This window comes from Kitasatospora sp. NPDC002227, assembly GCF_040296285.1.
Taxonomy (GTDB): Bacteria; Actinomycetota; Actinomycetes; order Streptomycetales; family Streptomycetaceae; genus Kitasatospora.
In genome coordinates this window covers 111,274-166,368 of record NZ_JBEOWY010000005.1, presented here as the reverse complement: position 1 = coordinate 166,368, position 55,095 = coordinate 111,274, and the positions used below count along the sequence as shown (strand labels likewise).

At 73.4% G+C, this 55,095-nt stretch carries 54 protein-coding genes and 2 pseudogenes (2 of these 56 cut by a window edge); 32 read left to right on the top strand and 24 right to left on the bottom strand.

Features of this window, described 5'->3' with window-relative positions; genetic code table 11:
* A pseudogene (locus ABT095_RS06845) lies at positions 1–215 on the top strand (IS4 family transposase) (it extends 1,009 nt beyond the left edge of the window).
* 239 nt (positions 216–454) lie between these two features.
* Here ABT095_RS06845 and ABT095_RS06840 read toward each other — a convergent pair.
* The gene (locus tag ABT095_RS06840) at positions 455–1,642 is read right to left on the bottom strand and encodes a TerD family protein (protein ID WP_350528281.1); all 1,188 of its coding nucleotides are present in this window, start codon (positions 1,640–1,642) and stop codon (positions 455–457) included.
* A gap of 178 nt (positions 1,643–1,820) precedes the next feature.
* Between ABT095_RS06840 and pepN the strand changes: the two genes are divergently transcribed.
* Entirely contained in the window at positions 1,821–4,310 is a 2,490-nt protein-coding gene (pepN, locus tag ABT095_RS06835) for an aminopeptidase N (RefSeq protein ID WP_350528220.1), read from the top strand.
* Between the two features lie 123 nt (positions 4,311–4,433).
* Here pepN and ABT095_RS06830 read toward each other — a convergent pair whose 3' ends face one another.
* Complete coding sequence (locus tag ABT095_RS06830) at positions 4,434–5,387, bottom strand: hypothetical protein (protein WP_350528219.1); 954 nt, start codon at positions 5,385–5,387, stop codon at positions 4,434–4,436.
* A gap of 419 nt (positions 5,388–5,806) precedes the next feature.
* Between ABT095_RS06830 and ABT095_RS06825 the strand changes: the two genes are divergently transcribed.
* Entirely contained in the window at positions 5,807–6,196 is a 390-nt protein-coding gene (locus ABT095_RS06825; protein ID WP_350528218.1) for an SsgA family sporulation/cell division regulator, read from the top strand.
* 4 nt (positions 6,197–6,200) lie between these two features.
* Here ABT095_RS06825 and ABT095_RS06820 read toward each other — a convergent pair whose 3' ends face one another.
* Positions 6,201–7,595, bottom strand: coding sequence for a GAF domain-containing protein (locus tag ABT095_RS06820; protein WP_350528217.1), 1,395 nt, complete (start codon positions 7,593–7,595; stop codon positions 6,201–6,203).
* A gap of 216 nt (positions 7,596–7,811) precedes the next feature.
* Here ABT095_RS06820 and ABT095_RS06815 point away from each other — a divergent pair, with 216 nt between their 5' ends.
* On the top strand, positions 7,812–8,432 hold the full coding sequence (locus ABT095_RS06815; RefSeq protein ID WP_350528216.1) for a DUF3592 domain-containing protein: 621 nt from the start codon (positions 7,812–7,814) through the stop codon (positions 8,430–8,432).
* A gap of 299 nt (positions 8,433–8,731) precedes the next feature.
* Positions 8,732–9,232 carry a hypothetical protein gene (locus ABT095_RS06810; RefSeq protein ID WP_350528215.1) on the top strand — a complete coding sequence of 167 codons (501 nt, stop codon included), beginning with the start codon at positions 8,732–8,734 and terminating at the stop codon, positions 9,230–9,232.
* A gap of 18 nt (positions 9,233–9,250) precedes the next feature.
* Here ABT095_RS06810 and ABT095_RS06805 read toward each other — a convergent pair whose 3' ends face one another.
* The gene (locus ABT095_RS06805; RefSeq protein WP_350528214.1) at positions 9,251–10,180 is read right to left on the bottom strand and encodes a M56 family metallopeptidase; all 930 of its coding nucleotides are present in this window, start codon (positions 10,178–10,180) and stop codon (positions 9,251–9,253) included.
* A complete protein-coding gene (locus ABT095_RS06800) occupies positions 10,180–10,563 on the bottom strand; it encodes a BlaI/MecI/CopY family transcriptional regulator (RefSeq protein ID WP_350528213.1) in 384 nt (127 codons plus the stop codon). The genes ABT095_RS06805 and ABT095_RS06800 overlap by 1 nt, the downstream gene beginning before the upstream one ends.
* Positions 10,564–10,675: 112 nt before the next feature.
* Between ABT095_RS06800 and ABT095_RS06795 the strand changes: the two genes are divergently transcribed.
* The 4 genes from ABT095_RS06795 to ABT095_RS06780 all read left to right on the top strand — a co-directional run bounded on the left by ABT095_RS06795 (position 10,676) and on the right by ABT095_RS06780 (position 13,352).
* The gene (locus tag ABT095_RS06795; RefSeq protein WP_350528212.1) at positions 10,676–11,326 is read left to right on the top strand and encodes a DedA family protein; all 651 of its coding nucleotides are present in this window, start codon (positions 10,676–10,678) and stop codon (positions 11,324–11,326) included.
* A complete protein-coding gene (locus ABT095_RS06790) occupies positions 11,323–11,961 on the top strand; it encodes a phosphatase PAP2 family protein (protein ID WP_350528211.1) in 639 nt (212 codons plus the stop codon). The genes ABT095_RS06795 and ABT095_RS06790 overlap by 4 nt, the downstream gene beginning before the upstream one ends.
* 106 nt (positions 11,962–12,067) lie before the next feature.
* A complete protein-coding gene (locus ABT095_RS06785; RefSeq protein ID WP_350528210.1) occupies positions 12,068–12,580 on the top strand; it encodes a pyridoxamine 5'-phosphate oxidase family protein in 513 nt (170 codons plus the stop codon).
* 25 nt (positions 12,581–12,605) lie between these two features.
* Positions 12,606–13,352, top strand: a complete 747-nt coding sequence (locus ABT095_RS06780; RefSeq protein ID WP_350528209.1) for a VOC family protein — start codon at positions 12,606–12,608, stop codon at positions 13,350–13,352.
* A 38-nt stretch (positions 13,353–13,390) separates the two neighbouring features.
* On the opposite strand, the gene ABT095_RS06775 is transcribed toward ABT095_RS06780, so the two are convergent.
* The 8 genes from ABT095_RS06775 to ABT095_RS06740 all read right to left on the bottom strand — a co-directional run bounded on the left by ABT095_RS06775 (position 13,391) and on the right by ABT095_RS06740 (position 22,128).
* Positions 13,391–15,367: a phosphocholine-specific phospholipase C gene (locus ABT095_RS06775; protein WP_350528208.1), complete on the bottom strand. Its 1,977-nt coding sequence runs from the start codon at positions 15,365–15,367 to the stop codon at positions 13,391–13,393.
* Positions 15,368–15,387: 20 nt separating this feature from the next.
* Positions 15,388–16,794 carry an endonuclease/exonuclease/phosphatase family protein gene (locus ABT095_RS06770; RefSeq protein ID WP_350528207.1) on the bottom strand — a complete coding sequence of 469 codons (1,407 nt, stop codon included), beginning with the start codon at positions 16,792–16,794 and terminating at the stop codon, positions 15,388–15,390.
* A 159-nt stretch (positions 16,795–16,953) separates the two neighbouring features.
* Complete coding sequence (locus tag ABT095_RS06765) at positions 16,954–17,274, bottom strand: DMT family transporter (protein ID WP_350528206.1); 321 nt, start codon at positions 17,272–17,274, stop codon at positions 16,954–16,956.
* A complete protein-coding gene (locus ABT095_RS06760; RefSeq protein ID WP_350528205.1) occupies positions 17,274–17,939 on the bottom strand; it encodes an HAD family hydrolase in 666 nt (221 codons plus the stop codon). Before ABT095_RS06760 ends, ABT095_RS06765 begins: the two co-directional genes overlap by 1 nt.
* Positions 17,940–18,053: 114 nt before the next feature.
* Positions 18,054–19,136 (bottom strand): ABC transporter ATP-binding protein, encoded by a 1,083-nt coding sequence (locus ABT095_RS06755; protein WP_350528204.1) that lies wholly within the window; start codon positions 19,134–19,136, stop codon positions 18,054–18,056.
* A 27-nt stretch (positions 19,137–19,163) separates the two neighbouring features.
* Complete coding sequence (locus ABT095_RS06750) at positions 19,164–19,979, bottom strand: ABC transporter permease (RefSeq protein WP_350528280.1); 816 nt, start codon at positions 19,977–19,979, stop codon at positions 19,164–19,166.
* Entirely contained in the window at positions 19,979–20,953 is a 975-nt protein-coding gene (locus tag ABT095_RS06745) for an ABC transporter permease (protein WP_350528203.1), read from the bottom strand. The genes ABT095_RS06750 and ABT095_RS06745 overlap by 1 nt, the downstream gene beginning before the upstream one ends.
* 8 nt (positions 20,954–20,961) lie before the next feature.
* On the bottom strand, positions 20,962–22,128 hold the full coding sequence (locus tag ABT095_RS06740; protein WP_350528202.1) for an ABC transporter substrate-binding protein: 1,167 nt from the start codon (positions 22,126–22,128) through the stop codon (positions 20,962–20,964).
* A 297-nt stretch (positions 22,129–22,425) separates the two neighbouring features.
* Between ABT095_RS06740 and ABT095_RS06735 the strand changes: the two genes are divergently transcribed.
* On the top strand, positions 22,426–23,193 hold the full coding sequence (locus ABT095_RS06735) for a GntR family transcriptional regulator (RefSeq protein ID WP_350528201.1): 768 nt from the start codon (positions 22,426–22,428) through the stop codon (positions 23,191–23,193).
* Positions 23,194–23,206: 13 nt separating this feature from the next.
* On the opposite strand, the gene ABT095_RS06730 is transcribed toward ABT095_RS06735, so the two are convergent.
* The gene (locus ABT095_RS06730) at positions 23,207–23,773 is read right to left on the bottom strand and encodes a carboxymuconolactone decarboxylase family protein (RefSeq protein WP_350528200.1); all 567 of its coding nucleotides are present in this window, start codon (positions 23,771–23,773) and stop codon (positions 23,207–23,209) included.
* Between the two features lie 45 nt (positions 23,774–23,818).
* Here ABT095_RS06730 and ABT095_RS06725 point away from each other — a divergent pair, with 45 nt between their 5' ends.
* Entirely contained in the window at positions 23,819–24,154 is a 336-nt protein-coding gene (locus tag ABT095_RS06725) for a winged helix-turn-helix transcriptional regulator (RefSeq protein ID WP_350528199.1), read from the top strand.
* A gap of 31 nt (positions 24,155–24,185) precedes the next feature.
* Here ABT095_RS06725 and tmpA read toward each other — a convergent pair.
* Positions 24,186–25,775 (bottom strand): annotated as a pseudogene (gene tmpA, locus ABT095_RS06720) (2-trimethylaminoethylphosphonate dioxygenase); the annotation flags it as partial.
* A 187-nt stretch (positions 25,776–25,962) separates the two neighbouring features.
* Here tmpA and ABT095_RS06715 point away from each other — a divergent pair.
* Positions 25,963–26,808: a DMT family transporter gene (locus tag ABT095_RS06715; RefSeq protein ID WP_350528197.1), complete on the top strand. Its 846-nt coding sequence runs from the start codon at positions 25,963–25,965 to the stop codon at positions 26,806–26,808.
* Between the two features lie 87 nt (positions 26,809–26,895).
* Here ABT095_RS06715 and ABT095_RS06710 read toward each other — a convergent pair whose 3' ends face one another.
* Positions 26,896–27,474, bottom strand: a complete 579-nt coding sequence (locus tag ABT095_RS06710) for a GNAT family N-acetyltransferase (protein WP_350528196.1) — start codon at positions 27,472–27,474, stop codon at positions 26,896–26,898.
* Positions 27,475–27,597: 123 nt separating this feature from the next.
* On the opposite strand from ABT095_RS06710, the gene ABT095_RS06705 reads away from it, so the two are divergent.
* Both ABT095_RS06705 and ABT095_RS06700 read left to right on the top strand, forming a co-directional pair.
* Positions 27,598–28,080: a MarR family winged helix-turn-helix transcriptional regulator gene (locus tag ABT095_RS06705; RefSeq protein ID WP_350528195.1), complete on the top strand. Its 483-nt coding sequence runs from the start codon at positions 27,598–27,600 to the stop codon at positions 28,078–28,080.
* Positions 28,081–28,085: 5 nt separating this feature from the next.
* Complete coding sequence (locus tag ABT095_RS06700) at positions 28,086–29,348, top strand: MFS transporter (RefSeq protein ID WP_350528279.1); 1,263 nt, start codon at positions 28,086–28,088, stop codon at positions 29,346–29,348.
* Between the two features lie 13 nt (positions 29,349–29,361).
* Here the strand turns inward: ABT095_RS06700 and ABT095_RS06695 are convergent, their stop codons facing one another.
* The gene (locus ABT095_RS06695) at positions 29,362–29,802 is read right to left on the bottom strand and encodes an ester cyclase (protein ID WP_350528194.1); all 441 of its coding nucleotides are present in this window, start codon (positions 29,800–29,802) and stop codon (positions 29,362–29,364) included.
* A gap of 105 nt (positions 29,803–29,907) precedes the next feature.
* Here ABT095_RS06695 and ABT095_RS06690 point away from each other — a divergent pair, with 105 nt between their 5' ends.
* Both ABT095_RS06690 and ABT095_RS06685 read left to right on the top strand, forming a co-directional pair.
* Entirely contained in the window at positions 29,908–30,564 is a 657-nt protein-coding gene (locus ABT095_RS06690; RefSeq protein ID WP_350528193.1) for a TetR/AcrR family transcriptional regulator C-terminal domain-containing protein, read from the top strand.
* A 333-nt stretch (positions 30,565–30,897) separates the two neighbouring features.
* On the top strand, positions 30,898–31,929 hold the full coding sequence (locus ABT095_RS06685; protein WP_350528192.1) for an isoprenoid biosynthesis enzyme family protein: 1,032 nt from the start codon (positions 30,898–30,900) through the stop codon (positions 31,927–31,929).
* A 41-nt stretch (positions 31,930–31,970) separates the two neighbouring features.
* On the opposite strand, the gene ABT095_RS06680 is transcribed toward ABT095_RS06685, so the two are convergent.
* Positions 31,971–32,654, bottom strand: coding sequence for a Type 1 glutamine amidotransferase-like domain-containing protein (locus ABT095_RS06680; RefSeq protein ID WP_350528191.1), 684 nt, complete (start codon positions 32,652–32,654; stop codon positions 31,971–31,973).
* 145 nt (positions 32,655–32,799) lie between these two features.
* Between ABT095_RS06680 and ABT095_RS06675 the strand changes: the two genes are divergently transcribed.
* Entirely contained in the window at positions 32,800–33,246 is a 447-nt protein-coding gene (locus tag ABT095_RS06675; protein WP_350528190.1) for a hypothetical protein, read from the top strand.
* Here the strand turns inward: ABT095_RS06675 and ABT095_RS06670 are convergent.
* Genes ABT095_RS06670 through ABT095_RS06660 form a run of 3 tightly spaced genes read right to left on the bottom strand, consistent with a single transcriptional unit; the run spans position 33,164 to position 36,346 of the window.
* Positions 33,164–34,096, bottom strand: coding sequence for an ADP-ribosylglycohydrolase family protein (locus ABT095_RS06670; protein ID WP_350528189.1), 933 nt, complete (start codon positions 34,094–34,096; stop codon positions 33,164–33,166). The two genes, ABT095_RS06675 and ABT095_RS06670, sit on opposite strands and share 83 nt — an antisense overlap.
* Positions 34,097–34,106: 10 nt before the next feature.
* Positions 34,107–35,120, bottom strand: coding sequence for a hypothetical protein (locus tag ABT095_RS06665; RefSeq protein ID WP_350528188.1), 1,014 nt, complete (start codon positions 35,118–35,120; stop codon positions 34,107–34,109).
* 59 nt (positions 35,121–35,179) lie between these two features.
* On the bottom strand, positions 35,180–36,346 hold the full coding sequence (locus ABT095_RS06660) for a pyridoxal-phosphate-dependent aminotransferase family protein (RefSeq protein ID WP_350528187.1): 1,167 nt from the start codon (positions 36,344–36,346) through the stop codon (positions 35,180–35,182).
* Between the two features lie 94 nt (positions 36,347–36,440).
* Between ABT095_RS06660 and ABT095_RS06655 the strand changes: the two genes are divergently transcribed.
* From ABT095_RS06655 to glnII, 3 genes are all read left to right on the top strand, one after another.
* The gene (locus ABT095_RS06655; RefSeq protein ID WP_350528186.1) at positions 36,441–37,532 is read left to right on the top strand and encodes an amidohydrolase family protein; all 1,092 of its coding nucleotides are present in this window, start codon (positions 36,441–36,443) and stop codon (positions 37,530–37,532) included.
* Between the two features lie 113 nt (positions 37,533–37,645).
* On the top strand, positions 37,646–38,323 hold the full coding sequence (locus ABT095_RS06650; protein ID WP_350528185.1) for a uracil-DNA glycosylase: 678 nt from the start codon (positions 37,646–37,648) through the stop codon (positions 38,321–38,323).
* A 194-nt stretch (positions 38,324–38,517) separates the two neighbouring features.
* A complete protein-coding gene (glnII, locus tag ABT095_RS06645; RefSeq protein ID WP_350528184.1) occupies positions 38,518–39,540 on the top strand; it encodes a glutamine synthetase in 1,023 nt (340 codons plus the stop codon).
* A 58-nt stretch (positions 39,541–39,598) separates the two neighbouring features.
* Here the strand turns inward: glnII and ABT095_RS06640 are convergent, their stop codons facing one another.
* Entirely contained in the window at positions 39,599–40,363 is a 765-nt protein-coding gene (locus ABT095_RS06640; RefSeq protein ID WP_350528183.1) for a GNAT family N-acetyltransferase, read from the bottom strand.
* A 74-nt stretch (positions 40,364–40,437) separates the two neighbouring features.
* On the opposite strand from ABT095_RS06640, the gene ABT095_RS06635 reads away from it, so the two are divergent.
* Positions 40,438–41,190 (top strand): SDR family NAD(P)-dependent oxidoreductase, encoded by a 753-nt coding sequence (locus tag ABT095_RS06635; RefSeq protein WP_350528182.1) that lies wholly within the window; start codon positions 40,438–40,440, stop codon positions 41,188–41,190.
* Positions 41,191–41,382: 192 nt separating this feature from the next.
* Here the strand turns inward: ABT095_RS06635 and ABT095_RS06630 are convergent, their stop codons facing one another.
* The gene (locus ABT095_RS06630) at positions 41,383–42,573 is read right to left on the bottom strand and encodes an enoyl-[acyl-carrier-protein] reductase FabV (protein WP_350528181.1); all 1,191 of its coding nucleotides are present in this window, start codon (positions 42,571–42,573) and stop codon (positions 41,383–41,385) included.
* Positions 42,574–42,733: 160 nt separating this feature from the next.
* Between ABT095_RS06630 and ABT095_RS06625 the strand changes: the two genes are divergently transcribed.
* Positions 42,734–43,852: a M48 family metalloprotease gene (locus ABT095_RS06625; RefSeq protein WP_350528180.1), complete on the top strand. Its 1,119-nt coding sequence runs from the start codon at positions 42,734–42,736 to the stop codon at positions 43,850–43,852.
* 43 nt (positions 43,853–43,895) lie between these two features.
* Positions 43,896–44,675, top strand: a complete 780-nt coding sequence (locus tag ABT095_RS06620; protein WP_350528179.1) for a class I SAM-dependent methyltransferase — start codon at positions 43,896–43,898, stop codon at positions 44,673–44,675.
* Here the strand turns inward: ABT095_RS06620 and cobC are convergent.
* A complete protein-coding gene (cobC, locus tag ABT095_RS06615) occupies positions 44,642–46,153 on the bottom strand; it encodes an Rv2231c family histidinol phosphate aminotransferase CobC (RefSeq protein ID WP_350528178.1) in 1,512 nt (503 codons plus the stop codon). The genes ABT095_RS06620 and cobC overlap by 34 nt on opposite strands.
* Positions 46,154–46,384: 231 nt before the next feature.
* Between cobC and ABT095_RS06610 the strand changes: the two genes are divergently transcribed.
* The 9 genes from ABT095_RS06610 to ABT095_RS06570 all read left to right on the top strand — a co-directional run.
* A complete protein-coding gene (locus ABT095_RS06610; protein ID WP_350528177.1) occupies positions 46,385–47,266 on the top strand; it encodes an alkaline phosphatase family protein in 882 nt (293 codons plus the stop codon).
* 102 nt (positions 47,267–47,368) lie between these two features.
* A complete protein-coding gene (locus ABT095_RS06605) occupies positions 47,369–48,250 on the top strand; it encodes an alkaline phosphatase family protein (RefSeq protein WP_350528176.1) in 882 nt (293 codons plus the stop codon).
* A gap of 4 nt (positions 48,251–48,254) precedes the next feature.
* The gene (locus ABT095_RS06600; RefSeq protein ID WP_350528175.1) at positions 48,255–49,517 is read left to right on the top strand and encodes an MFS transporter; all 1,263 of its coding nucleotides are present in this window, start codon (positions 48,255–48,257) and stop codon (positions 49,515–49,517) included.
* Entirely contained in the window at positions 49,514–50,542 is a 1,029-nt protein-coding gene (locus ABT095_RS06595; RefSeq protein WP_350528174.1) for a TolB family protein, read from the top strand. The genes ABT095_RS06600 and ABT095_RS06595 overlap by 4 nt, the downstream gene beginning before the upstream one ends.
* A gap of 182 nt (positions 50,543–50,724) precedes the next feature.
* Positions 50,725–51,894 carry a branched-chain amino acid ABC transporter substrate-binding protein gene (locus ABT095_RS06590; protein ID WP_350528173.1) on the top strand — a complete coding sequence of 390 codons (1,170 nt, stop codon included), beginning with the start codon at positions 50,725–50,727 and terminating at the stop codon, positions 51,892–51,894.
* A 30-nt stretch (positions 51,895–51,924) separates the two neighbouring features.
* Positions 51,925–52,845, top strand: coding sequence for a branched-chain amino acid ABC transporter permease (locus tag ABT095_RS06585; RefSeq protein WP_350528172.1), 921 nt, complete (start codon positions 51,925–51,927; stop codon positions 52,843–52,845).
* A 49-nt stretch (positions 52,846–52,894) separates the two neighbouring features.
* A complete protein-coding gene (locus ABT095_RS06580; RefSeq protein WP_350528171.1) occupies positions 52,895–54,196 on the top strand; it encodes a branched-chain amino acid ABC transporter permease in 1,302 nt (433 codons plus the stop codon).
* A complete protein-coding gene (locus tag ABT095_RS06575) occupies positions 54,193–55,008 on the top strand; it encodes an ABC transporter ATP-binding protein (RefSeq protein ID WP_350528170.1) in 816 nt (271 codons plus the stop codon). The genes ABT095_RS06580 and ABT095_RS06575 overlap by 4 nt, the downstream gene beginning before the upstream one ends.
* Positions 55,005–55,095, top strand: partial view of an ABC transporter ATP-binding protein gene (locus ABT095_RS06570; protein ID WP_350528169.1) — the 5' portion only. 659 nt of this gene lie beyond the right edge of the window; only the first 91 of its 750 coding nucleotides appear in the window; it begins with the start codon at positions 55,005–55,007; its stop codon lies beyond the right edge, outside the window. Before ABT095_RS06575 ends, ABT095_RS06570 begins: the two co-directional genes overlap by 4 nt.

Genomic DNA, 55,095 nt, shown 5'->3' with positions numbered 1-55,095 from the left:
AGTACCCGTAGGGCGTCGAGCAGGAGGTCTACGGCCTCCTGCTCGTCCACCACGCGATTCGGCAGTTGATGCACCAGGCAGCCCTCCGGGAGGGTCTGGACCCCGACCGCCTGACCTTCACCCGCAGCCTGCGGGTCGTTCGCCGTCAGGTCCCCGCCCAGGCGGCGCTTTCCCCCCGGCAGGCTCGCCAGGGCACTGACCCGCACCCTGGCTGAGATCACCGAACGCCTACTGCCCCCACGCCGTCAACGGACCTGCCCCCGCGTCATCAAACGCAAGATGTCCAACTGGCCCCTCAAGCGGGCCCAACACCACAACTGGCCACCACCACAACCAGCAACACCAACCCTCACCCCGCGCGGCACGACTTAAAGTCACCGGCATTGACCCTAGGGCCTGTCCGGCCGTGAGAGGCGCGCGGGCCGTGACGGCCGGGGAGACCGCCAGGCGGGCGTCAGAGCAGGGCCGCCGCCGGCTTGACCATGGCGCGGGCGGTCTTGGCGTCGACGTACTCGCCGATCGCGGTCATCACCCACTCGCCGGAGTACTGGCGGACCAGCTTGCACATCACCACGCCGGTGTGCGGGGCGGCCTGGGCGAGGTCGAAGCGGACCAGTTCGGCGCCGGTGGAGGCGTCGAGGAGGCGGCAGTAGGCGTTCTTGATGTCGGTGAACTTCTGGCCGGAGAAGGAGTTGACCACGAAGACCAGGCCGCAGACCTGGGGCGGCACGCCCTCCAGGTGGACGGTGATGGACTCGTCGTCGCCGTCGCCCTTGCCGGTGAGGTTGTCGCCGGAGTGGGCGATCGCGCCGTCGAAGATGGACAGCTTCATGAACCAGGCGGTCTCGACCTTGTTGCGCTGAGCGTCGAAGGCGATGCAGGAGGCGTCCAGGTCGATGTTGCGGCCGTGCTTGGCGGGCTCCCAGCCCAGGCCCATCCGGACCGAGGCGAGGAAGGGCTTGCCGTTCTTCTCCAGCGAGACGGAGCCGCCCTTGACCAGGTTGACCTTGCCCTTGTCGAGGGTCACCTTGGTGGTGCCCGGCGGCGGCACGTCGGGGGAGGACATCGGGCGGGGCGGCGGCGGGGGAGCGGTGGGCATCGGCGGCGCGGGCGCGGCGGCGGGAGCCGCGGTGGCGGCCGCCGGGGTGGGCTGCTCGACGGAGACGCCGAAGTCGGTGGCGATGCCCGCCAGGCCGTCCGCGTAGCCCTGGCCCACCGCGCGGACCTTCCAGGAGCCCCCGCGCTGGTAGACCTCGACCACGATCAGCGCCGTCTCCCGGCCCAGCCGGGGCGGGGTGAAGGTGACCAGGACGTCGCCGGAGTCGGCGTCGCGCACGGTGGCGGTCGGCTCCGTCCCGGCGAAGGCGGCGCTCGAGTCGTCGAGGCTGGCCGTCACCACGACCCGCTCGATGCCCGGGGGCAGCGCGGTGGTGTCCACCGTGATCGCGTCGGGCGCGCCGCCGGCGGCCGGGCGGTGGGTGACGCCGGGCCCGTTCGGGGCGTTGAAGAAGACGAAGTCGGCGTCGGAGCGCACCTTGCCGGCGGCCGTGAGCAGCAGGCCGGAGACGTCCAGCGCCTTGGGCGCCGACACCTCGACCGTCACCCGTGCGGCCGTGAGCGGGGCGTTGCCGCCCTGGGACAGGACCGTGGACACAGTGCTCTCCTCCTGAGGTGTGCTGCCGGGGGGATGGGGCCCCCGGGTACCGTCGCCCACCCTAACCAACCGGACGGTCGGACCGGGGTGAGGCCTGCCGCCCGTCTCGACGGGGCGTCAGAAAGGCTCTTGTGGCCAGGCCCGGGGTGGGGAAGCATGCACAAATATGCCAGCACTCCAACGCGCCGAGGCGCTCACCCGTGCCCGCCTGCTCACCGTCCACGAGTACCAGCTCGACCTCGACCTGACCAGGGGCGAGGACCTGTTCGGCTGCACCACCGTGATCCGGTTCGACTGCGCCGAGCCGGGCGAGGGCACGTTCCTGGACCTGCGTGCCGCCGTCCTGCGCCGCGCCGTGCTGAACGGCCGCCCGCTCGACCTGGCCACGCCGGCCGACCACCGCCTCCCGCTGCCCGGCCTCGCGGAGCACAACGAGCTCCTGGTGGAGACCGACCAGCGCTACTCCCGCACCGGCGAGGGCCTGCACCGGTTCGTCGACCCGGCCGACGGCGCGGTGTACGCCTACGCCAACAGCAGCCCCGACGCCGCGCCGCGGTTCTTCCCCTGCTTCGACCAGCCCGACCTCAAGGCCCGCTTCGCCCTGACCGTCGCCGCGCCGGACGACTGGACGGTGATCGCCAACGCCGCCGGCGGGCAACAGGCGCCCGGCCGGTGGGAGTTCGAGCCGACCCTGCCGATCAGCACCTACCTGGTCACCCTGGTGGCCGGCCCGCTGCACTCGGTGTACGCCGAGCACGACGGCATCCGGCTCGGCGTGCACTCCCGCCGCTCGATCGGCGCCGCGCTGGAGCGCGAGGCGCCGGAGATGTTCGAGCTGACGGCGGCGAGCTTCGACCGGATGCACCGGGTGTTCACCGAGCGCTACCCGTTCGGCAAGTACGACCAGGCCTTCGTGCCCGAGTTCAACTGGGGCGCGATGGAGAACCCGGGCTGTGTCACCATCGCGGACCGTTTCGTCTTCCACGCCCCGCCCACCGAGGGCGACCGGGAGACCAGGGCGATGGGCGTGGCGCACGAGATGGCGCACATGTGGTTCGGCGACCTGGTCACCATGAAGTGGTGGGACGACCTCTGGCTGAACGAGTCCTTCGCCGAGTACCTGGGCTACCGGGTGATCACCGAGGAGACCCGCTTCACCGAGGCCTGGACCACCTTCGGTATCCGCCGCAAGTCCTGGGGCCACGACGCCGACCAGCGCTCCACCACCCACCCGATCGCCGCCACCGGGGTGAACGACATCGCCGAGGCGATGGTCAACTTCGACGGCATCGCCTACGCCAAGGGCGCCTCGGCCGTGCGCCAGCTGGTGGCCTGGCTGGGCGACGAGGCCTTCTTCGCCGGGATCAACGAGTACCTGGCCCGCCACCGCTACGGCAACGCCGACCTCGGTGACTTCCTGGCCGCGCTGGCCGACTCCAGCGGCAAGGACGTCCGGGGCTGGGCCGAGCGCTGGCTGGCCACCACCGGACTGGACACCCTGCGGGTGGAGACCACGGTCGAGGCCGGGCTGGTGACCGGCGCCGAGCTGGTCGCCGAGGGCACCCGGCCGCACCTGGCCGGAGTCGGGGTGTACGACCTGGTGCAGGGGCGGCTGGTGCCGCGCGAGTCGTACGAGGTGGAGGTCGCCCCCGGCGGCCGGGCACCGCTGCCCAAGCTGCTCGGCGGCCCGGTGCCCGCGCTGGTGCTGCCCAACCACCAGGACTCCACCTGGGCCAAGCTCCGTCTCGACCAGGCCTCCTGGCACTCCGTCCGCACCGGCCTCGGCACCCTGCACGACCCGCTGACCAGGGCCGTGCTCTGGGAGCACGCACGGGACTTGGTCCGGGACGGCGGGATCGGCCCGGCCGAGTACCTCACGGTGGTCGAGCAGCACCTGCCCGGAGAGTCGGTGGACGCCGTGGTCGAGACGGTGCTGCTGTTCGCGCGGCAGGTGGTCGTGCAGACCTACCTCGCCCCGGCGGAGCGGGCCGGCGGGCACGCGGTGCTGCGCGCCGTCAGCCGGAAGCTGCTCGAGCGGCCGGGAGCCGGTGCGAGCCTGCGGCTGGTCGCGCTGCGCGGCCTGGTGGAGAACTCGACCGGCGAGGCCGGGCTGCTCTGGGCCCTGCTCGACGCCGACCGCGAGGAGCTCGGCGTGGACCGGCAGGAGCTCGGCGTCGAGCTGCGCTGGGCCGTGCTGGCCCGGCTGGCCGCGCTCGGCGAGGTGGACGAGGAGCGGATCGCGGCCGAGCTGAGCTGCGAGCCGAGCGACGTCGCGCAACAGGGCGCCGAAGCCGCCCGGGCCGCCCTGCCCGGTGCGGCGGCGAAGGAGGCCGCCTGGCAGCGGATCTTCACCCCCGGGGTGCTGTCCAACCAGACCCTGCTCGGCGCCGCCGCCGGGTTCTGGCTGTCGGAGGGCTCCGAGGGCCAGGATGCCTATGTGGCACGGTACTTCGCGGAACTCCCGGCCGCCGGGGCACGCGGGGACGTGGTGGTCCGCACCCTGCTCGGCCGCCTGTTCCCGGCGGGTGCGGTGTCGGCGGAGACCGTCCGGCTCGCCGAGGAGTGCCTGGCGGGCGAGGGTCTGACTCCGGCCACCCGGCGGCTGCTCGCCGATCAGCTGGACGACCTGCGGCGGGCGGTGCGGGTCACGGACTGACGGTGCTCGGCGGGAGCCGGGCCGGCCGGCGCTGGGACGGCGTCGGCGTCGACAACGCCCACGGCACGGCCTGGCGGTGAGGTGAGTCCCGGGCGGCGGGCCGGCCGCCCGGGACTTCTCCGCTCAGAAGGTGCCGCGGACGGCCAGGGCGCGGGAGCTGTCGGGGGCGAAGCCCGAGGCGGCCCAGGACTCCGGGACGGTGGTGGCCTGGCCGGTGCTGCGGACGCCGAAGACCTGGTCGCCCGGCTGCAGGGCCGGCAGGGTGAAGCGGTAGACGATCGTCGACCGGTCCTGGGTCAGGGTGACCACCGCGTCCGGCACCGAGCACCACGGGGTGGTGCCCGGCAGCGCCTCGGGCCGGGCGAGCCGCAGCTCGACCTGGACGGCCGTCAGCGGCTCGGCCGCGTGCAGGGTGAGGGTGTGCACGGTGCCCGAGGCGCCGAGCTCGTCCCGGGCGGCCTGGCCGCTGAGGGCGGGCGCGGGCTTGGCCGGGGGCGGGGTCGGCGCCGTCGGCTTGATCGGGGCGGTCGGCCCGGTGGACACCGGCGGAGCGGTCGGCTTGGCCGGCACCGTCGGCGCGAGGTGCCCCGGGGCGCTCGGCGAGGGCGAGGGCGACGGCGAGCCGGTACCGGTCGGCGACGGGGAGGCGATCGGCACGGCCGGGGCGGAGACCGGGGCACCGGCAGCGGCGGTGCGGCCGGCGGCCGGTGCGGTGCTCGGGTGCGCCTGGGAGCTGTGCGAGGGCGAGGGCCGGTGCGACTCCTCGGGGTGGTGCGACTGCTCGGCCTGCGCGCCCAGCGCCCGGGGTCCGGGCATGGCCTGCTGGGACGGCGAGCCGGCGGGGTCGGTGCTGTTCTCCGGCGGGTTGCCGCCGACGGCGGAGGTGTCCTGGCGGCCGATCTGCTGCTGGGTGCTGACCAGCCAGGTGGTGGCCGCGCTGATCCCGAGCACGGTGGACATCGCCATCGCCGCCCCGGAGAAGCGCAGGCTCGGCAGTGCGAACCGCCCGCCCACCGGGCCCGGACGGCCGTGCCGGCGGCCGGACTGCTGCCGCTCACCCACCCTGCGGACCGTCACCCCGGCCTCCTCTCGTCGACACCGCGGGCCGGCCCGCCGACTGCGGGCGCCCTCGAGCCGCCCGCCGCCGATACGACAGGCCGATTCTCCTACGGTGACACGAGACTACCAGTGCCATGGCACTCTTCCGCCAGTGCGGTGTGGTGCACTTGAACACCCGAGTCCACTGCCCGGTCGGTGAGTTGACGGTGTGACAGTCGACTTCCGGCCGCCACCGGCCGATCGGGGGTTGCAACCTCCTGCAACCTTTGCCGGATCGCCCGGCGTCCAGCACTCTTGCCCCTGACCCCAGCCGCCTCGGAGAGACTGTCATGCCGCGCGACCCGCTGTCAGCTGCCTCGCCCCCGCCATTCGCCGCCACCCCCACGGGCGACGAGGCGGGTCGCCCTGCTGCCGTTCCGGCGCTGGTGGAGGAGGTCATGACGCTGCGGATCGCGTTGGACCAGGATCTGGTCGGGGAGGTGCGTACGCGGTTCCGGTACGACCCCGAGCGCCCGTACGAGGTGCTGCTCACCTTCCATCTCGGGCGCGCGGACGAGGCGGACTGGGTGTTCTCCCGCGAACTGCTCCGGGACGGCCTGCGGGGCCTCAGCGGCCAGGGCGACGTGAAGCTCTGGCCCGCGTACTGCCCCTGCCACGGCTCGACCCTGCACCTGGCGCTGGAGTCCCCGTACGGCAGCGCGCTGCTCGAAGCGTCCAAGCCCAGGGTGAAGGCCTGGCTGGACCGGACGTACCGCAGCGTCTCGCAGGCCCAGGAGGAAGCCGCCCTCCCGACGGACGCTCAGCTGGCCTCGCTGCTCCAGGGCTGACGCGTCACTGGTGGCAGGATGACGGCGCCATCAACTGGGCGCTGCTCAGCGGCAGGCCGCGCGGGCGCCCGGTGAGGGCGGCGGCGGGGGCCGGAGCGGGCAGCCGGGTGGTGCCGGCCAGCAGGCCGGCCCGCAGTTCGCGGACCCAGGGGCCGGTGGAGCCGGGCAGCAGGTCGTACGGGTCGGCCGGGCCGGTCACGGTGACCTCGGCGGAGCGGGTGAGCCGGTAGGGCCGGTGGTCGAGCAGGCCGCCGAGGTAACGGCGCAGCCGGGAGACCTCGGCGCGGACCGTCACGGTGCGGGCCGGGTCGCCGAACAGGGCGTCGGCGAGCTGGGCGGCGGTGCGGCCCTCGCGGTGCAGGCAGAGCAGCAGGAGCAGTTCGGCGTGGCGCGGGCTGAGGGTGTGCGACCAGCTGCCGACCGAGCCGGAGACCAGCAGTTCGGGCCGGTCCGGGGTGCTCAGGTCGAGTCTGACCCGGGCGCCCGCGGTCTGTTCGACCACCTCGCCGGTGGTGGCGGTCAGCGGCCGGATCAGCCAGCCGTCCGCGATCGGCTCGACCGAGCACTCGCCGAGCGAGGGCAGCCAGTGCACCGGCGCGGCCCCCCAGCCCTGGGCGGGCAGCCGCAGTCTCGGTACCGGCGGCAGACCGACCGTCGCGGCCGTCCACCCGGCCTGGTCCACCACCAGGGCGGGCTCGCCGAGCCGGGCGAGCAGCGGGGCGGCCACCGTGCGCAGCTGGTGCAGCCCCTCCAGCTGTCTCGCCCGCAGCTCGGCCTCGGCCAGCCGGGCGGCGGTGACGGCGAGTTGGAGCAGGTAGGGGGCCATCGTCCGGGCCGGGCCGCTGAGGTCCACCACACCCGCGAGGCGGCCGGTGCGGGGGTCGTGCACGGGGGCGGCCACGCAGGTCCAGCCGTGGTGGCTGCGCAGGTAGTGCTCGGTGGAGTGCACCTGCATGGGCCGGCCAGTGCGCAGCGCCGTGCCGATGCCGTTGGTGCCGACCTCGTCCTCGACCCAGCGGGCGCCGCTGTCGAAGCCGATGTTCTCGGCGGTGCGGCGCAGGGTGCGTTCGCCTTCGTGCCAGAGCACGTGGCCCTCGGAGTCGGCGACGGCGAGGATCAGCGGCGTACCGGTGGTGGGTGTGAGCAGGGTGGACCGGAGCACCGGGAGGATCTCGGCCAGCTGGGTCGCCTGGCGGCGGTGCTCGACCTCGGCGGTGCTCAGCCGGTGCGCGTTGCGCCCCCGCTCCGGGTCGAGGCCCAGCCGGCGAAGCCGGTCCCAGGAGTCACCGATCACCGAGCGCACGGCACCCGGCTCGGTCTCCTCCCCGTTCAGGGCGCTCTCGTAGACGGCGGCCGCGGTGGCGGGGCCCTCCTGGGCCGCCCGGGGGCTCTGCTGCAAACCGTCTCCCCGTCGAGTCGTCCGCGCGGACCGCGCCGTCCGCTGCCAGGGTAAGGCCGCGGGAGGGCGGGGTGACGGAGTTGCGAAATCTTTCATACCGCTTGGAAGCGGTGTTTTGACAGTAGCTCGACAAGTCTACGGGCGTGGAACCACGCGGGCCGAGCGGGCGTCTCTCGGCGGGAGTTCGGGGCGGGAGCGATCCACGGGGGTGGGCAAGTGCCGGGTATTTTCGGGGCGTTCGGGGCGGTGTTCGGAGTCGTCGGGCTGGCGTTGGCGGCGGGAGGTCTGGCCCTGGCCGCCTTCCTGCTGTACCGGGTCGTACTGCGGCGCCGGACGCTCGAGGCCGGGCTGACGGCCGAGGCCGAGTGCCTGGAGACGTACGTGACGAGTGAGGCGGCGTACGACGAGGACCGGGACCGCTACACCCGCACCATGCGCCACGTGATCCTCGGCTTCCGGACCGAGGACGGCCGGGACGTCCGGATCAGGGACCGGTCGGGCGCGCCCCGGGTGGTGGGCGACTTCGTGACGGTCCGGTACCTGCCGGAGCGGCCGCAGGACGCGGCGGTGGCCGGACGGCCCACCGGGATCTTCGCGGTCGGGGTGGGCCTCGGGCTGTTCTTCTGCCTGGTGACGGTCGGCGTGGGCGTGCTCTTCGCGGTGTTCGGCTTCGCGTTCGGCACCGTCGCCGAGGTGGTCCCGACCCACGGCTTCCCGAGCGGCTTTTCGAGCCCCGGTTGGCCGAGCGACCAGCCGGGCCCGGGCTTCCCGAGCGTGGTCCCGGTCGTGCCGGGGCCGAACGGTGTGCCGACCCCGGTCTGGCCGAGCGGGTTCTGAGGGCGGGCCTCGTCTGACTCGTTCCGGCCCCGGGTACATCCCTGGCAGCGGCCCGCTCCGGGGCCCACTGACGGGGGCGGACGGATGGACCGATCGAAGAGAGCCGGCGTGCTCGTCGCGGCCGGGACGGTCGTCGCGGTGGGGGCGGCGCTGATGGCCTGGCGGCCTCCGAGAGCCCGCCGGGCCCGCCGAGCCGGCCGGGCCCGTCGCGGGCGCCGCAGTTGGCCGGGCCGTTCCCGGGGCTCAGCGCGCTCGTCGCCGAGGATGCCGCCGCCGCGGGACATCCGGGGGTGACCGGCGTGTGGCCGGTCCTCATCACCACGCCGGACGAGGCCGTCGTCTGGCAGACGACGGCCGGGGAGCTCTGCTTCGGGGTGATGCACATGATCGGAGCGGTGGAGCCGGACAACCTGCGAGGCATCACCTGTCGGCTCACCGCCCTGGTGCCCACGGGCCCCGATCCGGCCGTGGCTGTCGTCCTCCCGTCCACCCGGGTGGGCGACCAGAACTGGGTCACCCTGGTGGCCGCCGAGGGGGAAGAGGTCCGGCGCGTCGCCTGCGGCAGCAGTCAGGTGGGCGTGGCGGGCGAGGGCCCGTACCCCGGCGACGACAGCGGCACGAGCCTGTCGCACGCCGCCGCCCTGCGGGGGCCCGGCGGCCGGCGGGTCGACCTGTACTCCTACGTGACGCCCTGGCCGGTCTCGGGGACGGTCCAGGTCGACACGGACGTGGCGCCCGGGCTTGGCCTGGGCGGGCCCGTCGCCGTCGGCGGCACGGGGGACGGGCACTGCTCCGGGTAGGTCGCCCGACGGGGCGGGTCAGCGGGTGGCGGCCTGGGCGGACTCGACCGTGCGGTGCAGGTCGGTGGTCGCGTCGAGGGTGGTGGCCGCGGTGAGCGCCAGGCAGGCGGTCAGGGCGAGGGCGGCGGCCGTGCGGGTGGCGCTCGCCCGGGGGCGGGTGGCGGGGGTGAGCAGGGCGGCGACCCGGCGCGGGACGGGGCCGGTGTGGGCGGCCGGGGCCAGGAGTGGGCGGTCGGGGCGGGGGGCCTTGGCGGCGGCCAGGGCGGCGCGGCCGACCGCGCGGGCGGTGGCGGCGCGGTCGCCGGTGGCGCGGGCGGCGCTCTCGTCGGCCCAGCGTTCGAGGTGGTAGCCGAGCGGGGTGCGCAGCTGCCGTAGGGCGGGGTGGAGCACGGCCGCGTACTCGGCGAGGGCGAGGAAGAGGTGGTGCCGCCCGGCCAGGTGGGCCCGCTCGTGGGCGAGCAGGGCGGCCCGCTCGGGGCCGTCGAGGGCGCGGAGCATGCCGGTGGTGACCACCACCTGCCCGCGCTGCCAGGGCAGACCGGGCAGCGCGAAGGCGTCGGCGCGCTCGTCGTCGAGCACCGCGAGCGCGGCGGTGCCGGGGCCGACGACGGCCCGGGCCCGGCGCAGGTCGGCGAGCTGGCGGCGGGCCGTGCGGACGGCCAGTGCTGCGGTGGCGGTCAGCGCGAGCGCGGCGGCCGTGGCGGTGTACGGGGAGTCCGGCAGCCAGTGCGGCGAGAGGTGCCCGAGGGCCGCGACCGGCGGGAGCCGGAGCAGCGCGGTGCCGGCGGTCAGGGCCAGCGCGGTGCCGGCGGCCGCCGCCAGCGTCGCGGCGGTGCCGGCCAGCAGCAGGGCGGCGGCGCGGGGTGCGAGCTGCTCGGCGAGGCGGCGGGCGAGCGGCGCGGCGAGCAGCGGGAGCAGGAGCGGCAGCAGCAGGCTGAGCGTCGGCATCAGGCCTCGCCGAGGAGGCTGCGCAGGAGGCGCTCGTCGTCCGAGGAGAGGTCGGAGACGAAGCGGGCCAGCACGGTGGAGCGGTCCTGGTTGCGGCCGAGCTCGTGGTGCATGCGGCGGGCGGTGAGCCCGGCCGCGTCCTCGACGGTGGGGGTGTAGGCGAAGCCCCGGCCGGCCTTGTGGCGCTGGACCTGCCCCTTGTCGTGCAGGCGGGCCAGGATCGTGGCCACCGTGGTGCGGGCCAGCCCGTCGCCCAGTGCGTGCTGGATCTCCTGCGGGGTGAGCGGCCCGGCGGCGGCCCAGAGGGCGGCGAGCACCTGGGACTCCAGCTCCCCGGCCGAGCGGCGCTGCGGCGACGCGGGCCCCGGCACGGGCTCCGGCATATCGCGCTCCCTCCCTCTTTCGTCTACAGTCGCGTAGACCGTCTACAGCACTGTAGACGGTCGAGGTGCCCCGGAAGGGGCCGCCTCCAAAAGTACGGGAGGTCCGCCAGCCTTGCTCCACCCATCCGCCCATCTCGCGGTGAACGTGCTCGACGCCTCGTCGCTGCTCGCCGCATTCGGCGCCCTCGGGATCGCCGTGGTGCTCTTCGCCGAGACCGGCCTGCTGGTCGGCTTCTTCCTCCCGGGTGACTCGCTGCTCTTCACGGCGGGCCTGCTCTGCGTGCCCGGCGCCACCTCCGGGCCGCAGCTCCAGCTCGCCCAGGTGCTGCCCGCCGCCGTGGTCGGGGCACTGCTCGGAGCCCAGACCGGCTATCTCATCGGCCGCCGCGGCGGCCGCGCGCTGCTGGCCCGCAGCAGGCGCCGCGGCCTGCACGAGGGCGCCGCGCGGGCCGAGGAGTTGCTCGCCAAGTACGGCCACGGCAAGGCGATCGTGCTGGCCCGGTTCATCCCGGTGGTGCGGACGGTGCTCAACCCGCTCTGCGGCGCGCTCGGCGTGCCGGCCCGGACCTTCGCGCTCTGGCAGGTGCTCGGCGGGCTGGTCTGGACGGTCGGCGTGGTGCTCGCCGGGTACGGCCTCGGCTCGACCGTGCCCAGTATCGACCGTTATCTGCTACCCATCATCGGTCTGGTAGTAGTTGTCTCCGTGATCCCCATTGTTCTCGAACTGTTCAAGGCCCGTCGCCAGGGCGGAGTCGCCCGGTGAACCTCATCGCCTACGACGGCAGCGGCATCGACGGCGGCCTCTACACCCGCGTGGTCGGCTGGGCCGACAGCGCGCCGGGCTGGCTGGACCAGCTGGTCAAGGTCTGGTCCGCGCTCGGGCTCGGACTCTTCGCGGTCTTCATGCTCCTCGCCTGGTGGCGGGCGCGCGGGGCCGGCTCGGTGGTGATGGCCCGGGTGCTGGCCTCGCCGGTGATCGTGGTCGCCGCCTACGCGGTCAACTCGCTGCTCAAGGGCATGGTCGAGGAGAACCGACCCTGCCAGCAGCTCAACGTGCGCGGCACGCTGGAGGCCTGCCCGGGCGCCGGTGACTGGTCCTTCCCCAGCAACCACTCGGTGATCGCCTTCGCGGCCGCCACCGCACTGGTCCTCGCCTACCGCCGGCTCGGCTGGTACGCCTACCTCGCGGCGGCGCTGATGGCCGCCTCCCGGGTCTGGGTCGGCGTGCACTACCCGCACGACGTGGCGGTGGGCGCGCTGGTCGGCGTCCTGGTCGCCCTCCCGCTCGCGGTGCTCGCGGGCCGGGCGGCCCCGCTGGTCGACCGCCTGCGCGGCGGCCCGCTCGGGCCCTTCCTCGGTACCGGGCCCGCCCCGGCGTTCGAGGCGGCCGGGCGCTGACCACTCCCTTGTGCGGGGTGCCGCGCGGGGAGAGCATGTGAGCCGGGTGAGGCGGACGCCTCACCCGGCTCCGCTGTCTCGTGCGCAGGTGTGGAGGGGATTCGCGATGGCTTACCGGCTCGACATCACCCAGGGCGACTGGCCCGCCGAGGAGTTCGCCAAGGGGGTGGAGGGCATCCTGGCGGAGAGCATGGTGCTCACCCTCGCCACCGCCGGGCCCGAGCGCGGGCCGCACGCGAACCTCGCGTTCTTCGCCCATGACGAGGATCTGGTGCTCTATTTCGTCAGCGAGCGCTCGACCCGGCACAGCGTGCACCTGGCCGAGGAGGCCCGGGCGGCCGCCACCGTCTTCCTGCCGCCGCCGGTCTTCGGCGAGCAGCTGCGCGGCGTCCAGCTGACCGGGCTGGCGGGCGAGGCCTGGGGCCACCAGGCGGAGGCCGCCTTCGCCGCGTACCAGCGGCGGTACCCGAGCTTCGGGCGGGATCCGGAGGTGCGGGAGCAGTACCTCGCCGGGGGCGGCGCGGCGGCGCTCTACCGGTTCCAGGTGGAGGAGCTCACCGCCGTGGACGAGCCGCACTTCGGGCGCCGGAACTACCTGCGGGCCCGGGTGCTGCGGTAGCCGCCGGGTGCCTAGGATCATCCGCATGGCACTTCGACCGGTCAACGTGAACATCAAGGCTCTGGACGAAGCGGCGGTGGGCCGCTTCTGGGCGGCGGCCCTCGGCTGGGGCATCTCCAGCGAGGGGCCCGGCGTGGCCAACGTCGAGCCCGGCGGCGGGTACGTCTGGCCGGACCCGGCGGCGGTGGTCGTCGACGTGGTCCGGGTGCCGGAGCCCAAGTCGGCGGCGAAGAACCGGGTGCACCTCGACCTCGCGACCACCTCGGCGTCCCACCAGGCCGAGCTGGTCGCGCGTCTGGAGGCGCTCGGCGCCACGCCCGTCGACCTGGGCCAGGGCGAGGTGCCCTGGGTCGTCCTCGCCGACCCGGAGGGCAACGAGTTCTGCGTGCTGGAGCCCCGGGAGGTGTACCGGGACACCGGCCCGGTCGCCGCGATCGTGGTCGACTGCGCGGACCCGCGGGCGATGGCCCGGTTCTGGGACGAGGCCACGGACTGGACCCTGCACGAGGTGACCGACGAGTTCGCCTCGCTGCGCTCCGCCGCGGGTGTCGGCCCGTACCTGGAGTTCCTCCGCAGCGCCGACGCGAAGACCGCGCCGGACCGCGTCCACGTCGACCTGCTGCCGTACTCCGGTGACGACCAGCAGGCCGAGGTGGCCCGGCTCCACGCCCTCGGCGCCACCGACCTCGACCTCGGCCAGGGCGACGCTGCGTGGAAGTGCCTGGAGGATCCGGACGGACACGAGTTCTGCGTGCTGGCGCCCCGCCCGTAAGGCCTGTCCGACGTGATCCGCCGGACAGGCCCCTCCCGTCAGTGCAGGATTCCGGCGTACCGGCGCAGGAAGCGGGTGCCCGTGCCGGCCGTGATGGTGACGTCGTAACCCCCCTGGCTCGTCGGCCAGTCGAGCGTGGCGGACTGGCCGGGGGCGACCCAGACGGTCTGGGCGGTGCCGCCGAAGTCGTTCGGGGCGGCGGTGAAGGAGACCTCGGTGCCGCCCGCGTTGGAGAGGGTGAACGTGACGGTGGTGGCGCCGAGCCGGGCGCTCACGTCCGGCACGGCGACGTCGCTCTGGCCGGCCCGGGTGACGGTACCGGCGAAGCGCCGGACGAAGCCGTCCGGGCCGTGCACGGTGAAGTCGTAGCGGCCGTCGGTGGCGGAGGCGTCCCAGGTGTAGGCCTTCGAGGCGCCGGGGGCGACGGTGTACGGGGTGCCCGCGAACGGCTGCGCGATGTTCGGGTAGACCGTGTAAGGGAAGCCCACCGTACCGGAGTTGGTCATGGTGCAGGTGACCGCGCCGGTGCTGCGGTCCACCGTGGCGTCCGCGCCGGGCCGGTAGGGCAGCGGGCGGTGCGGGCGGGTGCCGGGCTCCTGGGCGGGCATCGCCTGGGTGCCGGTCGCGGGCAGCACGACGGCGGGCAGCGAGGCGCCGGCGTCGGCCTTGGCCATCAGGGCCGTGGTGTCCGGGAGGGCGGGGATCGAGTAGTCCGGCGCGGTGAAGTCGAAGCAACTGGTCAGGTCGCCGCAGATCGTCCGGCGCCAGGCCGAGATGTTCGGCTCCTGCACCCCGGTCACCACCTCCAGGAAGCGCAGCACCGAAGTGTGGTCGAACACCTGGGAGTTGACGTAGCCGCCGCGCGACCAGGGGGAGACCACCCAGAGCGGCACCCGGTTGCCCAGGCCGATCGCCCGGCCCTGGGCGAACTCCTCGGGGGTGCCGGCCTCGGGGGTCGGCGGCACCATGTGGTCGAAGTAGCCGTCGTTCTCGTCGTACATCACCAGGAAGACGGTGTGCTGCCACACGTCCGGGTTGGACATCAGCGACTGCAGTGCCATGTCCACCCAGTGCGCGCCGTAGTCCGGGCTGGCGTTGGGGTGCTCGCAGAACAGGTACGGCGCGACCAGCCAGGAGACGGTCGGCAGAGTGCCCGCCTTGCAGTCCGCGTCGAAGGCGGCCGGGTCGAACTTGGTCATCGCGTTGATGTAACGCGGGTCCGTGGTGGGGAAGTTGTGGAACTGCTTGAAGTACGACAGGGCGTTGTCGTCGTAGTCGCCGGTGCGCTCGTCGGTGCTCGGGTTGTGGTAGACCCGCCAGCTCACCCCGGCGCTCTGCAGCCGCTCGGCGTAGGTGGTCCAGTCGGCCACCGGGTTCTCGGTGACCGGGGTGTTGTCGATCCACGGGCCGGTGGTGCCGTCCCGGCCGGGGCCCGCGGTGCCCGTCCAGAGGTAGAGCCGGTTCGGGTCGGTCGGGCCCGCGAGGGAGCAGAAGTACGCGTCGCAGAGCGTGAACGCGTCGGCCAGCGCGTACTGGTAGGGGATGTCGGCGCGGGTGAAGTACCCCATCGCGCGCTCGCCCTTGGCGGGCACCCACTTGTCCATCGCGCCGTTGTTGATGGCCTGGTGGCTGGTCGCCCAGTCGTGGGCCAGCCCGGCGGCGTTCTGCGCGTTGTACCTGGTGGTGTCCATCCGGTACGGCAGCATCACGCCGCCGTCGCTGCGCCCGGCGTCGGGCTGGCGGAAGACGTTGCCGCCGCCCGGGTACTGGAGCGCCTGCCTGTCGCCGAAGCCGCGGACCCCGTTCAGGGTGCCGAAGTAGTGGTCGAAGCTGCGGTTCTCCTGCATCAGGACGACGACGTGCTTGACGTCCGCGACGGTGCCGGTGGCGCCTGTGGTGCCGGTGGTGCCCGTGGCGCCGGTGGCGGCCTCGGCGGCCGAGGGCAGGCCGACCACGGCGGCGGCCCCGGCCGCGGCGGTGGCGCCGACGAAGGTGCGGCGGCTGAACTTGGTCATGGGTGCTGGCCTCTCGGGCGTCAGAGCGTGAACGTGGCGACGGCGGCGGCGGTGTCGGAGGGCCACTCGTTGGCGGCCGTCGACGGATCGGCCTGCGGCCAGCCGGTGCAGAGGGTGTGCGCCTCGACCAGGGTCAGCGGGCCGGCGTACTGGACCTGGTCGATCCGGTCCTGCGGCTCGGCGCCGGTGCCGCGCACCTTGCGGGTGGGCGACCAGGTGTTCCCGGGGGAGGCCACCGGGTCCGGGTGGGCCGCCCGGTAGGCGTCGGTGAGCCCCGCGCTCTGCAGTGCCACCGTCACCGGCCAGGCGAGGACGGGGTGCGTGGTGGCGGCCGTCCAGTCGAGGTGGGAGGGCGAGGAGAGGGCGGCGGCCACGATCACGGCGCCCTGGGCGGCGTCGGCCTGCACCGCGTTCGCCAGCGCGGTGGCCTGCTGGCCCCGGGTGGAGGTGGCCTCGGCGCTCTGCACCTGGGCGGCGCTCTGGCCGTCCTGGATCGCGTACGGGCCGTAGTCGGTCTCGTCCAGTGCGGCGGCCCAGAAACGGACGCCGCGCGAGCCGGGAAGCTGCAGGGTCACTCCGGCAGCGGGCAGCGAAGTCGTGGGCGCGGTCATGCTGTTGACCGGGTAGCGGCTCAGGATGCCGAGGCTGCCGGTGCTCTGGTAGGCGTACCAGCCGAGCGCGGTGGCCAGCGTCCGGGCGGCGGCGCCGGCCGTCTCCTGGAGCGCGAGCACGTCGAGGTTCTGGGTCAGGACGACGCGCAGCTGCTTCTCGACGGCGTCGGTGACGTGGGTGCCGGCGTCCCAGAGGTTCCAGCTGGCGGCCTTGAGGGTCAGTGGGCCGGCCGGGTCCTTGACCGGCACCTGGACGGTGACGGTGTCGGTGACACCGGACGGGTCCTTGATCTCGACCGTGATGACCGCCGGGTGGGTGAGCGCGGCGGCCGGGGCGGTGCCGGTGACGGTGCCGTCGGCGCCGACGCTCAGCCAGGAGTCGCCGCCGGTGCGGCGGTAGGCCGGGGTGCCGGTGCCGTGCTGCCACAGGCCCGCCAGCCTGACGCTGACGGCGGCGCCCGGGGCGACCTGGGTGGCGGTCAGGGCGTCGACGGCGGCGTGCGGACGTGCGGCGGCGGGCTTGGGCTTGAAGCTGAACGGCGCGGACTGGGCGAGGACGCCGTAGCCGTCCTTGGCGCACAGGTATGCGGTGTACGGACCGCCGGTGAGGGCCGAGGTGTCGAGCTGGACGTCGCCGGAGGCACCGGGGGTGTACTTCCACACCAGGCTGGAGCCGGTACCCGGGAGGCGGGTGCCGTCGTAGACACCCACCCAGTTCTTCGGGTCGGCGGCCTTGGTGGTCCAGTGGAAGGTGAGCTTGTCACCCTCGGTGGGGCTGGTCGGCGTACTGAGCGCGAGGGAGTTGCCGGTCGCCACAGATGTCCTGTCCGCCGCCCCGAAGTGGGTGCGGCTGAGTCGAGTTGACTGTACAACTGACCCAATTCACTCCAGGAGCGGCGGACTTCACATGAACGGAGCATGACGTGGCGTCGGGAGGCGCGAGGCCAATCGGTGCCGTGTCACATGGTGGACGGCTCAGTGGCCGCCGCGCAGGTTGAGCACCACCACGCCGACGATGATCAGCGCGATGCCCAACCACTGGGCACGGCCCAGCTGTTCACCGAAGGCGACCACGCCGATCCCGGCGACGGCGGCGGTGCCCGCGCCGGACCAGACCGCGTACGCGACCGAGACCGGTATGTGCTTGAGGGCCTTGCCGAGCAGGAAGAAGGAGAGGGCGTAGCCCGCCCCGACCCCCAGGCTCGGGTACAGCTTGGTGAAGCCCTCGGTCAGCTTGAGGCAGCTGGTGGCGCAGACCTCGCTGGTGATCGCCAGGACGAGCAGCAGGACGGCCATCAGGCGGCGGTTCGGGCGGTGAGCGTCGAGAGGAAGGCCAGGTCGGCCTGGGCCAGGCTCTCGAGCAGGGTGATCCGCTCGGCCGCCGCGATCGGCACGGTGGACGGCACGGCCAGCACGGCGCAGCCGGCCGCGTGGGCGGAGGCGACGCCGGTCGGGGTGTCCTCGACGGCCACGCAGGTCGCCGGGTCGAAGCCCAGGCGGGCGGCCGCGGCCAGGTAGGGGGCCGGGTCCGGCTTGGTGACCTCGGTGTCCTCGGCGGCCATCGTCAGGGCGAACCACTCACGGCCGAGGCTCTCCAGCACCAGGTCGACCACCTGGCGCGGCGAGGCCGAGACCAGGGCGGCGGGGACGGCCGCGTCGCGCAGCTCCTGCAGCAGGGCGAGGGCGCCGGGGCGGGGCACGGTCTCGGCGGCGACCTTGGCGGCGAAGGCGTCGTTCAGCCGCGCGGCCAGCTCCGCCTCGGGACGGGCTTCGCCGCTGATCCGGAAGAAGTGGGCGGCGGTGTGCTCGACGGCCCGGCCGAGGATCTCGGGGAGGTCGGCATCCCCGAGGGTCAGCCCCAGCTCGTCGGCCAGCTCGGTGGCGGCCTCCAGCCAGAGGTGCTCGGTGTCGACGAGCGTCCCGTCCATGTCAAACAGGACGGCAGAGGGGTAGTCAGGCATGGCGGTACCTTAGGTTTTCGTTGCGGTGTACAGATAGTACGCGTGCCTCCGGCGGCGCCTCCGGCGAGGCACCCTGCGGGGCAGCGGCGGAGCCGCCGCCGGAGGGCGGGGACGTCAGGCCTTGCGGTCGACCAGGACCGGCCGGTCCGGCAGCGAGATCGCGGCCGTGGAGCCGACCGGCAGGGATGCGGCGGCCTCCGTCGGGAGGTCGGACTTGATCTCGGTGCCGTCGGCGAGGCGGACGGTGATCCGGGTGACGCTGCCGAGGAAGGACGCGCTGACGACCAGCGCCTGCCCCTGCGGGTCGGGAGTCAGGCCGACGTTCTCGGGGCGGACCAGGACCTCCAGCGAGCCGTCGGCCGGGATGGCGCCGTCCACCGGGAAGAGCCGGCCGAGCACGGCGACCTCGGAGCCGGCCCGCTCGCACGGGATCCGGCTCATGGTGCCGACGAACTCGGCGACGAACGCGGTGGCCGGGCGGGCGTAGAGCTCCTGCGGCGTCGCGCACTGCTCCAGCCTGCCCGCCCGCAGCACGGCGACCCGGTCGGCCATCGAGAGGGCCTCCTCCTGGTCGTGCGTGACGAACAGCGTGGTGATCCCCAGCTCCTGCTGCAGGCGCCGGATCTCGTCCCGGAGGTTGAGCCGGACCTTGGCGTCCAGCGCCGACAGCGGCTCGTCGAGCAGCAGCACCCGCGGCTGCAGCGCCAGCGCGCGGGCCAGCGCGATGCGCTGCTGCTGGCCGCCGGACATCTGGTGCGGGTAGCGGTCGGCGTGCTGCGGCAGGCCCACCAGCTCCAGGAGCTCCTTGGCCCGCTTCAGGCGGTCGGCCTTGCCGGTGCCGCGCATCTTGAGGCCGAAGGAGACGTTCTCGGCGGCGCTCAGGTGCGGGAAGAGGCTGTAGGACTGGAAGACCATCCCGGCGTCGCGACGGTGCGCGGGCACCCCCGTGATGTCCTTGCCGTCGACGAGCACCTGGCCCGAGTCGTGCTTCTCGAAGCCGGCCAGGATGCGCAGCGCGGTGGTCTTGCCACAGCCGGACGGCCCGAGCAGGGCCAGCAGCTCGCCGGGGTGGACGGTGAGGTCCAGCCCGTCGAGGGCGGTGGTGGCACCGAACTGGCGGCGCAGCGAACGGAATTCGACGGTCGCGCTACCGGGGGCGAGCGGCACTCCGGTAACGGGGGCGGTAACCGTGGTCATGGGGGTTCTCCGAGACAGTACTGAAGATCAGGGGCGGGCGGGCTTGCGACCGCGCCGTTCGCGGCCGGCGGCCGAGAGGGCGAGCAGCAGCACCCAGGCGAGCAGCAGGCTGAGCACCGAGACGGCCACCGACATCTGGCCGTCACTCTTGCCCGCCTCGTAGATCCAGACCGAGAAGGGCTGGTAGCCGAGGATCGAGCCGGTGGTGAACTCTCCGAGCACCAGGGCGAGGGTGAGGAAGGTCGCGTTCAGCAGCGACTGCCGCAGGTTGGGCAGGACCACGGTGAACACCGCGCGCGGCCAGCTCGCGCCGCAGTTGCGGGCGGCCTCGACCAGCGTGCGCACGTCCACCACCCGCAGCCCGGCGTCCAGCGCGCGGTAGGCCAGCGGCAGCGACATCAGCACGTACGCGAGCACCAGCACCACGGGGAAGTCGGGGTTCTGGATGGCCACGATGGTCTGGAAGAACGGGGTGTCCTTCAGGTAGTCAGGGCCCCAGCGCAGCACGCCGATGATGCCGGCGGTGAGCGCGATGACCGGGACGACCAGCGGCAGCGAGCAGACCACCTCGATCACGGTGCGCAGCCGGGGCGAGCCCAGCCGTACCGCGATCAGCGCGGGCACCAGCAGGGCCAGCACCACCACGATGGTGACGGCGGCCAGCTCCAGCGTGAAGGTCAGCGCGTCCAGGAAGCCGGGCGCGGTGATCAGGCCGGTGTAGGCCTTGAGCGAGAAGCCGCTGGTGTCGTCGACGCTGAAGACGACCGAACAGGCCATCGGCACCAGGAAGTACAGGCCCGCCAGCAGCAGGACGGCACCACGGCCGAAGCGGATGCGAGCAATCAGGCCAGCCACTTGGCACTCCTGCGCTGGAGGGGCAGGTAGACCGCCATCACGAGGGCGGCCACCACGATCATGTCGAGGCTGAGGGCGAGGGCGACGTTGCCCTGGCCGACCAGCACGTTGCCGGACAGCGCGTCGGCGATGTGCAGCGGGATGAGCGGCACGGAGGCGCCGACCATCGCGGCGGCGGTGGCGTACGCGGCGAAGGCGGAGCCGAAGAGCATCACGTAGCCGCCGAGCAGCGAGGGCAGCAGGATCGGCAGCGCGACGTGCCGCCAGTACTGCCAGCTCGTCGCACCGTTGTTGCTCGCCGCCTCGCGCCACTGCACCCGCAGGCCCTCCAGGGCCGGGGTGATGGTGAGCAGCATCAGCGGGACCAGGAAGTACAGGTAGACGATCGAGAGGCCGTTGAAGCCGTAGAGCGTCCAGCCGTGGTCCGTGAGCTTGAAGGTCTTGGTGAGCTCACCGGCGTTGCCGAGGGTCGCGACGAAGGCGAAGGCCAGCGGCACGCCGCCGAAGTTGGCGAGCACGCCGGAGGCGGAGAGCACGGCCTCGCGGAAGAGCCGGAAGCGCGAGGTCACCACGGCCTGGGCCAGCGGGAGGCCGACGATCGTGCCGATCAGCGCGGTGAGCGCCGAGAGCTTGATCGAGCCGAGCAGGGCCGTCCAGTAGGCGCCCTGGACGGAGGCCGTCAGGTTGGAGGTGGTGAAGCTGCCCGCGCCCGAGGGCGCGTCGGGCGAGAGCGTGAACGCGCCGATGGCGATCGCGACGGCGGGGAGGCCGAAGGCGATCGCGAAGAAGACCAGGAGGGGGAGGGTGGCGAGCCAGGCGCCGCCCTTGGGCCGCAAGCCGCGGCGCTTGGCCGTCGGGGCTGCGTGGGGGGTGTTGGGTGCGGTGCGGGAGGCCCCCGCCCCGCCGCCGAGCTGGTCGGCGGCGGTGGCGGAGGACGGCACCGGGGTGGGAGCCGCAGTCATGGTGAAGGTCAGCCCGCGATCGCCTTGGCCCAGCCCTCGGTCACGGCCTTCTTGGCCGCGTCCGTCTGAGCCTGGGTCGGGAAGGTGGTGAAGGGCTTCTCGATGGTCGGCAGCTTGGCCACGGCGGTGGCGTCGAGGGTGCCGGCGGCCTTCATCGAGTCGAACAGGGCCGGGGTGGCGTAGCCGCCCAGGAAGAGGTTCTGGCCCTCGGCCGAGTAGAGGTACTCCTGCCACAGGCGAGCGGCGGCCGGGTGCGGCGCCCACTTGTTGATGGCCTGGTTGTAGTACTGGGCGTACGAGCCGTCCGAGGGGATCGACACCTGCCAGTCGATGCCCTTCGGCTTGAACAGGTCGGTGTAACCGGCGTTCAGGTAGGACCAGTCGACCGAGATCGGGGTCTCGCCCTTCTCGATGGTCGCCTTGGTGGTCTCGACCGGGTTGAAGTTGCCGGCCTTCTTCAGCTTGCCGAAGAACTCGATGCCCGGCTGGATGTTGTCCAGCGAGCCACCGCTGGCCAGGGCGGCGGCGTAGACGGCGCCGAAGGCGGCACCGGCCTTGGTCGGGTTGCCGTTCAGGCCGACCATGCCCTTGTAGTCGGGCTTCAGCAGGTCCGCGAAGGTCTTCGGGCAGACGGCGACCTTCTTGGCGTCGCACCCGATCGACATGTAGCCGCCGTAGTCGTTGTAGCGGGCGCCGTTGGCGTCCTTCATGGTGGCGGGGATCTTCTCGAAGTCCGCGACCTTGTAGTTGGCCAGCAGGCCCTGCGAGGCGGCGCTCAGCGCGAAGGCGGAGCCGAGGTCGACGACGTCCGGGGCGCGGTCCTGGTCCTTGCGGGAGGTGATCGCGTTGATCTCGTCCTGGCTGGAGCCGTCCGGGTTCTCGTTCTCGATCTGGATCCCGTACTTGGCGGTGAAGCCGTCCATGATCTTGCCGTAGTTGGCCCAGTCGCGCGGGAGGGTGATGGTGTGGAGCTTCCCCTCCTTCTTCGCGGCGGCGACCAGGGCGTCCATGCCGCCGAAGTCGGCGGCGGAGGTGGCGACCTTGGGGTCCTTGCCGCCCTTGGCAGCGTCACCGGAGCCGGTGGAGGAGCCGGCGGAGCCGCAGGCGGTGAGGGAGAGCGCGGCGGCGGTCAGCACGGCCGCGAAGGCGGCAGCACGGGCACGGTGCACGGTCACGGGGGTGTCTCCTGGATCGAGGGTGCCGCGAGAAGGGCAGCAGAGGAATCTCAGAGTGAAGGAGTGTCGACGAGTTCCGGCCAAGTTGGCTGTGCAACTTCGCTGACGGGGGTAAGTACGCCGGAGTTCGGTGACGGGAAGGTGAACGGACGGCCCAGACCAGGGGGCGGCTACGGGAACGGTCAAGTCCGGGCCCCTGCGGGGTGATCGTCAGCAGCTACAGTCGGTAGCGACCGGTCCCTGCCCATTCAAGTGGCGGACCTCGCAGGACTCTGCCCAGGAGGGACAATGACTGACGTGGCTGTAGACCCGGACCGCTCCGTCGGCACGCTCTACCGCAAGGTGGCCGCCGACCTCCGCGAGGCGATCACCTCGGGCGCGTACGGCGAGGCCGGCCGCCTGCCCGCCGAGGGCGCCATCGCCGAGCAGTACGGCGTCTCCCGCGGCACCGTCCGCCAGGCGCTGGCCGTACTGCGGGCCGACGGGCTGGTGACGTCCCGTCGGGGCACCCGCCGGGTGGTGCTCGGCACGGCCAGGGTGCAGAGCTTCTCGGAGCTGCTCTCCTTCACCCACTGGGCCCGCTCGATGGGCGAGGAGCCCGGCGGGCGGCTGGAGTCCCTCCTGCGCCGCCCGGCCGACGCCGCCGAGCGCGAGCAGCTGCGGCTGGAGCCCGGCAGCGAGGTGTACGTGACGCTGCGCCTGCGCACCCTCTCCGGCACCCCGGTGATGGTCGAGCGCACCGTGTACCCGTCCTGGGTGGGCGAGTGCGTCGCCCAGCTCCCGCCGGACGTGGTCTCCCACACCGAGCCGCTGCGCGAGCACGGCATCCTCTTCACGGACGCTGACCACACCATCGACGTGGTCGCCGCCAACGCCGACGACGCCCGCCTCCTCGGCTGCCGCCGCGGCAGCCCGCTGCTGCGTGAGAAGCGCCGCACCACCGACCCCACCGGCATCCCCGTCGAGTGGTCCCAGGACCGCTACCTCCCGGGCACGGTGGCCTTCAGCATCCACAACTCCCTTGCCTCGTCCGCTCTTTCCCGCCACGCGCGAGAGGGCGACTGAGGCTCCTCCCCGGTCAGGAGGCCGCGGCGATCGGCTCGGTGCCCGGCTCGAGGGGCAGGCGCAGCGCCCGCACGGTGAACGAGATGGCGTGGTACCAGCCGCAGACCAGCATCAGTTCGAGCGCCGCGTCCTCGTCGGTGGCACGGACCAGGGCCGACCAGGCTCCGTCGGAGAGGTCGAAGCTCGTGTGGAGCTCGTCGACCGCCTGGAGCACGGCGCGGTCGGCCGCGCTCCAGCAGTCGTCGGCGGGCCCGCCGCTCGCGAGCGAGGCGAGCTGCTCGCTGTCGAGCCCCGCCTTCTCGGCGAACACGGCGACGTGCACGCCCCACTCGTAGTCGGCGCCGCACAGCGCGGTCGTCCGGTCGATGACCAGCTCGCGCTGGCGGATGGTGAGGGCGGAGCGCCGGGAGAAGTAGTGGCCGCCCCAGCCCGCGATGCCCTCGGCGAGCTCGGGCCGTCGTGCCCATACGCGGAACAGCTGGATGGGTGAGCGCCCGAGACGCTCGAGCGCTGCCCCGGCTGCCTCGTCGTACGGCGGCGAGAGGGGCTCGATCCGTGGTTGCTTCGAATTCAGAGGCATGGTGCCATGCTAACCTCGGTGCTTCGGAAAGAGAAGCGGAAGACGATGGAACCGACTCCCCTCCCGGGCCGCCCGGTCCGCGGCTCGCACACCGGGCGACCGATCATGGCGCTCCTCGACCTCCTGGGCCGCCGCTGGGTGTTGCGGATCCTGTGGGAGCTGCGAGGCGAGGCGGGCCCGACCTTCCGGCAGCTCCAGCAGCGCTGCGACGGTGTCTCGTCGAGCGTCCTGGCGGCCAGGCTCCGCGAGCTCGGCGAGGCCGACCTGGTCGAGCACTCCGGCGCGGGCTACCTGCTCACCGCACAGGGCCGGACCCTCTTCGAACGTCTCGCCCAGCTCGACTCCTGGGCCGCCGACTGGCGCCCGAGAGAGGTCGACTGACCAGGGCGGGCCGCCCCTGCCGTGGTCGGTCTCAGCCGTCCAGGCCCAGCAGCCTGCCGAGCAGCGGCCGGAAGTGCTCGAACGAAGGGGTCCTCGCCGCCGAGTCCTTGGCCCGGTCGTCCCACCGCCGGACCGTGACGGCGTCCGCCGCCCCCGGCCGCGCGGCGAACTCCGCCGCCTCCGCCGGGCTCATCGGGCCGCCCTGGACCCGCAGGGTGTACTCGGAGGCCTCCGACAGCCCGGCCCGGTAGGCGGGCTCGACCGCGCACAGGTACCGCTTGGCGGCGACGTGCAGCCGGATCGGCTCGGTGACCTCGGGGCCGAAGTGGCGGGAGAGCCAGTCGGCGCCGGTGTGGCTGTGGCGGTTGTCGTTGCCGCGCATCAACTCGAGGCCGCTGCCGCCGAAGTGGCCCACGTCGTGCAGCAGCGAGGCGGCCACCAGGTGCTCGGGTGCCCCGTCGGCCTCGGCCAACGCGCCGGCCTGCAGCATGTGTTGGGCCATGGTCACGTCCTCGCCCAGGTACTCCCCGGCGCCCTCGCCCTCGAACAGCCCGGCCAGCGTGTCGAGCACGGCGAGCCGCCGCTCCAGCACGGCCAGCGTGCTGGCCAGGGTGTCCAGGTCGGCGTAGCAGCCCTGCAGGTGGCGGCCGCCCTGCTGCTCGAAAGCGGTGCGGGCGTGCAGCAGCCGGACGTTGTCGAAGATCAGGCAGTCACCCGGCGAGAGCCGGAACTCCAACTGCAGCTCCGGCCGCAGGGTGATCGCGGCAAATCGCCGGTACGCGGCGTAGAACGCGTCCAGTTCGGCGGTGGCCAGCCCCCGCAGGGTGCCGATCGAGCGGTTGTTGAACCGCACCTCGCGGATCCGCCCCAGCGCGTCCACCCCGATCAGCGGGACCTCGGCCCGAAGGTCCGTGCCCCTGTCCCGGAAGGCGAACGGCACCGGTGTGCGGGTGAGCACGGCGAAGTCCTCCGGTGACTCCTCGCGCAGCAGGGCCGCCGCCTTGAAGCCGTCCACCAGGCCCGAGTCGCCGCCCTCGGCCTCATTGCGCAGGCAGTGCAGCAGCTGCAGGGTCGGCACCGGGTCGCGGTAGGGGTTGTCGGTGTGCGGGGCGATCGCCACGTTGGTGAAGGCCAGGTTGTTGGCCTGCGGCTCGACCCGGACGTCGAACAGCTCGCCGTAGTTGGTCTCCCGGACGTACCCGAAGCTGCGGGCCACCGCCAGCACCTCGCCCTCGGCCACCGGCACCCCGCGCAGCACCGCGAACCCGGACCGCCGGACGGCCCCGAGCACCGCCACCCGCTCGGCCGGATCGGCCAGGTACGCCGACCAGTCGGCCTCGGGCAGGCCCCGGGCGAAGTCCGCCGCCACCCACAGGCGCTTGCCCTCCTCGGTCCGCCCGTCACCCTCGGCGGCCTGCTCGAACCACTCGGTGGCGTACCGGGAGCGGTGGCCGTCCGACCAGAGGACCGTCAGGTGGCCCTCGGCCTCGCTCCGCTCGGTGACGGCCAGGCCGTCGGGGAGGTCGGTGATCTGGAACAGCTTCTGCCCGGTACGCGGGTCGCGGCACTCGGCGCACGGGCAGTTGTCGCGCAACCAGTACGGGGAGAGAGACATCGAGGCTCCTTCACTTCGCTGTCGTCAGGGCCGGAGTTCGCCAAAGTTGTACAGACAACTTGGCTGGAGCAGTGACTGTTCCGGCCGACGGTGAGCGCCACCGATCGGTCAGTTGGCCAGTCGGTGAACAGACGGCGTCCAGCCCCCGGCGTACGCTGAATCGCAGGGGGTCCGCGGAGTCGGGTGGTCCCTCGTGACGGTCTTCCTGCTGGCGATCGGATCGGCCTGCTGCCTCGGCCTGGGCTTCGTGCTCCAGCAGCAGGCGGCGCAACGAGCCCCGCGCTCCGACCTGCTGCACTGGCGCCTGCTGTGGGACTTGGTGCGGATGCCCGAGTGGCTGTTCGGCACCCTGTTCACCACCAGCGGCCTGGTGCTCGGTGCGCTCGCGCTGGCCAACGGCGAGGTCTCCCTGGTCGAGCCGCTGCTCGCCACCAACCTGCTGTTCGCCATGGCGCTCTCCCGGGTGATCACCCGGCAGAGCCTCGGCCGCTCCGGCTGGGCCGGGGTGCTGGTGCTGGGGCTCGGCGTGACGGCCTTCATCGTGGCCGGGCAGCCGCAGGCGGGCGGCGAGCGGGCCGGGCCACTGCGCTACTGGCTGGTCTTCGGGGCGATAGCGGCGCTCGCCCTGCTGCTGGTCTCGGCGGCCCGCCGGGTGCCGCTCTTCGAGGAGGCCACCCTGCTCGCCCTCTCCGCCGGCCTGCTCTACGGCCTCCAGGACGCCCTGACCAGGATCACCGCCGAGCGCTTCGACCACGGCGGCCTGCCGCACGCGCTGACCGGCTGGCAGCTGTACGGGGTGGTCGGTATCGGCGTGGTCGGCCTGCTGCTGGTGCAGAGCGCCTTCGAGGCGGCCCCGCTGAAGATGTCGCTGCCCGCGCTGACCGCCGCGCAGCCGATCGCCGGGATCGTCTGCGCGGTCGGCGTGCTCGGCGACCGGCTGCGCGTCACCCCCGCCGCGCTGGCCTGGGAGGCGGCGGGGCTGCTCGCGATCGTCGCGGGCGTCCTGGTGGTCGGCCGCCACCCGGCGATGCCCGCCTGAGCTCGATGCCCGCCTGAGCTCGATGCGCGCCTGAGCTCGATGCGCGCCTGAGCTCGATGCGCGCGTGAGGTCGATGCCCGCGTGGGCTCAGCAGGCCTTCGGCGGCTCGGACGGCGCCCGCCACTCCCGCCGGAGCAGCCCGTAGACCCAGCTGTCGGAGACGTCGCCGTTGACCACGCAGTCCTCCCGCAGCGTCCCCTCCCGGGTGAAGCCGAGCTTCTCCAGCACGCGGGCGGAGCCCAGGTTGCGGGTGTCCGCCTCGGCCTGGACGCGGTTGAGGTCCAGCGTGTCGAAGGCCCACCGCAGCAGCTCGCCGGCGGCCTCGGTCGCGTAGCCGTGGCCCCACGCCTCCTCGCGGTAGCAGTAGCCGACCGTGGCGCTGCGGAAGTCCGGGTTCCAGTCGGCCAGGGTGCACCAGCCGAGGAAGGTTCCGTCGGAGGCCCGCTCCACCGCCAGCCGTACCCCGGTGCCCTCCCGCTCCATCTGCCGGCAGGTGGCGAGGAACTTCTCGGCGCGGGCGGGCTCGCCCCACGGTGGGGAGTCCCAGTAGCGCAGCACGTAGGCGTTGCTGTGCAGGGTGAAGAGGTCGCCCGCGTCCGTGTCCTCGAAGGCGCGCAGCCTCAGGCGAGCGGTGTGCAGCGACGGAGTGGGCAGCGGCGCCCCCATGGGCCCTCCCTCGGTAGGTCTTCCCGGTTGCCGGTCAAGCAGACAGCCGGCCCGGGGGGCTCGCAACGGATTTTCTCCGCCCACTTCTGACAGCACTTGTACAAGCACTGTTACGATCGCCGGATGACCGCCGATCCCACCCGTCAGAGCCGCTGGCGTCCGCTGCGGCTGCTCCAGGCCGCCATGGACGCCGACATCGCCCGGATCTACGCCGAGCGGCAGATCGAGGGCCTCAAGCCGAGCTGGGTCATGGAGCTGCTCCGGCTGCGCGCCGAGGGCCCGATGACCATCAAGGAGCTCGCCGAGTCGGTCGGGCGCACCCACTCCGCGCTCAGCCAGAAGGTCGCCGCGATGCGGGCGGCCGGCTGGGTGGAGGTCGCCGAGGGGGCGGACGCCCGCACCCGGACCGTCTCGCTCACCGGGCGGGCCCACGAGGTGGCCGACCGGCTGGCCGCCGAGTGGCGGGCCACCGAGGCGGCGCTCGCCGCACTGGAGGCCGAGCTGCCCTACCCGCTCTCCCGGGTCGTCGACGACATCGAGCAGGCGCTCCAGCGGCGCAGCTTCCACGACCGGATCGCGGCCGAGCTCGACGGCGGTGAGTGGTGAAAGGCCTGCGGAGCGCACTGATAGACCTCGAGCCGTTACGCACCTCGCCGCCCTTCCGGCGGCTGTGGATCGGCCGCAGCCTGTCCGGCTTCGGCAGCCAACTGGCCTTCGTCGCCGTGCTGTTCCAGATCTGGCAGGCCACCGGCAGCACGGTGTGGACAGGCGCGGCCGGCCTGGTCCAGGCGCTGCCGCTGGTGTTGCTCGGCCTGTTCGCCGGGGCGCTGGCCGACCGGGTCGACCGGCGCCGCTGCTACCTGCTCGCCACCGGCGGCCAGGCGGTCTTCGCGCTGCTGCTCGCCTGGCAGGGGCTGTTCGCGCCGCTGCCCCCGGCCGGGGTGCTCGGCCTGCTGGCCGGCCAGGCCTGCTGCGCCGCGCTGAGCGCACCGGCCGCCCGGACCTTCGCGGCGCAGCTGCTGCCCGCCCGCCAACTCGCCGCCGGGCTGGCCCTGCAGGGCGTCGCCTTCCAGGGCGCGCTGCTGCTCGGGCCCGCCCTGGGCGGCCTGCTGCTGGCCCGCTGGGGCGTCGGCACCTGCTACCTGCTGGACGCCGTCAGCTTCCTGGCCGCCGCCCTCGGCGCCTACGGGCTGCCGAAGTCGGCCGCGGGGGAGCGGACGGCCCGGCCGGGCCTGGGCGGGCTGGTGGACGGGCTCGCCTTCCTGGCCCGTACCCCCGTGGTCCGGGGCGCGCTGCTCACCGACCTCGCGGCCACCGTGCTCGCGATGCCGGTGAGCGTCTTCCCCGAGGTCAACTCCGAGCGGTTCGGCGGCAGTCCGCGCACCCTCGGGCTCTTCCTGACCGCGCTGGCGGTCGGCGGAGTGGCCGCCTCGCTGCTCTCCGGTGTCTTCACCCGGCTGCCGCGCCCCGGAGTGGTGATGTTCGCCGGCTCGGCGGGCTGGGGCGCGGCCCTGCTGCTGTTCGGCCTGGCCACCAACTCCCTTGCCGCACTGGGCTTCCTCGCGCTGGCGGGCGTTGCCGACACCGTCGCGGTGGTGGCCCGGGGCACCGTCGTGCAGTCCCACACCCCCGCCGAGTACCTGGGCCGGGTCGGCGCGGTCGAGCAGATGGCCGGCCAGGCCGGCCCGGACCTCGGCAACCTGCGCGCCGGCCTGGTCGCCGGCGCCGGCTCGGCGCAGACGGCACTGGTGAGCGGCGGACTGCTCTGCCTGCTGGCGGTCGCCGCCCTGGCGGCGGGCGGCCCGGAGCTCCGGGCCGCCGCGGTCGGGGGCGGCACGGGAGGGAACAGCCCAGCCGGGGAGGGCCCGGCCTGACGGCCGCCGCCGGTCAGTCCATGGTCGGCCAGTCCCAGCCGAGCTGGATGAACATGCCGAGGCGGTCGCTGACGGCGCGGATCTCCACGATCTGCCCGGCGCGGACGGTGAAGATCCAGATCTGCTCGACGTCGCAGCGGCGGTTGGTCGGCTCGGGCATCCGGGCGTGGAAGCCCGTGTGCACGCCGGCCACCCGCAGCCGGGCCACCACCTCGTCGTCCTCGGCGATCAGCTGCTCGATGTGGAAGCCGTCCCCCTCGGCCTCGGTGCTGAAGGCGGCCAGCTGGAGGCGGAAGCCCTCGACGGCGGCGCCCGGCGCGTCCTCCTCACCAAAGATGATCTTGTTGTGGTCGATCACCGACGGGGAGAGCAGCTGCACCCAGCCCTCGCCGGAGCGGTCGTTCAGCGCGGCGACGAAGTCGCGGATGACCTGCTTGTTGGCGGTGGTCGACATCGTGGTTCCCCCTGCTGTGGCTTGTTTCTTACGCGGTAAGTTTCGCTGGGGAAGAGTGTTCTCTTATGGTGTAAGAAAGTCAAGCGCGCGGAGGAGAGGCAGTTCATGGCACAGCAGCAGGCGGCCCGGCGCGGCCGGGGCGAGCGGGCCGGTCTGAGCAGGCAGCAGATCCTCGACGCGGCCCTCGGCCTGGTCGACCGGGACGGGCTCAAGGGGCTGACGATGCGTTCGCTCGGCGAGGAGCTCGGCGTCGAGGCGATGACGCTCTACCACTACGTGCCGAACAAGGACGCCCTGCTCGACGGCCTGGTGGAGCAGGTCTTCACGGCCGCCACCCCCGCGATGGACGGCGCCGCCGACTGGCGCGCGGCCCTGCACGCGTACGCCACCGCGCTGCGCGAGGGCCTGCTGCGGCACTCGGCGGTCCTCCCGCTCGCCACCTCCCGGCCCGCCGTCACCCCGGCGACCCTGGACGACATCGAGGCCCTGCTGCGCCTGCTCGTGGCGGGCGGCTTCTCGCTGGGCCGGGCGCTGCACGCCCTCAACTCCCTCGCCGTGTTCGTGATCGGCCACGCCACGGCGGAAGCCCGGATCGTGGTCGGCGCGGAGGAGGCGGGCGGTGCCGACTGGCTGGCCGCGCTGGAGGCCGAGCGGTACCCGCTGCTGATCCGCGCCGCGGGGGAGGGGGTGGGTGCGGACGACGGCGAACGGTTCGCGTTCGCGCTCGACGCGCTGCTGCTCGGCTTCGAGGCGCTGCGTTAGTGCGTCCGACCGGGCTGCGTCCGCCGGGTTGTGGCGGCCGGGTTGTGTCGTACCCGCGATCTGTGGTGGCGGAGCATCCGGTCCACGGCGAGGCCGGTCGACGGCCGTGTTGCCGGTGCGCTGGGCCCGGCCGAGATCTGGTCCAGTCGCCGGGCAAGGGTGGCGAGGAGCTCTGCCAGGCCCTGACCGGCTGTCGCGCCGACGGCTCCTCGGCGTCAACCTGTCCGTGGCTGGTGCGCCCGATCGGGTGAGTGAGCGGCGGAGGCGGGGGCGGCGAACTGTCACTGTGTCAGTATCCGAAGCAGCGTTGGGAGGACTACGGAAGGACGCGCTGTGCACCTGACCGGCTCCGCTCTGCCCAGGCACCGGCCGCCACCCGGTGTCGACACGCTCCACTGCACACGGCAGCGCGGCCTGGACGCGATCGCCGACGCCCGGCTGCGGCCGATGGTCGCCAGCGTGCTTGACTCGGGGCTGATCGAGGAGGCCATCGCCCGTACGGACGGCTTCGACCCGCCGGTCGATCTCGCTCGAGCCCGGTCCGACGCCCAGGTGTTGACCGCCGAGTTGGCCGCTTTCGGGGTCGAGGTCCCGGCCGCCACCATCGGCAACATCACGCTGATGCGCGCCATGATGGTGCCCATCGCGGACCCTGCCATCGCTCTCGCGGTCGATCGCATCTGGGTGTTCACCACCAACGTCGACGACGTCTGCTCCCACGACCGCGCCGCGGCGGAGGCGCTGCTGCAGGCGGGCCTGCTGCCCGGCGCGCCGGCCGCCGCCTCGCCGAACGCCCGGTACGTCCGGCACATGTTCGAGCAGGTGGCGCCTTACTGCGACCCGACCTTCCTCGCAACCTTCAAGTCGTTCTTCCACAATGCGATCACCGGGGTGCTGATGGAGGCGGAATTCACCCCGGAGGTGGCCGACGAGGTCGACAGCGACTTCGTCCGGGTCTTCAACGGCTTCTCCCAGTTCTGGTTCACCAGCCTGCAGTTCGCCGATCCGTGTCTGGACGCCGGGCGTCACCGGGCCTTCTGGGCGGCGGCCCTGAGCTCCGGCGTCGCCTTCCTCAACGACATCAACGACGTGCTGTCCTTCTACAAGGAGGCCGTCCACGGCGAGGACTTCCTGATCGGTCGCATCCACCGCCAATCGCTCAAGGAGGGAATCCCCTACCTCGCCGCCTACCGCCGTAGCTTCGACAGCGGTCTGGCTGCCTGCCGTCGGACCCTCGACCTGGCCACCGAGGAGCAACGACCTTACGTGGACCGCTACCTGACCGGCTTCGCGTACTGGCACCTGCACTGCCGCCGCTACCGCTGGCAGGACGTCTACCCCGGCCTGGCCATGATCGACGTCTAGTCCGGCCGGACCGTCCCGACCTCGGCCGGAGGCCGGGGCCGCTACCGGTTCCGGCCCGGCGGGGTCGGGGTGAACAGCTTCCAGTGGCCCTCGGAGACGACCTCGACCCTGCCGTCCGTCACCATGACGGCGGTCTGGGCGTCGGTGGCGTACGCCGGGCCTGACAGTCCGGCGGCCCACTGCTCCGCGTCGGCCAGGGTGGTCCCCGGACCGCCGAGATGGGGGAAGAGGGAGAAGTCGACGAGGCCCAGTGCGGTGTCGTCGCCGGTGGGCGGCCGCCAGTCCAGGTAGCGCTCGCCGACGCGGGGGGTCAGCGCCATGCTCCCGGCGCTGATCCCGACGTAGACGGTGTCGGGCAGGGCGGGCAGCAGGTCGGCCAGGCCGGACTCCCGCATCCAGTGGGCCAGGTAGAGCGCGTCGCCGCCGTTGACCAGCAGGGCGTCGGCCTCCCGGACCCAGGAGGTCCAGCGCTCCTTCTCGATGCCGGGCAGCGCCGTGAGCTCGAGCACGCCCACCGACTTCCAGCCCAGCCCGGTCATGGGGCCGGGCGCCTGCCCGCTGATGAACCGCCACGGCCCGCCCGGCTCCGCGTACGGGCCCCCGTAACCGGCCGTGGGGATGCAGAGGGCGGTGGCCTCGGCGACCGGCTTGCCCAGGAGGTCGACCAGGGCCGCCAGGATGCTCGCGTTCCTGACGCCCGAGTCGGTGAGGAGGAGTTTCATCATGCTCCGCGGTGGTCGGCCGTTCTGACTGTCCGTCCTCAGTCTCCCCGTGCGGTGCCCTGGTGTCAGCGGGTCCGGGCGACCGATATTGAACATGTTCAAAACTATGCCATGATGTCACCCACGAACCGTTGGAGTGGGGGCAGTGGTGACGCTGGTCGCGAAGGGTACGGCGGGCGGCGGCCGTCGGACGGTGAGCGCCTGGGTGTGGGTGGCGGTCTGGGCGGTGGCGGCCGCGGTGGGCCCGATGGTCGGGCTGCTGGTGGGCCTGATCGTCCTCGGCGCGATCCCGGCGATTCTGCTGGGGGTCCACCTCGGGCGGACCTGCGCCTGGCCGGCGCTGGCGGGGGCGGTCGGAGCCGGGATCGTCGGGCCGCCGCTGGCCTTCGCCTGGTCCGGTTCGCTCGCCGAGGCGGCGGACGGCGGCTCGGTCCTGTTCCTGGCCCTCGCGGTGGTCGGCCTGCTGGTGTACGCGTTCCCGCTCATGCTCGCCGCCGTCGCGGGGGCGTGGCTCACCGTTCGACCGGCGGGAGCGGCTCGCGGGCCGCGTGCCAGGCGGCAGGCAGGGCCGCCACGCCGGTACGGGCCGCGGTGACGCCGCCCGCGATGGCGCAGGTGGTGTCGATGTCGCCGCGCCCGGCGACCGTCAGCCAGAGCCCCTCCGCCAGGTCGTCCAGCCGGGCCGCCGCGCACCAGAGGGCGAACGGCACGGTGTCGGGCCCGGACATCCGGTAGCCGGAGCCGAGCACCTCCGCCGCGTGGCGCACGGTTGTCCCGGCCGGCATCCGGGCCGCGATCCGCAGGTCGGAGCGCACGTCGCTCTCCGGGAGCAGCTCGGCGACCGCCAGCAGGAACTCCGGCCGCGCCGGCGCCGGGCCGCCCCGGCTGCGGACCGCCAGCGCCGCGGCCAGGGCCACCGCGACCGCCCCTGCGACGGCCTCGGGGTGGTGGTGCGAGACCTCGCCCTGCCGGGCGGCCTGCTCGGCCGCGCGGTCGAGGTCGGCGGCGTGCCAGGCGCCGACCGGCGCCGCGCGCATCGCGGCGCCGTTGCCCCAGGAGCCCTGGCCGCCGAACTGACCGGTGACCACCGGCCGCCAGGGCTCGCCCGCGCCGATCCGGCGCAGCACGTCGTGCATGGAGGGTCCGTACCCACGGCTGGTGTCCTGCGCGTAGGCCGTGGCCAGGCGCAGGGCGAACCGTCCTTGGTCCACCAGGCCGTCGCCCGCCAGGAGTTCGCGGACCAGCTCCACCGCCTGGACGGTGTCGTCGCTCCACAGCCAGGGCCGCTCCGCGGGCAGCGTGCGCGCCGCCAGTGCCGCCTCGCCCTCCGTACGCAGGATGCGGAACCAACGGTCGCCGAAGGCGTCGCCGAAGGCGTCGCCGAAGGCGTCGCCGAAGGCGAGGCCCTGCAGCGAGTCGAGTACGGCGGCGGGGAGGTTCGTCATTGCCGCAGTATCACAGCGCATCCTCGCGAGGAGCACCCGCTCTACCGCCCGGCCCGTGGTGCTCGCCGCCTTCGCCGTCCAGCGCGGCGGCGAGCCGCTCGACGGCGAAGCCGCTGATCAGCAGGCGCTCCTTGCGGCTGGCCAGCAGGCGCTGCGTCCAGTCGGTGAATCCGCCGTCCGCGAGCTCCACGGCCTGACCGCCGATCTCGGCGAAGACCTTGAAGCACAGGCCGGTGTAGTAGCCGCGCCCGCTCGCCCGGTTTGGGTCCTCGACGATCTCGACGCCCGGGGTTTGGGCCAGTTCGGCCCGCACCTGTGCCAGGACCGGGGCGGCCGCGGCGTCCAGGCAGGTGAGGCGGAGCTCGGTCCGCCGTACCCCGGCGTCGGCCAGCGCCCGGACGGCGAACCGCAGGTGCTCGAGCAGGTGTCGGCGCTCGAAGGCCCGGTCGCCGGTGTCGCGGCCCGCGGTCACCAGACCGAAGAGCTGGAAGTGGGCGAGCATGCCGGGGGTGTCGAAGTGCTGGGCGCGCACCACGCGTTGGGTGGTGGCCAGCCGGACCGGGACGGCCGAGCGCGGGTCGGCGGCCAGGGCCCGGGCCCGGCGGTCGGCGGCCTCCAGGGCCAGCCCGTTGGTGGGGTCGGCCGCCACCTCGCTGCCCCGGACGGTGGCGACGACCTTGCGCGGGTCGACGGTGGCCACGGCCGTGTGCGCCGCGAGCGGGACGAGAGGGGACAGTGCGAGCGGCCGGAAGCCGGCGGGCAGCGCGGCGAGCAGGAGGTCCTCGGCCCGGCGCAGCAGCGCGAAGTCCGTGGGAGCCGGGGCCACGAACCGGTCGGTGCGGTGGCGCCGCAGCACCTCGGCCGGGGTGAGCCGCTCGGCCCGCCGCCGGTAGACCTCGAGCAGCAGCGTGGTCAGCTCCGCCCCGCTCAGCTCCGCGGCCAGCAGCTCGAGCAGCTCCGGCCCGCCCGCCCGGGCCAGGGCCCGGCGCAGCGCCGCGCCGGTCGGGTGTGTATCGCCTGTCATGGCGCACAGTCTGGCCTGGCAGGCGGACCGGCGCCGCCGAATTTCCGCAGCTCAGCCGGTCAGGCGCCAGTGGGCCGCGGTGGCGTCGTCGCGCTGTTCGAACCTGGGCCGGCGGCGGCCCAGCGGGTCGCGTCCCTCGGCTGGACGTCCGCCTGGGACTCCCAGGCGGAGTGCGCCGCTGCCAGCGCCGGGGCCGGGTCGGCGTCGGTCGCGGCGGCCAGGGCGGCCAGGGCCGACAGGACGGTCGGCAGGTCGGCCGCCCGGCCGTAGTGGTTGACCCGGAGCAGTTCGGCGGCCAGGGCGCCGCCGCCGGCCTGGACGGGGAGGGCGGGGTCGAGCCGGGCCACGAGCCGGTCGGCGCGCAGGCCGTCGGCGGTGCGCAGGGTGGTGGCGACCGGGGCGGCGTGGCGGTCCTCCACCACGAACGGCGAGAAGCCGGGGAGCAGCCGGGCGCCGGCACGGGTGGCGAGGGCGGCGGCGCGGTGGCGGGCGATCACGGCGGGCAGTCCGTCGGCGGCGATCCGGTCGAGGCAGGCGCCGAGTGCGAGCATCTCCAACTGGGCGGGGGCGTGCGGGAGTACGGTGCGCCCGGCGTCCGTCCAGCGCTCCTTCCAGTCGAGCAGCGAGAGGTAGGAGCGGCGTGGGGCGGCCGGGTTGGCGGTGATCCGCTCCCAGGCGCGGGGTGAGACCGAGACGGCCGAGACCCCGGCCGGCCCGCCCATCGCCTTCTGCCCGCCGATCACGCACAGGTCCACGCCCCAGGCGTCGGTGAGCAGCGGCTCGGCGGCCACCGAGGCCACCGCGTCGAGCATCAGCAGCGCGCCGTGCTCGCGCACCACGGCGCCGATCTCCGCGACCGGGTTGGTGTTGCCGGTGGCCGCCTCGGCGTGCACCAGCGAGACGAAGTCGGTCTCCGGGTGGGCCGCCAGTGCCTCGGCGACCTGCTCGGCGGAGACGGCGCTGCTGTACGGCACCGCGAGGTCGACCACCTTGGCGCCGCTGCTGCGCAGCCAGCCGCCGAAGGTCTGCCCGTACGGGCCGGTGACGATGTTGAGCGCCGTACTGCCCGGGTGGGCCGCGCCCCGGATCGCCGCCTCGAGCGGAAGGAGCGCCTCGCCCTGCTGGATGATCACATCGGACTCGGTGTGCAGCAGCGCCGCCACCTGGTCCTCGATCGCGGCGAACTGGGCGGCGCCGAGCGGCGGCAGGTCGAGGAACGGACTCATCGGGCGGGCCTTTCGGGACGTAACGGACACCGTCGGCCAGTCTGCCGCATCCTGCTCCCACCGCGGGCGGCGCGCGCTCGGTAGAGTGCGGGCCATGAGCGATGCTGCGGTGCTGCACGTCAAGGGCCGGGTGCTGGTCGGGCCGGAGGAGGTCCGGGACGAGCTGTGGGTGGTCGGCGGCCGGGTCACCTTCGAGCGGCCCGCCCACAGCGGTGAGGTGCAGCGCGTCGACGGCTGGGTGCTGCCCGGGCTGGTGGATGCGCACTGCCACGTCGGTCTGGACGAGCACGGCGCGGTGGACGAGGCGACCAGCGAGAAGCAGGCGCTCACCGACCGGGCCGCGGGCACCCTGCTGATCCGGGACGCCGGTTCGGCCGCCGACACCCGCTGGGTGGACGACCGCGAGGACCTGCCGAAGATCATCCGGGCCGGCCGGCACATCGCCCGCACCCGCCGCTACATCCGCAACTACGCCCACGAGATCGAGCCGGGCGACCTCGCGGCCTACGTGCGCCAGGAGGCCCGGCGCGGCGACGGCTGGGTGAAGCTGGTCGGCGACTGGATCGACCGCGAGCGCGGCGACCTGGCGGCCTGCTGGCCGGGCGACGCGCTGCGCGAGGCGATCGCGGCGGCGCACGAGGAGGGCGCGCGCGTCACGGCGCACTGCTTCGCCTCGGAGTCGCTGCCGGACCTGCTCGCGGCGGGGATCGACTGCGTCGAGCACGCGACCGGCCTCACCGAGGAGTTGATCCCGCAGTTCGCCGCCCGCGGGGTGGCGATCGTGCCCACGCTGGTCAACATAGCGACCTTCCCGGGCCTGGCCGACGGCGGCGAGGCCAAGTTCCCCGCCTGGTCCGCGCACATGCGCCGCCTGCACGAGCGGCGCTACGCGACGGTCGGCGCCGCGCACGACGCGGGCATCCCGGTCTTCGTCGGCACGGACGCGGGCGGCTCGCTGGCGCACGGGCTGGTGGCCGAGGAGGTGGCCGAGCTGGTGAAGGCCGGCCTGACCCCCACCGAGGCGCTGTCGGCAGCGAGTTGGGGAGCCCGCGCCTGGCTCGGCCGCGAGGGCCTGACCGAGGGCGCACCGGCCGACCTGGTGGTCTACGACCAGGACCCGCGGGCGGACGTCCGGGTGCTGGCCGACCCTGGGACGATCGTGCTGAGGGGCCGGATCGTTCGGTAGGCCGGGGCAGTTGGCGGGCGTACGGCCTCCGGTGCGCGCCCCCGGCCGGAGTCTCGAAACGGGGATGTCAGGACCGGCCACGGGGTGTCGCACTGGGCCGATAGGGTGGCGTTATGGCACCGCGTCCACTGCACGAGATCGTTGAGCCCGGCTGGGCCGCCGCGTTGGAACCCGTCGCAGGGAGGGTCGCCGCGATGGGCGACTTCCTGCGCGGCGAGATCGCGGCGGGCCGTACCTACCTGCCCGCCGGGCCCGACGTGCTGCGGGCGTTCCAGCAGCCGTTCAAGGACGTCCGGGTGCTGATCGTCGGACAGGACCCGTACCCGACCCCCGGCCACGCCGTCGGCCTCAGCTTCTCGGTGGCGCCGCACGTGCGGCCGATCCCCGGCAGCCTGATCAACATCTTCCAGGAGTACGGCCGCGACCTCGGCCTGCCCGCGCCCGCCAACGGCGACCTGACGCCGTGGACGCAGCAGGGCGTGCTGCTGCTCAACCGCGCCCTCACCACCGCCCCCGGAAAGCCGGCCGCGCACCGGGGCAAGGGCTGGGAGGAGGTCACCGAGCAGGCGATCCGTGCGCTGGTCACCCGGGGCGGCCCGCTGGTGGCGATCCTCTGGGGCCGCGACGCCCGTAACCTGCGCCCCCTGCTCGGCCCCTGCCCCAGTATCGAGTCGGCCCACCCGAGCCCGATGTCGGCCGACCGCGGCTTCTTCGGCTCCCGCCCGTTCAGCCGGGCCAACGAACTCCTCGCCCGCCAGGGCGCCCAGCCCGTCGACTGGCGCCTGCCGTAACGCTCCTGCGGGGGCGACCCTCAGGGCCGCCGGGCCCCGCAACCGGTGGCTCGCCTTCCGCACTGGCACTCTCGGACAGTGAGCGTGCCACTGCGGACGGTTGGTTCACATGGGCGTTACATAGGAGGAACAACCGGGAAACGGCGGCTTGCGACGCTACGCGGGCACCCACCACTCAAGTTGCGAGGTAAGCCGTGGCAATCAAGGCCGAGTACATCTGGATCGACGGCACCCAGCCGACCGCCAAGCTGCGTTCCAAGACTCGGGTCCTGGCCAACGCCGACAAGATCCCCACCTGGGGCTTCGACGGCTCCTCGACCAACCAGGCCGAGGGCCACGCCTCGGACCGCGTGCTGCAGCCGGTGAAGACCTACCCGGACCCGATCCGCGGCGGCGACCACATCCTCGTCCTGTGCGAGGTCATGGAGATCGACGGCTCCGCGCACCCGTCCAACACCCGCGCCCTGCTGCGCCCGGTCGCCGAGCGCTTCGCCGCGCAGGAGTCGATCTTCGGCATCGAGCAGGAGTACACCTTCTTCAAGGGCTCCCGCCCGCTCGGCTTCCCCGAGGGCGGCTTCCCGGCCCCGCAGGGCGGCTACTACTGCGGTGTCGGCGCCGAGGAGGTCTTCGGCCGCGAGATCGTCGAGCTGCACCTGGACCGCTGCATCGACGCGGGTATCGCGATCTGCGGCATCAACGCCGAGGTCATGCCCGGCCAGTGGGAGTTCCAGATCGGCCCGGTCGACGCGCTGACCGTCTCCGACGACATGTGGGTCGCCCGTTACCTGCTCTACCGCACCGCCGAGGAGTTCGGCATCGACGCCACCCTCGACGCCAAGCCGGCGCGTGGCGACTGGAACGGTGCCGGTGCGCACACCAACTTCTCCACCAAGGCCATGCGTGAGGGCTACGAGGCCATCATCACCGCCTGCGAGTCGCTCGGCGAGTCGCAGGAGAAGGTCCTGGAGCACGTCAACCAGTACGGTGACGACATCCAGTCCCGCCTGACCGGCAAGCACGAGACCGCCCCGTGGAACGTCTACTCCTACGGCGTCTCCGACCGTGGCGCCTCGGTCCGCATCCCGTGGCAGGTCGAGGTCGAGCAGAAGGGCTACATCGAGGACCGTCGCCCGAACGCCAACGTCGACCCGTACGTGGTGACCCGCCTCCTGGTCAACACCTGCTGCTCCGCCCTGGAGAAGGCCGGCCAGGTCTGATCCGCCGCTGACTGCGCCAGGGCCGCGAGACACCCGTCTCGCGGCCCTGCGGCGTCTCTCAGGGCTGCCGCGAGAAGTCGTGGAAGTGCCCGATCGGGGTGAAGCCGCGCCGGGCGTACCAGTGCCGCGGCCAGTCCGCCGGGTCGGCGAGCAGGAAGCGGAAGCCGCAGCCGGCCGCCCCGGCCCGGGCCAGGGCGCTGGTCAGCACGGCGTCGGCCAGGCCCCGGCGGGTGCGGTCCCAGGCCGTCACCAAGTCCTCGAACTGGGCGATCCCGTCTGCCGGTTCGAGGTAGAGGTCGGCCCAGGAGCCGATCGTGCCATCGGTGTCGCGGGCAGCCAGGAAGAGCACCTCCTCGGCCCCGCGCAGCCGGGCCACCCGCCGCTCGGCCAGATCCCGCAGCACCGCGGGCTCGGCCGCCGGCAGGGCGGTGCGCAGCCACTGCGCCAGGGCCGGGCGAAGCTCGGCGAGTCCGACCACCTCGGCGGGGCCCGCCGGGGGCGTCGGGCCGGAGTGCGCCATCACCAGGACCGTCCCGTGGTGGTACCCGGCGCGGGTCAGCGCCGGTACGCAGGCTTGGCCCAGCTCCTGGTCCGCCACGCCGATCCGGCGGTAGGGCAGGTGGCCGAGCAGCCGCTCGGCAAGCTCGGGCACCAGCTCCGGGTCGACCGGGCCGTGCAGCATCAGCTGGTTGTCGGCCTGCGAGTGCGGGTACCGCTCGTCGAGGACCGCGAACCCGCCGGGCGCCTCCACCACGGTGGCGGCCTGCCGCCGGGAGAAGGTGCAGAGGAACTCGCTGACGGCCCGCAACTGATCATTGCTCATGGAATTCATCGTAGGGACCAGCGCGCCCCCCGTAAGGGCTTGTTGGGCCGGGCGCAGGGTGCGATCTTGTCAGCATGGATCTTGGACTGACGGGCAAGCGGGCGTTCATCACCGGTGGTTCCGGCGGCATCGGGCTGGCCATCGCGCAGGCGCTGGCGGCCGAGGGCGCGCAGGTGGCGGTCTGCGGGCGGAGCGAGGAGCGGCTGGCCGCCTCGGGCTTCCTCGGCCTGCGGGCGGACGTCACCGACCCGGCCGAGCTGGGCGCGGCCGTGGACGAGGCGGCGCAGCGGCTCGGCGGCCTCGACCTGCTGGTGGCCAACGCCGGCGGCGCGTTCGGCGGCGGGCTGACCGACTCCACCCCGGAGGACTGGCTGCAGACCTACGCGATCAACGTGCTGCACGCGGCGCACGCGATCCGGGTCGCGGTGCCGCACTTCGAGCGGGCCGGGGCGGGCGCCGCCCTGGTGATCTCCTCCATCACGGGCTGGAAGCCGGGGCCCAAGTCCTCCTACGCCTCGGCGAAGGCGGCCGAGATCCACCTCGCCGCCACCCTGGGGCAGGAGCTCGGGCCGCGCGGCATCCGCGTCAACGCGCTCAGCCCCGGCTCGGTCCACGCCCCCGGCGGCTGGGCCGAGTTCGAGAAGACCCACCCCGAGCGGTTCGCGGCCTTCGCCCGCGAGGACTTCCCCCGGGGCCGCCTGGTCGAGCTCCGCGAAGTCGCCGACACCGCCTGCTTCCTGCTCTCCGAGCGTGCCAGCGGCATCAACGGCACCAACATCTGCGTCGACGCCGCCCAGGACCACCCGAGCGCGGGCCGCTTGTTCTGAGGCACAAGCACCTTCCAGGGGCGCGGGGGAGCTGGCACGGCCTTTGGCCCACCGCAGCGAGTGAGTTGCAACACCCAGGGGCGCGAGGAACTGCGCGAAGCGGTAGGCCGCAGGCCGGTGCCTTCCGCCCTCGCGCAGTTCCCCGCGCCCCTGGACAGTGCAACTGGCTCTCTGCGTTACAGGGCGGGCTGGTCAGAGGACGGTCGGCCAGGGGACGGCGGTCTCCACCGGGGTCGTGTAGTCGACTCCGGGGACGTTCCAGCCGTAGAGCTGGGCGACCTGGTCGCGGAACCAGGTGGTGTCGGCGGTGTCGGCGATGGTGTCGGTGTCGACCTGCTCCCAGACGGTACCGACGGCGGCCTGGACGGCCGGGTCGAGTTCCCAGGCGTCCAGCCGGATGCGGTTCTGGTCGTCGGTGGCGGTGGCGGGGCCGGTGAGCTGGGCCCACAGGGCCTGGGCCTGGTCCGCGGTGGTCTGCCAGCCGTCCCCGGCGACGCGGTGGAGGATGCTGGTGTAGAGCGCGATGCTCGGGATGGCGGTGGAGGCCTGGGTGACGGCGGCGCCGGCCACCACGGTGTGGGCCCGGCCGAGGCCCGCCAGCCGGGTGTCGAGGGCCCGGGCGGTGTCCTCCAGGTGCTGCTTCGCCGCGCCGATCGTCCCGGCGCGGTAGATCGGGGCGGTGATCTCGGAACCGACGTACGAGAGCGCGACCGTCCGGAACCCCTCGGCCAGCAGGCCCCTGGACTCCAGGGCCTCGATCCACAGCTGCCAGTCGGCCCCGCCCATGACCTGCACGGTCGCCTCGGCCTCGGCCGGCTCCGCGGCCGGCAGGTGCAGCCCGCCGATCCGGGGGGCGTCGTCCTCGAACACCAGGGACTTGGCCCGGTAGTCGGCGCCGAGCGGCCTGATGACGGAGTGGTGGACCTCGCCCGTCAGCGGGTCGGCGCGCCGCGGAGCCGCGACGCTGTAGATGAGCAGGTCCACCTTGCCGAACCGGGCGGCGAGCCGGTCGAGGGCCTCGGCCTTGACGCTCGCGGAGAAGGCGTTGCCGTTGAGGAAGCCGAAGTCGGCGCCGGCCTCGGCGGCGAGTTCGGCGGTGCGCGCGGTGCGGTACCAGCCGGCGCTCGCGGTGCGCCGCACCGTCCCGGGGGCCTCGAAGGCGATGCCGAGCCCGCGCATGCGGTGGCTGCGCAGACCGGTCAGCGTCGCCGCGAGGCCGTAACCGGCGCTGGCGCCGACGACGAGCGCGACCGGCCCGGGCCGGTCGTCCGCGGGGCCCGGCAGCTGCTGCCACATCCGGTCGACCACGGTGGCGCAGCCGGCCGGGTGGCTGTTGAGGTACAGGTAGCCGCGGTTGCCGGGCTTGATCTCACGCAGACTCACTCGTGGGTCCTTCGGACGCGGGGCGGCAGCTGCTGCCGATGTGGTTCCAGCAGCTCATAGCCTGGGTGAGGCGGGGGCGATCTGAGGTATCGGCCTTCGCCAGAACTGGGCACGGATTCTTGTTCCCCACGCCTGCGGACAGCGCCGCTAGCCTGGCCGTATGGACTTCACGCCGGAGGAGATCGAGCGCGGCCGGGCGCTGCGGCGGGCGCAGGTGCCCTGGGTGCTCGGCGGGCGGCTGGCCGGGCTGGTGCTGACGGTGGGTCTGGGGTTCACGGGGGCCGGGGCGCGGCTGGTGGCGGCGTTCGGGGAGTCGTGGGCGGCGCGGGTGCTGGGCGGGGCGGCGGCGCTGGTGCTGCTCGGGCAGCTGCTCCAACTGCCGTTCGGGGCGCGGGTGCGGGCGATCCGGGCCGGGTACGGGCTGGTCACCCAGGGGTGGGGCGGCTGGGCGGTGGACCAGCTGCGGGGGCTGGCCCTGGGCCTGGCGCTGCTGCTCCCCACCGTGCTCGGCCTGTACGCGCTGACCGGCTGGTCCCCGCACCGCTGGTGGCTGCCGGCCGCGGCGGCGGCCGCCGTGCTGGTGGTGGCACTCTCCTTCCTGTACCCGCTCCTGGTCGAGCCGGTGTTCAACCGCTTCACCCCGATGGCCCCCGGCCCGCAGCGCGAGGCCCTGCTCGGGCTCGCCGAGCGGGACGGGATCGCCGTACGGGACGTGCTGGTCGCCGACGCCTCGCGCCGCACCACCGCCCTCAACGCGTACGTCTCCGGCTTCGGCGCGACCCGGCGGATCGTCGCCTACGACACCCTGCTGAGCACGGCCGAGCCGCGCGAGGTCGAGCTGGTGGTGGCGCACGAACTCGGCCACGTGAAGCACCGGGACGTGCTCACCGGGACGGCTCTCGGCGCCGTGGGTGCGGCCTGCGCCGTCGTGCTGCTCGGCCTGCTGCTCTCCTGGCAGCCGCTGCTGACCACCGCGGGGGCCGGCTCCGCCGCCGACCCGCGCTCGCTCCCGCTGCTCGCGGCCTGCGCCGCGCTGCTCTCCGCCCTCTCCGGGCCGCTCCAGTGCGCCGCGAGCCGCCGGATCGAGCGCCGCGCCGACACCCACGCGCTCGACCTCACGGCCGACCCGGAGGGCTTCGTCGCGATGCAGCGCCGCCTGGCCGTCGCCAACATCTCCGACGTCGACCCGCCCCGGGCCCTCGAGCTGCTCTTCGCGACCCACCCCAGCGCCGCCCGCCGCATCGCCGCCGCCCGCGCCTGGGCGGCCGCCCGGCCGTAAATGCGCTGCTCAAGAGCCGGGTAGGTGGCTAGGCTGCGGCACCATGACCACCACACCCGACAGCACCGACTGGCTCGCGGCCAACCAGGCCAACTGGGACGACCGCGTGCCCTTCCACCTCGCCAGCGAGTTCTACGACCTGCCCGGCTTCGTCGCGGGCGGGGAGAGCCTGCGCGGCTTCGAACTGGCGGAGGTCGGTGACGTCACCGGCAAGCGGCTGCTCCACCTGCAGTGCCACATCGCGCTGGACACCCTCTCCTGGGCCCGGCGCGGCGCGATCGTCACCGGCCTGGACTTCTCCGCCCCCGCCGTGGCCGCCGCCGCCGAGCTGGCCGAGCAGATCGGCGTCACCGACGCCCGCTTCGTCGCCTCCGACGTCCACGACGCCGTCGAGGCGCTCGACGGGCAGACCTTCGACATCGTCTACACCGGCTTCGGCGCCCTCTGCTGGCTGCCGGACCTGGACCGCTGGGCCCGTACGGTGGCCGCCCTGGTCGCCCCGGGCGGCTTCGCGTACGTGGCCGAGTACCACCCGTTCTCCGACATCCTGGCGGCGGACGGCGAGCGCGTCGAGTACGACTACTTCGACCGCACCCCGGCGGTGTACGACGAGCCCGGCACCTACGCCGACCTGGCCGCCCCCACCAAGGCCACCCGCACCGTCGAGTGGCAGCACGGCCTCGGCGAAGTCCTCACCGCCCTGATCACGGCCGGCCTGCGCCCGGAGTTCCTCCACGAGCACGACCACGCCCACTTCCGCCTCCCGGACGGCGGCCGCGTCCCCCGCGTCTACTCCGTCCGGGCCACCAAGCCGGCGGTCTGACGCTCCTTCGGCCCGGCCACCGGCTGTTCGGCCTCCGCCAGCGCCGTGGCCAGGGCCGCGAGGAAGCGGTCGGTGGTGGCCGGGTCGCGGACGGCCAGGCGCAGCCAGTCGGGGCCGAGGCCGGGGAAGGTGTCGCCGCGGCGGACGGCGAAGCCGAGGCCGCGCAGCCGGGCGCGGACGGCGGCGGCTCCCGGGAGTTCGACCAGGACGAAGGAGGCGGCGGGGCTGCCGTGGACCTGGACGGCGGGGAAGGCGGCCAGGCCCTTGAGCAGGTGGTCGCGGTGCTCGCCGGTACGGACGGCGGCTTCGTCGGCCTCGGCCAGGGCGGCGGGGGTGCTGCAGGCGATCGCGGCGGTCAGCGCCGGGGTGGAGACCGGCCAGAGCGGCTGGGCGGCGGCCAGGCGGGTGATCAGGCCGGCGGGCCCGAGCACGTAGCCGATCCGCAGGCCGGCCAGGCCCCAGGTCTTGGTGAGGCTGCGCAACACCACGACCTCGCCCGGGAGTTCACGCATCGAGGCGAGCGATTCGGGCTCCCCGGGCAGGGTGTCCATGAACGCCTCGTCCACCACCAGGGTCCGGCCCGGCCGGGCCAGCGCGGCCAGCGCGGCGACCGGGTGGGCGATCGAGGTGGGGTTGGTGGGGTTGCCGACCACCACCAGGTCGGCCTCCTCGGGCACCGCGCCGGGGGACAGCCGGAAGCCCTCGGCGGCGGTGAGCAGCGCCCGGTGCACGGTGTGCCCGGCGTCGCGCAGCGCCGCCTCCGGCTCGGTGAACTGCGGGTGCACCACCACCGCGTGCCGCGGCGTGAGCACTCGGGCGAGCAGCACGAACGCCTCCGCCGCCCCGGAGGTCAGCAGCACCTCCTCGGTGGGCCGCCCGTGCCGTGCGGCCACCGCGGCCCGCGCCTCGGCGCCGTCGGGGTAGGCCGCCAACTCGCCCAGGGTGGCCGCCAGCCGCTCCCGCAGCCACTGCGGCGGCGTCCCGGTCCGGACGTTGACCGCCAGATCCACCAACTCGGCGCCGTCCGAGCGGACTTCGGCGTCGCCGTGGTGGCGCAGATCGGGTTCGTCGGCGACGGTCATGGCGGTGACTCCTGAGGCGGGGTGGTCGGCGATCGCCACGGTGGCCCGGGCGGAGGCGCGCTTGGGGACGAGCAGGGCGCCGCCCGGGGCCAGTGCGGCGGCCTCGGCGACGCTCGGGGTGCCGACGGCGGCCCGGGCGGCGGGGGAGGGGTGCGGCACCGGCACGGCGGCGAGGGCCTCGGCGGGCAGGCCGCGCAGCGGCACGCCCAGCGCGCGGGCGGCCTCGCACAGGCCCGGTTCGGAGGTCCTGCGGTCGAGGGTGGCGAGGAAGGCGACGGCCTTCCGGCTGAGCCCGGCTTCGGCGAGGGCGGAGTCCAGCAGCGCGAGCACCTCCACCGCACCCACCCCACGGCGCGCCCCGAGCCCCACCACCACCCGCGTCGAGGGCGTGGCCATCAAGCCCCCTCTCCCACGAACTGGCTGGTCACCGGCCCGGGAATCCCACCATGCGGGCCTCGGCCGGGTCAATCGTGTCCCGTCGTCCGAAATGACCATGCACCGCCAAATGGGCAGCGAGCGTTCGTCAGTTCTTCACTTTCGCGCGGCAGTCCAGTCCAACCGGGGGCTCCTAGTGTTACGGCCGCTCCGCCCGCACACCTTCGCCGTTCCCGCCCCGGAGGAATTGTCATGACGAAGCCCACCCGCTCCCGCCGCAAGCTCACCGCGATCGCCGCCTCGACCGCTCTGGCCGCCGCCTCGCTCGGCATCTGGGCCGCCACCGCCACCACCGCCCAGGCCGCGGCGCTGCCCACCCCCGACCACGTCGTGGTCGTCGTGATGGAGAACCACGCCTACTCGCAGATCATCGGCAGCTCCAGCGCGCCGTACATCAACAACACGCTCAAGGCGGGCGGCGGCAACCTCACCAACTCCTTCGGCATCACCCACCCGAGCGAGCCGAACTACTACGCGCTCTTCTCGGGCTCCACCCAGGGCCGCACCGACGACAGCTGTGTGAGCGTCGGCTCGATGACCGCCCCGAACCTGGGCTCCGAGCTGATCGCGGCGGGCCTGAGCTGGGCCAGCTACAACGAGTCGCTGCCGAGCCAGGGCTCGACCACCTGCAGCAGCGGCAAGTACGCCCAGAAGCACAACCCGTGGTTCGGCTTCGGCAACGTGCCCACCAACACCGCGTTCACCTTCGCGCAGTTCCCGACCGACTACACCACCCTGCCGAAGGTCTCCTTCGTGGTGCCGAACCTGTGCAGCGACATGCACGACTGCTCGATCTCCACCGGTGACACCTGGATCAAGAACAACCTGGGTGCCTACGCGACCTGGGCGCAGACCCACAACAGCCTGCTGGTCGTCACCTTCGACGAGGACAACAGCCAGTCGGGCAACAAGATCCCGACCATCTACTACGGCGCCCACGTCGCCGCGGGCAGCTCCAGCGCCACCACGTACAACCACTACAGCCAGCTGCGCACCCTCGAGGACCTGGCCGGCCTGACCACCCACGCGGGCAACGCCGCCACCGCCACCGACGTCACCGGCATCTGGAACTGACACCGACCCGGACCGACCGGTAGCCACGGACGGCCGGGCCGCCGCCCGGCCGTCCGTACCGCTCGACAGCTCATCGCTCAGCACCCCACAGGAGGACCCGCCATGCAGCCCCACAAGGCACCCGCCCGTCGTACCCTGACCGCCCTGGCCTGCGCCGCCGGCCTCGCAGCGGGCTCCCTGGGGCTGTGGACGGCCTCCGGCACCGCGCACGCCGCGACCTCGCTCCCGGCCCCGGACCACGTGGTGGTCGTGGTGATGGAGAACCACGCGTACTCGCAGGTGATCGGCAGCTCCAGCGCGCCGTACCTCAACTCGCTCGCCCGCGGCGGCGCCAAGCTCACCGCGTCGTACGGCATCACGCACCCCAGCCAGCCGAACTACTACGCGCTCTTCTCCGGCTCCACCCAGGGCGTCACCGACGACAGCTGCGTCGACCCCGGTGCCCTCCAGGAGCCGAACCTCGCCTCCGAGCTGCTGGACGCGGGCCGGAGCTGGGCCAGCTGGAACGAGAGCCTCCCGGCGGACGGTGACACCTCCTGCCGCAGCGGCAACTACGCCCAGAAGCACAACCCGTGGTTCGGCTTCGGCAACGTGCCCACCGACAGCGCGTACACCTTCGACGAGTTCCCCACCGACTTCTCGACGCTGCCGACGGTCTCCTTCGTCACCCCGGACCTGTGCAGCGACATGCACGACTGCTCGGTCGCCACCGGTGACAGCTGGCTGCGCGACAACCTCGGCGCCTACGCCGACTGGGCGCAGACCCACAACAGCCTGCTGGTCGTCACCTTCGACGAGGACAACAAGCTCTCGGGCAACCGCATCCCGACCGTCCTGTACGGCCAGCCGGTGGCGGCGGGCAGCACCTCGGGCACCACCTACACCCACTACGACCTGCTGCGCACGCTGGAGGACCTGGCCGGCCTGAGTGCCCACGCCGGCAACGCCGCCACCGCCTCCGACATCACCGGCATCTGGAACTGACGCCGTGTACCTCGCGGAGTCACGCGCCGCCAAGGCTCCCGCCACCGCCTCGGGCAAGCGCCCGGGGCGGGGCGGGGCCGCCGTGCCCCCCACCGTGCTGGCCCTGGGCGCGGTCAGCCTGATCACCGACATCTCCTCCGAGATGGTCAGCGCCGTCCTGCCGCTGTACGTGGTCACCGCACTCGGGCTCTCCCCGCTCGGCTTCGGCGTCCTGGACGGCATCAACAACGGCGTCGGCGCCCTGGTGCGCCTGCTCGGCGGCCACTTCGCCGACCGCGGCGGCCGGGGCCACAAGACGGTCGCGGCGATCGGCTACGGGCTCTCCGCCCTCTGCAAGCCGCTGCTGCTGCTCGCCCACACCGTCACCCTGATCGGAGGCGTGCTCGCCGTCGACCGCACCGGCAAGGGCCTGCGCACGGCCCCCCGGGACGCGATGATCTCGCTGGCCACCGCCCCCGAGCACCGCGGCCGCGCGTTCGGCGTGCACCGCGCGATGGACACCACCGGCGCCCTGATCGGCCCGCTGCTCGCCTTCGCCGTGCTGCGCGTCGCCGTGGACGGCTACGACGCCGTCTTCACGGTCAGCGGCTGCATCGCGGTGGTCGGCGTCCTGGTGCTGCTGCTGTTCGTGCCCACGCCGCCCGCCTCGGAGGAACTGCGCCCCGCGCCGCCGAAGTTGAGCGAATCGCTGGCCCTGCTGCGGCTGCCCGCGCTTCGCCGCCTGGTGCTGTGCGCCGTACTGCTCGGCCTGACCACCGTCAGCGACTCCTTCCTCTACCTGCTGCTGCAGCGCCAACTCCACCTGCCCACCCGGCTGTTCCCGCTGCTGCCGCTCGGCACCGCCGCCTCCTTCCTGCTGCTCGCCTACCCGCTGGGCGCGCTGGCCGACCGGATCGGCCGCCGAACGCTCTTCCTGCTCGGCCACGCCGTGCTGCTCGCCGCCTACCTGACCGTGCTGCTCGCCACCGGCGCGGGCGCCCCGGTCGCGGTGGGCGTGCTGGTGCTGCACGGGCTGTTCTACGCCGCCACCGACGGCGTACTGGCCGCCGCGGCGGCCGACGTGACCCCGCCCGGGCAGGTCGGCGCCGGGCTGGCCCTGGTCGGCACCGGCCAGGCCCTGGCCCGCTTCGCCTGCTCGCTGCTGTTCGGCGCCGCCTGGAGCATCTGGGGCGGCCACACCACCCTCGCCGTCACCGCCGCGGCGATGACCGCCGGCGCCGTCACCGCCGGCCTGGTCCTGCGCACCACCCCCGGAGCTGCCAAGTGAACCGTGCCCCCAGGCTGTTGATCCTGCTCGTCGCCGTGCTGCTGCTCGGCGGGGTCGGGGCCGGCGCGGTGCTGTACGCCGCCGACCGGTCCGGGCAGAAGGACCAGGAGCAGGTCGGCGGCCCGGCGGTGCGGCCGGGCCAGGTCTCGCTGGCGGCCACCGGGGAGCGGGAGCTGGTGTTCCGCAACCTGGCCTGGGGGCCGCACCGGGACGAGGTGGTGGCCGTCCCGGCCGACCGGCCGGACGGGGTGCGCACCTCCTCGGGCGTCAAGTGCCTGCGCTTCCACGCCGCCGCCGGGCACGGCATCTGCCTGCAGGCCGTGCACGGCCCGCTGGAGGACACCTACCGGGCCGTCGTCCTCGACGACAGGCTCCACGAGCTGCACAGCTACCCGGCGGTCGGCATCCCGACCCGCGACCGGGTCTCGCCCTCGGGCCACCACGTGGCCTGGACGGTCTTCGTCAGCGGCGACTCCTACGGCGGCAGCGACTTCTCCACCCGCACGGCCATCGCCGACACCCGCGACTGGCACGTGGACGACAACCTGGAGACCTACACCCTGATCAAGGACGGGCACCCGTACCAGGCCCACGACGTCAACGTCTGGGGCGTGACCTTCGCCGCCACCGACGACAACCTCTTCTACGCCACGGTGGCCACCGGCGGCCACACCTACCTGGTGAAGGGCGACATCGCGGCCCGCAGCCTGACCACCCTGCACGAGAACGTCGAGTGCCCCTCCCTCTCGCCCGACGGCACCAAGATCGCCTACAAGCGCCGCGTCCCCGGCCTGCCCTCCGACGCCCAGTGGCGGCTGTACGTGCTGGACCTGCGGACCATGAAGGAGACCGCCACCGCGGAGCAGCGCCAGATCGACGACCAGGCCGTCTGGTCCTCCGACTCCACCCTGCTCTACGCCCTCCCCGGCGACTTCGGCGCCGACCTGTGGACCGTCCCGGCCGACGGCACGGGCAGCGCCCAACTGGTGACGAAGGCAGGCCTCGCCCCCGCCTACCTGGGCTGAACGGCCCAGCCTCACGGTCACGTTGCGCGATCGTCCGAGGTGACAAAGCGTGACCAAGGAGCTCTCCCGGTCGATCCGGGGCTGACTAGAGTCGCGGCGACCGCCGAGTGCCGCAGCGTGCGACCAGCGCTGCCACGGCGGACTTCGACGCTGACCTCATAGCCGCTCCTGGGGGAACTTCCGTGCTGCGCAAGCGACTTCTTCAGACCGCCGCCCCGCTCGTGGTCGGCCTGCTGGCCCTGACCGGCTGCACCAAGGGCGACGACCAGGCCTCGGCCGACGGCAAGAAGCTGTTCAAGATCGCCTACGAGGGCCCGCTCACCGGTGAGAACGCCGCCCTCGGCGCCCACATGGAGAACGGCGTCAAGCTCGCGATCCAGCAGGCGAACGCCAAGGGCGACCTGCCGTTCACCCTGCAGTACGTGCCCGGCGACGACACCGGCAGCGCCGACCAGGCCCCGGCCGCCGCCCAGAAGATCATCGACGACGATGCGGTGATCGCGACCATCGGCCCGGCCTTCTCGGCGCCCACCAAGGCCGTCGGCCAGCTCTACTCGCAGGCGAACCTGCTGGCCCTCACGGCCTCGGCGAGCAGCCCCTCGCTCACCACCCTCGGCTTCACCTCCTTCCTGCGCGGCATCCCCAACGACAACGCCCAGGGCGGCGGCATGGCCGTCTACTACGCCAAGAAGCTCAAGGCCAAGAAGGTCTTCCTGGTCGACGACAAGACCGAGTACGGCGTCGGCCTGTCGGCGGTCGCCGAGAACGACCTCAAGAAGGCCGGTGTCCAGGTCGTCCGCGAGAGCGTCCCGCAGAAGACCCCGGACTACACCGCCGTGGCCACCGAGGCGAAGAACTCCGGTGCGGACGCGCTGATCTACGCCGGCTTCTACGCCGACGCCGCGCCCTTCGCCAAGAAGCTCAAGGAGGCCGGCTTCGACAAGCCGAAGATCGCCTCCGACGGCACCAACGACAAGAAGTTCGTCGAGCTGGCCGGCGGCGCCGCGGAGGGCTGGCTGCTCACCTGCCCGTGCGTGGACCCGACGGTCGAGCCCGGCATCAAGAAGTTCACCGAGGACTACAAGGCCGCCTTCAAGGTCGACCCGGGCACCTACTCGGCGGAGTCCTACGACGCCACCAACCTGGTCATCGAGCAGCTCAAGGCGCTCGGCACCGGCGCGACCCGCGAGTCGCTGCTCGCCGCCGTCAAGAAGGCCGACTACAAGGGCCTGACCAAGCGCTACCACTTCGACGAGAAGGGCGAGTTCCCCGACAAGGCGGCGTTCCTCTACCAGGTCGAGAACGGCAAGATCGTCTACAAGGGCGACATCAACGTCCTCGCGGGCAGCTGACGTCACGGACCCCGGAGAAGGAGTCGCACGATGTCGCTGTACGAGTTCTGGGACTACCTCGTCCCCGGAGTGGCGCTCGGCGCCCTGTACGCGGTGATCGCGATCGGCTACACCCTGGTCTACGGGGTGCTCCAGCTGATCAACTTCGCCCACAGCGAGGTCTTCATGCTCGGCGGCTTCGGCAGCCTGATCGTGCTGACCGCGATCACCCCCGCCCACCCCTCCGCACTGGGCTCGGTGCTGCTCGTGCTGGCCGGACTGGTGGTCTCCGCCCTGGTCGGCGGCGCCACCGCCTTCGGTCTGGAGAAGGTGGCCTACCGGCCGCTGCGGCGGCGCGGGGCGCCCAAGCTGATCTTCCTGATCAGCGCCATCGGCGCCTCCTTCTTCCTGTACAACCTCGCGGGCAAGCTGTTCGGCCGAGACCCGCTGCCGATGCCCCACCTGTACGACAACAACGTGGTGTTCACGCTGTTCGGCGCCCGGGTCACCATCACCCAACTCCTGCTGCTCGGCTGCGCGCTGGCCATGATGGCGGGGCTCGACCTGCTGGTGAACCGCACCCGCCTCGGCGCCGGTATCCGGGCACTCGCCCAGGACGCCGAGACCGCCTCGCTGATGGGCGTGGACACCGATCGGGTGATCTCCCGGACCTTCCTGATCGGCGGGCTGATGGGCGGGGTGGCCGGGTTCCTGTTCGGTCTCAACACCCAGGTCTCCTTCACCATGGGCTTCAACCCCGGCATCACCGCCTTCGCCGCCGCCGTGCTCGGGGGAGTCGGCTCGATCCGCGGCGCGATGCTCGGCGGCCTGCTGCTGGGCCTGGTGGAGAACTTCGACGTACCCCTGTTCGGCGAGGAGTGGCGCTACGCCGCCGCCTTCGTGGTGCTGGTCGCGGTGCTGATGTTCCGCCCCACCGGCATCCTCGGCGTCAAGCTCGGGCGGGCCGCCTGATGTGCACCCCTACCGCTCTCGTCCCTTCGAGCTCCGTCAGGAGGTCCGCATGAGTACCGTGCTCCAGGACCGTCCCAAGACCGTCGTGGTGGACGTCGCCCGGCTGCGCCGCACCCGCTGGCACCAGCAGCCCCGCTGGCGCCGCCTCGGCGCGCTGCTCGCCCTCGGCGCGCTGCTGACCGTGATGACCGGCGAGCAGGGCAGCGGGAAGGACCTCCTGTACTCGCTGCGCGGCAGCCTCACCAGCGGCCGGCTCTGGGCCTTCCTCGGCCTCGGCGTGGCCGCCTGGCTGCTCGCCGAGCTCGGCGCCCCCGTCCGCACCGCCCTGCGCCGGGCCGTCCGCCCGGCGGCCCGGGCCCGCACCTGGGCCGCCGAACGGCGTGCCGTCCGCCTCGGCGGGGTGCTCGTCGTGCTCGCCCTGCTGATCTTCGTGCCGCTGACCCTCAGCAAGGCCACCAACCAGGTGCTGGTCGACTGGGTCGGCATCTACGTGCTGCTCGCCCTCGGGCTCAACGTGGTGATCGGCTGGGCCGGGCTGCTCGACCTCGGCTTCGTCGCCTTCTTCGCCATCGGCGGCTACAGCGCGGCCTTCTGGACCGGCCGGCTGCCGGTCCAGCCGCCGGTCCACCTCAACCCCTTCCTGGTGATCCCCGTCGCGATGGCCACCTGCCTGGTCGCCGGAGTACTGCTCGGCGGGCCCACCCTGCGCCTGCGCGGGGACTACCTGGCGATCGTCACCCTCGGCTTCCACGAAGTCATCTATCTGGTGGCCAAGAACTCCGACGGCCTCACCGGCGGCTCGATGGGCGTCTTCGGCATCCCGCACTTCTCGATCGACCTCGGGCCGATCCAGTACCGCTGGAAGCTGGACCCGCTCGACTACTGGTGGCTGCTGCTCGGCCTGGTCGTGGCCGTCGTCCTGGTGCTGCGCCGGCTCGAGCACTCCAAGGTCGGCCGCACCTGGATCGCCATCCGCGAGGACGAAGTCGCCGCCGCCGCCCACGGCGTGGACACCGTCCGGTACAAGCTGATGGCCTTCGCGATCGGCGCCTCCACCTCGGGCGCGGCCGGAGTGGTCTACGCGAGCAAGGTCGGCTTCATCAACCCCGAGAACTTCCCGCTGCTGTACTCGGTGCTGGTGCTCGCGTACGTCATCTTCGGCGGCATGGGCTCCGTCCCCGGCGTGCTGCTCGGCGCCGGGCTGCTGGCCTGGCTGCCCCACGCGCTCAAGGACGTGGTGGACCAGAAGGACCGCTTCATGTACCTCGGCGCGCTGCTCGTGGCCATGATGATCTACCGCCCGCAGGGCCTGCTGCCCGCCCGCCGGCGCACCTCGGGAGGTGCGAAGTGACCACTTCTGAAGCCGTGTTGGAAGCCGAGGCGCTGACGCTGCGGTTCGGCGGGCTCACCTCGCTCTCCGAGGTGTCCCTGCGGATGCGGGCGGGGGAGGTGCTGGCCGTGATCGGCCCGAACGGCGCGGGCAAGACCTCGCTGTTCAACTCCCTCACCGGCGTCTACCAGCCGCAGGAGGGCAGGGTCACCTTCCGCTCCCCGGACGGCGGTTCGCACCAGCTGCTCGGCCGCAAACCGCACCTGGTGAACCGGCTCGGCGTCGCCCGGACCTTCCAGAACATCCGCCTGTTCGGCGCCCTGAGCGCGCTGGAGAACGTCCAGGTGGCCGCCCAGACCCGGCAGCGCACCGGCCCGCTCGCCATCGCCCTCGGCCTCCCGCACGCCCGCCGGGCCGAGCGCACCAGCGCCGAACGCGCCCGCGAACTCCTGGAGTTCGTCGGCCTCGGCACCCGGGCGGGCGAGGCGGCCGGCTCGCTCTCCTACGGTGACCAGCGCCGCCTGGAGATCGCCCGGGCGCTGGCCACCGACCCCCGGGTGGTGCTCCTGGACGAGCCCGCGGCCGGCACCAACCCCACCGAGAAGCTCGAACTCACCGAGCTGATCCGGCAGATCAACCGGGAGCTGGGTGTCGGCGTGCTGCTGATCGAGCACGACATGAAGCTGGTGATGTCCGTCGCCGACCGGGTGGTGGTGCTCAACTTCGGCAAGGTGATCGCCGAAGGCACCCCGGCCGAGGTCCAGCGCGACCCGGCCGTCATCGAGGCCTACCTGGGCGCCGAGGCCGCCCAGCACGAGGGGAGCACGCTGTGACCGTCGCCGTGGAGACCGAGGCGCCCACCGCCACCGCCGCGCCCGCCCTGCTGGAGCTCGTCGACCTGCACGTCGGCTACGGCGCGA

Coding starts and splice junctions, on each gene's coding strand:
- ABT095_RS06585 (WP_350528172.1), top strand. CDS start 51,925: ATGTCGCTGTACGAGTTCTGGGACTACCTCGTCCCCGGAGTGGCGCTC.
- ABT095_RS06775 (WP_350528208.1), bottom strand. CDS start 15,367: ATGACCAAGTTCAGCCGCCGCACCTTCGTCGGCGCCACCGCCGCGGCC.
- ABT095_RS06705 (WP_350528195.1), top strand. CDS start 27,598: ATGACCGCCGATCCCACCCGTCAGAGCCGCTGGCGTCCGCTGCGGCTG.
- ABT095_RS06640 (WP_350528183.1), bottom strand. CDS start 40,363: ATGAGCAATGATCAGTTGCGGGCCGTCAGCGAGTTCCTCTGCACCTTC.
- ABT095_RS06730 (WP_350528200.1), bottom strand. CDS start 23,773: ATGCCTCTGAATTCGAAGCAACCACGGATCGAGCCCCTCTCGCCGCCG.
- ABT095_RS06755 (WP_350528204.1), bottom strand. CDS start 19,136: ATGACCACGGTTACCGCCCCCGTTACCGGAGTGCCGCTCGCCCCCGGT.
- ABT095_RS06725 (WP_350528199.1), top strand. CDS start 23,819: ATGGAACCGACTCCCCTCCCGGGCCGCCCGGTCCGCGGCTCGCACACC.
- ABT095_RS06695 (WP_350528194.1), bottom strand. CDS start 29,802: ATGTCGACCACCGCCAACAAGCAGGTCATCCGCGACTTCGTCGCCGCG.
- ABT095_RS06635 (WP_350528182.1), top strand. CDS start 40,438: ATGGATCTTGGACTGACGGGCAAGCGGGCGTTCATCACCGGTGGTTCC.
- ABT095_RS06800 (WP_350528213.1), bottom strand. CDS start 10,563: ATGCCGGAGCCCGTGCCGGGGCCCGCGTCGCCGCAGCGCCGCTCGGCC.
- ABT095_RS06765 (WP_350528206.1), bottom strand. CDS start 17,274: ATGGCCGTCCTGCTGCTCGTCCTGGCGATCACCAGCGAGGTCTGCGCC.
- pepN (WP_350528220.1), top strand. CDS start 1,821: ATGCCAGCACTCCAACGCGCCGAGGCGCTCACCCGTGCCCGCCTGCTC.
- ABT095_RS06620 (WP_350528179.1), top strand. CDS start 43,896: ATGACCACCACACCCGACAGCACCGACTGGCTCGCGGCCAACCAGGCC.
- ABT095_RS06650 (WP_350528185.1), top strand. CDS start 37,646: ATGGCACCGCGTCCACTGCACGAGATCGTTGAGCCCGGCTGGGCCGCC.
- ABT095_RS06745 (WP_350528203.1), bottom strand. CDS start 20,953: ATGACTGCGGCTCCCACCCCGGTGCCGTCCTCCGCCACCGCCGCCGAC.
- ABT095_RS06610 (WP_350528177.1), top strand. CDS start 46,385: ATGACGAAGCCCACCCGCTCCCGCCGCAAGCTCACCGCGATCGCCGCC.
- ABT095_RS06670 (WP_350528189.1), bottom strand. CDS start 34,096: ATGACGAACCTCCCCGCCGCCGTACTCGACTCGCTGCAGGGCCTCGCC.
- ABT095_RS06805 (WP_350528214.1), bottom strand. CDS start 10,180: ATGCCGACGCTCAGCCTGCTGCTGCCGCTCCTGCTCCCGCTGCTCGCC.
- ABT095_RS06580 (WP_350528171.1), top strand. CDS start 52,895: ATGAGTACCGTGCTCCAGGACCGTCCCAAGACCGTCGTGGTGGACGTC.
- ABT095_RS06660 (WP_350528187.1), bottom strand. CDS start 36,346: ATGAGTCCGTTCCTCGACCTGCCGCCGCTCGGCGCCGCCCAGTTCGCC.
- ABT095_RS06665 (WP_350528188.1), bottom strand. CDS start 35,120: ATGACAGGCGATACACACCCGACCGGCGCGGCGCTGCGCCGGGCCCTG.
- ABT095_RS06605 (WP_350528176.1), top strand. CDS start 47,369: ATGCAGCCCCACAAGGCACCCGCCCGTCGTACCCTGACCGCCCTGGCC.
- ABT095_RS06680 (WP_350528191.1), bottom strand. CDS start 32,654: ATGATGAAACTCCTCCTCACCGACTCGGGCGTCAGGAACGCGAGCATC.
- ABT095_RS06760 (WP_350528205.1), bottom strand. CDS start 17,939: ATGCCTGACTACCCCTCTGCCGTCCTGTTTGACATGGACGGGACGCTC.
- ABT095_RS06625 (WP_350528180.1), top strand. CDS start 42,734: ATGGACTTCACGCCGGAGGAGATCGAGCGCGGCCGGGCGCTGCGGCGG.
- ABT095_RS06825 (WP_350528218.1), top strand. CDS start 5,807: ATGACGCTGCGGATCGCGTTGGACCAGGATCTGGTCGGGGAGGTGCGT.
- ABT095_RS06780 (WP_350528209.1), top strand. CDS start 12,606: ATGGCACTTCGACCGGTCAACGTGAACATCAAGGCTCTGGACGAAGCG.
- ABT095_RS06710 (WP_350528196.1), bottom strand. CDS start 27,474: ATGGGGGCGCCGCTGCCCACTCCGTCGCTGCACACCGCTCGCCTGAGG.
- ABT095_RS06785 (WP_350528210.1), top strand. CDS start 12,068: ATGGCTTACCGGCTCGACATCACCCAGGGCGACTGGCCCGCCGAGGAG.
- ABT095_RS06690 (WP_350528193.1), top strand. CDS start 29,908: ATGGCACAGCAGCAGGCGGCCCGGCGCGGCCGGGGCGAGCGGGCCGGT.
- cobC (WP_350528178.1), bottom strand. CDS start 46,153: ATGGCCACGCCCTCGACGCGGGTGGTGGTGGGGCTCGGGGCGCGCCGT.
- ABT095_RS06655 (WP_350528186.1), top strand. CDS start 36,441: ATGAGCGATGCTGCGGTGCTGCACGTCAAGGGCCGGGTGCTGGTCGGG.